At 72.3% G+C, this 57,671-nt stretch carries 49 protein-coding genes (1 of these 49 running past the window's edge); 29 read left to right on the forward strand and 20 right to left on the reverse strand.

Features of this window, described 5'->3' with window-relative positions; translation table 11 throughout:
* Positions 1-77: 77 nt before the first annotated feature.
* The 3 genes from I6A81_RS32515 to I6A81_RS32525 form a co-directional block, all read right to left on the reverse strand.
* Positions 78-2,024, reverse strand: a complete 1,947-nt coding sequence (locus tag I6A81_RS32515; protein ID WP_203001931.1) for a patatin-like phospholipase domain-containing protein — start codon at positions 2,022-2,024, stop codon at positions 78-80.
* 115 nt (positions 2,025-2,139) lie between these two features.
* On the reverse strand, positions 2,140-3,222 hold the full coding sequence (locus tag I6A81_RS32520) for a Zn-dependent alcohol dehydrogenase (protein ID WP_203001932.1): 1,083 nt from the start codon (positions 3,220-3,222) through the stop codon (positions 2,140-2,142).
* A gap of 68 nt (positions 3,223-3,290) precedes the next feature.
* A complete protein-coding gene (locus tag I6A81_RS32525; protein WP_203001933.1) occupies positions 3,291-4,751 on the reverse strand; it encodes an aldehyde dehydrogenase family protein in 1,461 nt (486 codons plus the stop codon).
* 440 nt (positions 4,752-5,191) lie between these two features.
* Here I6A81_RS32525 and I6A81_RS32530 point away from each other — a divergent pair, with 440 nt between their 5' ends.
* A complete protein-coding gene (locus I6A81_RS32530) occupies positions 5,192-6,322 on the forward strand; it encodes an LLM class flavin-dependent oxidoreductase (RefSeq protein WP_203001966.1) in 1,131 nt (376 codons plus the stop codon).
* A 104-nt stretch (positions 6,323-6,426) separates the two neighbouring features.
* Here I6A81_RS32530 and I6A81_RS32535 read toward each other — a convergent pair whose 3' ends face one another.
* Both I6A81_RS32535 and I6A81_RS32540 read right to left on the reverse strand, forming a co-directional pair.
* Positions 6,427-6,792 carry a transglycosylase family protein gene (locus I6A81_RS32535; protein WP_203001934.1) on the reverse strand — a complete coding sequence of 122 codons (366 nt, stop codon included), beginning with the start codon at positions 6,790-6,792 and terminating at the stop codon, positions 6,427-6,429.
* A gap of 675 nt (positions 6,793-7,467) precedes the next feature.
* Positions 7,468-9,228, reverse strand: a complete 1,761-nt coding sequence (locus I6A81_RS32540) for an N-acyl-D-amino-acid deacylase family protein (RefSeq protein WP_203001967.1) — start codon at positions 9,226-9,228, stop codon at positions 7,468-7,470.
* A gap of 340 nt (positions 9,229-9,568) precedes the next feature.
* Here I6A81_RS32540 and I6A81_RS32545 point away from each other — a divergent pair, with 340 nt between their 5' ends.
* The 5 genes from I6A81_RS32545 to I6A81_RS32565 all read left to right on the forward strand — a co-directional run bounded on the left by I6A81_RS32545 (position 9,569) and on the right by I6A81_RS32565 (position 15,233).
* Complete coding sequence (locus I6A81_RS32545; protein WP_203001935.1) at positions 9,569-10,963, forward strand: ABC transporter substrate-binding protein; 1,395 nt, start codon at positions 9,569-9,571, stop codon at positions 10,961-10,963.
* A gap of 45 nt (positions 10,964-11,008) precedes the next feature.
* Entirely contained in the window at positions 11,009-12,718 is a 1,710-nt protein-coding gene (locus I6A81_RS32550) for an AMP-binding protein (protein WP_307875072.1), read from the forward strand.
* A gap of 59 nt (positions 12,719-12,777) precedes the next feature.
* The gene (locus I6A81_RS32555) at positions 12,778-14,397 is read left to right on the forward strand and encodes an AMP-binding protein (RefSeq protein WP_407661415.1); all 1,620 of its coding nucleotides are present in this window, start codon (positions 12,778-12,780) and stop codon (positions 14,395-14,397) included.
* Positions 14,398-14,536: 139 nt separating this feature from the next.
* Positions 14,537-14,848 (forward strand): putative quinol monooxygenase, encoded by a 312-nt coding sequence (locus I6A81_RS32560; protein WP_203001936.1) that lies wholly within the window; start codon positions 14,537-14,539, stop codon positions 14,846-14,848.
* A gap of 73 nt (positions 14,849-14,921) precedes the next feature.
* On the forward strand, positions 14,922-15,233 hold the full coding sequence (locus I6A81_RS32565) for a putative quinol monooxygenase (RefSeq protein WP_203001937.1): 312 nt from the start codon (positions 14,922-14,924) through the stop codon (positions 15,231-15,233).
* Between the two features lie 43 nt (positions 15,234-15,276).
* On the opposite strand, the gene I6A81_RS32570 is transcribed toward I6A81_RS32565, so the two are convergent.
* The 5 genes from I6A81_RS32570 to I6A81_RS32590 form a co-directional block, all read right to left on the reverse strand.
* Entirely contained in the window at positions 15,277-15,804 is a 528-nt protein-coding gene (locus I6A81_RS32570) for a hypothetical protein (protein WP_203001938.1), read from the reverse strand.
* 47 nt (positions 15,805-15,851) lie between these two features.
* Entirely contained in the window at positions 15,852-16,604 is a 753-nt protein-coding gene (locus I6A81_RS32575) for a sulfate/molybdate ABC transporter ATP-binding protein (protein ID WP_307875074.1), read from the reverse strand.
* The gene (locus tag I6A81_RS32580; RefSeq protein WP_203001939.1) at positions 16,601-17,473 is read right to left on the reverse strand and encodes an ABC transporter permease; all 873 of its coding nucleotides are present in this window, start codon (positions 17,471-17,473) and stop codon (positions 16,601-16,603) included. The genes I6A81_RS32575 and I6A81_RS32580 overlap by 4 nt, the downstream gene beginning before the upstream one ends.
* 47 nt (positions 17,474-17,520) lie before the next feature.
* Positions 17,521-18,411, reverse strand: coding sequence for a molybdate ABC transporter substrate-binding protein (gene modA / locus I6A81_RS32585; protein WP_203001940.1), 891 nt, complete (start codon positions 18,409-18,411; stop codon positions 17,521-17,523).
* 98 nt (positions 18,412-18,509) lie between these two features.
* Positions 18,510-18,923 carry a TOBE domain-containing protein gene (locus I6A81_RS32590; RefSeq protein ID WP_203001941.1) on the reverse strand — a complete coding sequence of 138 codons (414 nt, stop codon included), beginning with the start codon at positions 18,921-18,923 and terminating at the stop codon, positions 18,510-18,512.
* Between the two features lie 276 nt (positions 18,924-19,199).
* Here I6A81_RS32590 and I6A81_RS32595 point away from each other — a divergent pair, with 276 nt between their 5' ends.
* The 6 genes from I6A81_RS32595 (at position 19,200) to I6A81_RS32620 (ending at position 26,261) form a co-directional block, all read left to right on the forward strand.
* The gene (locus tag I6A81_RS32595; RefSeq protein WP_203001942.1) at positions 19,200-19,778 is read left to right on the forward strand and encodes a TerD family protein; all 579 of its coding nucleotides are present in this window, start codon (positions 19,200-19,202) and stop codon (positions 19,776-19,778) included.
* Between the two features lie 460 nt (positions 19,779-20,238).
* Positions 20,239-20,562, forward strand: a complete 324-nt coding sequence (locus I6A81_RS32600) for a GlsB/YeaQ/YmgE family stress response membrane protein (RefSeq protein ID WP_203001943.1) — start codon at positions 20,239-20,241, stop codon at positions 20,560-20,562.
* Positions 20,563-20,570: 8 nt separating this feature from the next.
* The gene (locus I6A81_RS32605; protein WP_203010398.1) at positions 20,571-21,440 is read left to right on the forward strand and encodes a 3-carboxyethylcatechol 2,3-dioxygenase; all 870 of its coding nucleotides are present in this window, start codon (positions 20,571-20,573) and stop codon (positions 21,438-21,440) included.
* Between the two features lie 183 nt (positions 21,441-21,623).
* Complete coding sequence (locus I6A81_RS32610; protein WP_203001680.1) at positions 21,624-23,300, forward strand: FAD-dependent oxidoreductase; 1,677 nt, start codon at positions 21,624-21,626, stop codon at positions 23,298-23,300.
* Positions 23,301-23,313: 13 nt separating this feature from the next.
* Positions 23,314-25,131, forward strand: coding sequence for a flavin-containing monooxygenase (locus tag I6A81_RS32615; protein WP_203001678.1), 1,818 nt, complete (start codon positions 23,314-23,316; stop codon positions 25,129-25,131).
* 119 nt (positions 25,132-25,250) lie between these two features.
* Positions 25,251-26,261 (forward strand): alpha/beta hydrolase, encoded by a 1,011-nt coding sequence (locus I6A81_RS32620; RefSeq protein WP_203001676.1) that lies wholly within the window; start codon positions 25,251-25,253, stop codon positions 26,259-26,261.
* Positions 26,262-26,369: 108 nt separating this feature from the next.
* On the opposite strand, the gene I6A81_RS32625 is transcribed toward I6A81_RS32620, so the two are convergent.
* The 7 genes from I6A81_RS32625 to I6A81_RS32655 form a co-directional block, all read right to left on the reverse strand.
* Positions 26,370-26,516 carry a hypothetical protein gene (locus I6A81_RS32625; RefSeq protein WP_203001674.1) on the reverse strand — a complete coding sequence of 49 codons (147 nt, stop codon included), beginning with the start codon at positions 26,514-26,516 and terminating at the stop codon, positions 26,370-26,372.
* A gap of 335 nt (positions 26,517-26,851) precedes the next feature.
* On the reverse strand, positions 26,852-27,562 hold the full coding sequence (locus I6A81_RS32630) for an IclR family transcriptional regulator (protein ID WP_307875076.1): 711 nt from the start codon (positions 27,560-27,562) through the stop codon (positions 26,852-26,854).
* Positions 27,563-27,621: 59 nt separating this feature from the next.
* Positions 27,622-28,701, reverse strand: a complete 1,080-nt coding sequence (gene dmpG, locus I6A81_RS32635; RefSeq protein WP_203001670.1) for a 4-hydroxy-2-oxovalerate aldolase — start codon at positions 28,699-28,701, stop codon at positions 27,622-27,624.
* A complete protein-coding gene (locus I6A81_RS32640) occupies positions 28,701-29,639 on the reverse strand; it encodes an acetaldehyde dehydrogenase (acetylating) (RefSeq protein WP_203001669.1) in 939 nt (312 codons plus the stop codon). The genes dmpG and I6A81_RS32640 overlap by 1 nt, the downstream gene beginning before the upstream one ends.
* The gene (locus I6A81_RS32645; RefSeq protein ID WP_203001667.1) at positions 29,636-30,436 is read right to left on the reverse strand and encodes a 2-keto-4-pentenoate hydratase; all 801 of its coding nucleotides are present in this window, start codon (positions 30,434-30,436) and stop codon (positions 29,636-29,638) included. Before I6A81_RS32645 ends, I6A81_RS32640 begins: the two co-directional genes overlap by 4 nt.
* Positions 30,433-31,281, reverse strand: a complete 849-nt coding sequence (locus I6A81_RS32650) for an alpha/beta fold hydrolase (protein WP_203001658.1) — start codon at positions 31,279-31,281, stop codon at positions 30,433-30,435. Before I6A81_RS32650 ends, I6A81_RS32645 begins: the two co-directional genes overlap by 4 nt.
* Positions 31,278-33,038, reverse strand: a complete 1,761-nt coding sequence (locus I6A81_RS32655; protein WP_203001656.1) for a bifunctional 3-(3-hydroxy-phenyl)propionate/3-hydroxycinnamic acid hydroxylase — start codon at positions 33,036-33,038, stop codon at positions 31,278-31,280. Before I6A81_RS32655 ends, I6A81_RS32650 begins: the two co-directional genes overlap by 4 nt.
* 271 nt (positions 33,039-33,309) lie before the next feature.
* Between I6A81_RS32655 and I6A81_RS32660 the strand changes: the two genes are divergently transcribed.
* From I6A81_RS32660 to I6A81_RS32670, 3 genes are all read left to right on the forward strand, one after another.
* Entirely contained in the window at positions 33,310-34,986 is a 1,677-nt protein-coding gene (locus I6A81_RS32660; protein WP_203001654.1) for a class I adenylate-forming enzyme family protein, read from the forward strand.
* A gap of 125 nt (positions 34,987-35,111) precedes the next feature.
* Positions 35,112-36,134, forward strand: a complete 1,023-nt coding sequence (locus tag I6A81_RS32665; RefSeq protein WP_203001652.1) for an acyl-CoA dehydrogenase family protein — start codon at positions 35,112-35,114, stop codon at positions 36,132-36,134.
* A complete protein-coding gene (locus tag I6A81_RS32670; RefSeq protein ID WP_203001650.1) occupies positions 36,118-37,293 on the forward strand; it encodes an acyl-CoA dehydrogenase family protein in 1,176 nt (391 codons plus the stop codon). The genes I6A81_RS32665 and I6A81_RS32670 overlap by 17 nt, the downstream gene beginning before the upstream one ends.
* 185 nt (positions 37,294-37,478) lie before the next feature.
* Here I6A81_RS32670 and I6A81_RS32675 read toward each other — a convergent pair whose 3' ends face one another.
* Entirely contained in the window at positions 37,479-37,913 is a 435-nt protein-coding gene (locus I6A81_RS32675) for a nuclear transport factor 2 family protein (protein WP_203001648.1), read from the reverse strand.
* Between the two features lie 47 nt (positions 37,914-37,960).
* Positions 37,961-38,707, reverse strand: coding sequence for an SDR family NAD(P)-dependent oxidoreductase (locus tag I6A81_RS32680; RefSeq protein WP_203001647.1), 747 nt, complete (start codon positions 38,705-38,707; stop codon positions 37,961-37,963).
* Positions 38,708-38,891: 184 nt separating this feature from the next.
* On the opposite strand from I6A81_RS32680, the gene I6A81_RS32685 reads away from it, so the two are divergent.
* Positions 38,892-40,037, forward strand: a complete 1,146-nt coding sequence (locus I6A81_RS32685) for an acyl-CoA dehydrogenase family protein (RefSeq protein ID WP_203001645.1) — start codon at positions 38,892-38,894, stop codon at positions 40,035-40,037.
* 136 nt (positions 40,038-40,173) lie between these two features.
* On the forward strand, positions 40,174-41,457 hold the full coding sequence (locus I6A81_RS32690; protein WP_307875077.1) for an acyl-CoA dehydrogenase family protein: 1,284 nt from the start codon (positions 40,174-40,176) through the stop codon (positions 41,455-41,457).
* A 92-nt stretch (positions 41,458-41,549) separates the two neighbouring features.
* Here the strand turns inward: I6A81_RS32690 and I6A81_RS32695 are convergent, their stop codons facing one another.
* Positions 41,550-43,091 carry an MFS transporter gene (locus I6A81_RS32695; protein WP_203001643.1) on the reverse strand — a complete coding sequence of 514 codons (1,542 nt, stop codon included), beginning with the start codon at positions 43,089-43,091 and terminating at the stop codon, positions 41,550-41,552.
* A 123-nt stretch (positions 43,092-43,214) separates the two neighbouring features.
* Between I6A81_RS32695 and I6A81_RS32700 the strand changes: the two genes are divergently transcribed.
* The 12 genes from I6A81_RS32700 to I6A81_RS32755 all read left to right on the forward strand — a co-directional run.
* Positions 43,215-43,922 carry a TetR/AcrR family transcriptional regulator gene (locus I6A81_RS32700; protein WP_203001641.1) on the forward strand — a complete coding sequence of 236 codons (708 nt, stop codon included), beginning with the start codon at positions 43,215-43,217 and terminating at the stop codon, positions 43,920-43,922.
* 31 nt (positions 43,923-43,953) lie between these two features.
* Complete coding sequence (locus I6A81_RS32705) at positions 43,954-44,907, forward strand: zinc-dependent alcohol dehydrogenase (RefSeq protein ID WP_203001639.1); 954 nt, start codon at positions 43,954-43,956, stop codon at positions 44,905-44,907.
* A complete protein-coding gene (locus I6A81_RS32710; RefSeq protein ID WP_203001637.1) occupies positions 44,904-45,380 on the forward strand; it encodes a VOC family protein in 477 nt (158 codons plus the stop codon). Before I6A81_RS32705 ends, I6A81_RS32710 begins: the two co-directional genes overlap by 4 nt.
* Positions 45,377-46,738 (forward strand): alpha/beta hydrolase domain-containing protein, encoded by a 1,362-nt coding sequence (locus tag I6A81_RS32715; RefSeq protein WP_307875078.1) that lies wholly within the window; start codon positions 45,377-45,379, stop codon positions 46,736-46,738. The genes I6A81_RS32710 and I6A81_RS32715 overlap by 4 nt, the downstream gene beginning before the upstream one ends.
* A 154-nt stretch (positions 46,739-46,892) precedes the next feature.
* Positions 46,893-47,960 carry a DUF2889 domain-containing protein gene (locus tag I6A81_RS32720; protein WP_203001635.1) on the forward strand — a complete coding sequence of 356 codons (1,068 nt, stop codon included), beginning with the start codon at positions 46,893-46,895 and terminating at the stop codon, positions 47,958-47,960.
* Between the two features lie 204 nt (positions 47,961-48,164).
* Positions 48,165-49,466 carry an acyl-CoA dehydrogenase family protein gene (locus I6A81_RS32725; RefSeq protein ID WP_203001633.1) on the forward strand — a complete coding sequence of 434 codons (1,302 nt, stop codon included), beginning with the start codon at positions 48,165-48,167 and terminating at the stop codon, positions 49,464-49,466.
* A gap of 475 nt (positions 49,467-49,941) precedes the next feature.
* A complete protein-coding gene (locus I6A81_RS32730; RefSeq protein ID WP_203001693.1) occupies positions 49,942-50,946 on the forward strand; it encodes a phosphotransferase family protein in 1,005 nt (334 codons plus the stop codon).
* A 1-nt stretch (position 50,947) separates the two neighbouring features.
* Complete coding sequence (locus I6A81_RS32735; RefSeq protein ID WP_203001631.1) at positions 50,948-51,922, forward strand: NADPH:quinone oxidoreductase family protein; 975 nt, start codon at positions 50,948-50,950, stop codon at positions 51,920-51,922.
* A 545-nt stretch (positions 51,923-52,467) separates the two neighbouring features.
* The gene (locus tag I6A81_RS32740; protein WP_203001629.1) at positions 52,468-53,748 is read left to right on the forward strand and encodes an ABC transporter substrate-binding protein; all 1,281 of its coding nucleotides are present in this window, start codon (positions 52,468-52,470) and stop codon (positions 53,746-53,748) included.
* Positions 53,749-54,061: 313 nt separating this feature from the next.
* Positions 54,062-55,342 carry an ABC transporter substrate-binding protein gene (locus I6A81_RS32745; protein ID WP_203001627.1) on the forward strand — a complete coding sequence of 427 codons (1,281 nt, stop codon included), beginning with the start codon at positions 54,062-54,064 and terminating at the stop codon, positions 55,340-55,342.
* Positions 55,343-55,697: 355 nt separating this feature from the next.
* Positions 55,698-56,981, forward strand: a complete 1,284-nt coding sequence (locus I6A81_RS32750; RefSeq protein WP_203001625.1) for an ABC transporter substrate-binding protein — start codon at positions 55,698-55,700, stop codon at positions 56,979-56,981.
* 347 nt (positions 56,982-57,328) lie between these two features.
* Positions 57,329-57,671: the 5' portion of a TetR/AcrR family transcriptional regulator gene (locus I6A81_RS32755; RefSeq protein ID WP_323132739.1), read on the forward strand. It continues 239 nt past the right edge of the window; only the first 343 of its 582 coding nucleotides appear in the window; the start codon lies at positions 57,329-57,331; the stop codon falls past the right edge of the window.

Raw genomic sequence — 57,671 nt, forward strand, 5'->3', positions numbered from 1 at the left:
CCAGGCCCCCGCCCCGGCGCCCGCGGCCGCGGGGCCGGTCCCCGTTTGCCTGCCCAATTGGCCTCGGACCGGTCCCGTCAGATCCTCGGTGCCATGCGCATCGTTGGCGCCGGGTTGGGGGCGGGGCCCTGAAGGAAGCTCAGTGAGCTGGGCGTGACCCAGCCGGCCGCGAGGTCGAGCAGGTCCAGCGTCCGGTCACGGGCGGCGGCACCCCAGTCGTCGGTGTAGACGGCCGCCTCGCCACGCACGGTTCTCGTCGCGTGCTCGGTGAGTGTCCGCTGGAACTCGGGAGTGAACGCCTGCGCGAACGTGCTGGCGAGGGTGACGTCACCGGCGCCGACGAGGTTGCGCTGCAGCTCCCGCATGAGAAGCGCGAAGCGGGCAAAGAGATGGTTGTCCCAGCTGAATGTGGTGAGGAAACGCTGGCCGGCGTCCGCGCCGCGTTCGCTCAGCTCCAGAATCTGGTCCGGGGTCATCGTGATGTGCATGCCGCCTGTGCCCTCAGGCAGGTAGATCGGCCGGATCCGGTCACGGAAGCCCGGCAGCTCAGCCTGCATCGTGTCCCGCCAGTTCTGCATCGTGTCCAGGATCTGGAGCAGGAAGCCGACGATGCTGCTGATCGGGGCGACGCGCCGCTCCGGCGGAGCGGCGCCGGCCGCCGCCGCGGCCACCACGGCGCTCGGCGCGGCCGCCGTGCGCGGCTTCGCCTCCGGCGCGCCGGAGGGCCGATGGCGGTGCGGCCGCTCACGCTGACCGGCTTCGCCGCGCGGCGCCGGGACCAGGTCGAGGCCGAAGGTCGGCCGGGCGGGCAGCCAGGCGTCGAAGAAGTGCATCGGGAAGTTGCTGGCGATCCCGCCGTCGGAGAACCAGTGCCGCACCGGCCCCGCGTCGCCGAGGCCGCGCACCCACAGCGGCACCGCGGAGATCAGCACCGGGAAGCTCAGGCTCATCCGGGTGGCGACGACGACCGGCAGGTCCTGGGTCGGGAACGCCCGTAGCTCCGCGGGAACCCCGGGCGCCTCGGGCACCGCCACGGGAGTGCTGACCTTCTCCAGGTAGGTGAGCACGTCGGGCGGGAACAGCCGGGCGAACTCGGCGGGCGCGTACAGGAACGACTGATCGGAGAACGGCAGGCTCAGCGGCCGGGCCGTGGACAGATCGGTCGTCATCATCTCCAGGCGGACCCGCTCGTTCTCGACCTCCGCCCGCGCCAGGTCCGCGAACGTCAGCGGGTCGTCGCCCTCGCCGCGCCCGGCGCACAGCTGGATGTGACGGTGCAGCCACGGCGTCAGCGCCGCCGGGCCGCCGGGTCCCGCTGTCGCCGCGCCGGGTCTGTCCGGCATGCCGAGGCAGATGCCGTAGAAGGTCGCCGGCAGGCCGCGCACCGTGCGCAGGATCCGGACCAGCATGGCGCCGACCAGGCCGAGCAGCGACGTGATACCCACGACCACGACGAGCAGAAGCGAGCCATACCAGGTAGGCCGGCCGAAGGCGCCGTCGAAGCCGTAGAGGACGCCGGTGAGCGAGCCGAACGCGATGCCGGCCGTCACCACGACCTGTGGCGAGAAGTACCGGACGACGGCGCGCAGCACCACCCACGCCTTGGTCCACAGCCCTCGCGCGCCCTGCAGCCCGAAGAACAGCCGGTACACCCAGGCGCTGCCCCGGCTCGGCTGGAACAGGCCGGCGAGAACCCCGGGTCGGGCGATCTCCGCGGAGGTCCTCTCCATCTGATCGAACCCGCCGGCCGCGGCCGGGTCACGGCGGCGCCGGTGTTCGGCGTACTGCGCGGCGGCCGTCAGAGCGGCACCGATCGCGCCCGCCGACGCCCCGCCGATGCTGCGGAAGTCGTAGCGGGTGCGCAGCGTGGCGACCGCCCGGGGATACACGATCCCGCTGGTGATGCCACCTTTCATGATCAGATCGCACTGCTCCCGGGCCCCGGTATCGGGGGCCCGGCTGTCGGCGGCCTGGCTGTCGGCGGCGTCCGCCCGCTCGTCGGCACGGGTGCGGGATGCGCTCATTGTGGCCTCCACGACGACCGCCGGTGAGCCGCGAGCCGCTCCGAAAGCCCGACGATCGGCCCCAAAGTTATCGACCGCGGGAAGAACGGTCAGCCGGAGCCCCGCCTCCGCGGGCTCAGGAGGCCAGGGTGAGCACGCCGCGGGCGAGCTCGCCGTGCTCCAGGTCGTCCGCGGCGCTGTGGAAGTCGGCGATGGGATAGGTGCGGGTGACCAGCTCGTCGAGCAGCAGGCGCCCGCCACGGTAGAGGTCGACGTAGCGCCGGATGTCGCGCTGCGGCTGCGACGAGCCGTAGCGGCAGCCGAGGATCGACTTGTCCAGGTACAGGTCGAACGGCGAGAACGTCGACGCGGTGCCCGCGGGCGCGACGCCGAGCAGCACCGCGGTCCCGCCCCAGCCGAGCGACCCGATCGCCGCCTGGATCAGCGCGGGATGCCCGACGCACTCGAAGACGTAGTCATAACCGAGCGGCGCCCCGTCCACGACCGCGGCCTTCGCCGCCGTGGCCGTGTCCGCGCCGGCGGGGTTGACGAAGTCGGTGGCGCCGAAGCGCCGAGCGGCCTCCTCCTTCGCCGGGTTCACGTCGACGGCCACGATCCGGGAGGCGCCCGCGATCCGCGCCCCCTGGATCACGTTGAGGCCGATCCCGCCGACGCCGAGCACGGCGACGGTCGCGCCGGGCTCCACCCTGGCCCGCTGGAGCACCGCGCCCACCCCGGTGAGCACCCCGCAGCCGACCAGGGCCGCCGAGGTCAGCGGCACGTCCTTCGGGATCGGCACGCACTGGTTCGCCTTGACCACCACCTCCTCGGCGAAGCAGGAGATGTTGGCGAAGCTGTACGCCGGCTCGCCTCGCCACGTGAACGGCTGGGGCCGCAGGCCGAACGTCGAGCGGCACATCGTCGGCCGGCCGCCGTCGCAGTGCTCGCACGCGCCGCAGTTGCCGAGCGTGGACAGCACGACGTGGTCGCCCACCCGGACGTTGCCGACCGAGCCGCCGACCGCGGCGACGACGCCCGCGCCCTCGTGGCCGAGCACCACCGGCGTCTCGTAGGGAATCGTCCCGTTGAGCACCGACAGGTCGCTGTGGCATAAGCCCGCGGCGACGATGTTCACCAGCACCTCGCCGGGACCCGGGTCACGGACCGCCAGGTCGTCCACGAGCTCGGCCTTCTGGCCGTCCCACACAACACCCCGCATGGTGTTCTCTCCTTCGAAAAGCCAGTCGGTGGGCAGGGCCCGTGAACCGGGCCCGTGGGCGGTCCCGGTCAGCCGGGCCAGACGACGCTCTGCAGCTCGCTGTACGCGTGCAGCGCGAACACGCCGCAGTCACGGCCGACGCCGCTGTGCTTGAAGCCGCCGAACGGGGTCTCGTGGTTGCGGGCGACCGTGTTGAGGCCGACGTTGCCGCTGCGCAGCCGGCTCGCGAGCCGGTAGGCGCGGCCGGTGTCGGCCGAGAAGACATAGTCGTACAGGCCGAACGGGGTGCTGTTGGCGAGCGCGACGGCCTCGTCGTCGCCGTCGAACGTGAGCACGACGACCACCGGGCCGAAGAACTCCTCCTGAGCGACCGTCATGTCCGTGGTGACGCCGGTGAGCAGCGTCGGCGCCGCGTAGAAGCCGCGCTCCAGCTCCGGGCGCTCACCTCCACAGGCGAGGGTGGCGCCGGCGGCGACGCCCTCGGCGACCAGGCTCTCGACCCGGTCACGCTGGGCGGCGGAGATCAGCGGGCCGACGACGGTCGTCGGCTCCAACGGGTCGCCGACCTTGCAGAAACCCGCGTAGGCGACCAGCTTTTCGACCAGCTGGTCGTGGCGCGAGCGGTGCACCAGGACCCGGGTCGGGGCGGTGCAGATCTGGCCGGAGTGGAACGCCCAGGTGCTGCCGATCCCGGCGGCCGCGGTGTCGAGGTCCGCGTCCTCGAGCACGATCGCCGCGCCCTTGCCGCCGAGCTCCATCAGCTGGCGCTTGAGGTCGCGGCCGGCGACCTCGCCGATCCGACGGCCCACCGCCGTGCTGCCGGTGAAGCTGACCATGTCCACCTCCGGCGAGGCGACCAGCGCGGCGCCGGTCGCCGGCGACGAGCCGGTGACCACGTTGACGACGCCGGCCGGGACGCCGGCCTCGTGGGCGATCTCGACGAACCGCAGCACCTGCAGGGGATCCTGCGGGGCGGGTTTGATCACGACGGTGTTGCCCATCGCCAGCGCCGGCGCCACCTTGCCGGCCAGGTTGACCAGCGGGAAGTTGTACGGCGTGATGCAGGCGACGACGCCGACCGGCGCCCGGCGGGCGACCGCGCCGACCACTCCGCCCTTGGCGAGCGGCGTCGCCTCGATGGCCTGTGGTGGTAGCGGTACCAGCGGAGAGTCCATGGCGTGCCGGGCATAGCGCTGGAAGCGCTCGACCGCCACCGGGACCTGCATGGTGGACGCGACCCGCATCGTCGCGCCGGTCTCGGCCTGCACCAGCGGGACGAGGTCGTCGTTGTACTTGGTCAGCAGGTCGGCGATCCGGCCGAGCACCTCGGCGCGGTGCGCCTGGCTCGCCGACGCCCAGCCGGAAAACGCCGCCCTGGCCGCGGCCGCGGCCTGTTCGGCCTGCGCGGCGCTCGCCTCGGGCGCCTCGCCGATCACCTCCTCGGTGGCCGGGTTGACGACCGGGTAGTGGCCCTCGGCCGGCTCGACCCATTCGCCGGCGACGTAGATCCGGCTGCTCGGGACGCCCATGGCGTGTCCCCCTCGTGCTCAGGGTGGTCACCACCCGCGTGCCCGGAGGGCGGGTCCACGGGCGGCGGCCCCGTTGTCCTCGCGTTCGTCGCGGGCCTGCGGCCCGGAGGTCTTCGGCTGGTCGGCGCGAGGACTTCCGGGGTGGATGGTTTCTGACGGTGTGTCAGGCCGCTTGCGCGACGGCCTGTCGGGGCTAGAGTGTAGAACAGGTTCTAGCCCGAAGCCGACAGGTCGGACGCGATCGGCGGACGCCTGTTCGCGCGCGCGGCGCGCTCCCGGGCTCCCGCGCAACGTTGCTCCGGGGCCGAGCCCCAGACCCCATGCTGGAGGGCCTCGCCCCCCAGACCCCCCCAACGGGCAGGGGCGCGCCGACACCTGCGCCGCCGTCGCCAGCCCCCATATGACAGACGACCGCAGGTGAAGGAAGGGTGGCCTCGCACATGGAGTTCGGGATCTTCAACTCGCTCTACCTGCCGAAGCGGCTGTCCGAGGCCGACCCGATCGGCGCCGAGCACAGCCGGCTGATGGACGAGGTCGCCTGGACGCAGGCCGCGGACCGCTCCGGGTTCAAGTACACGTGGGCGACGGAGCACCACTTCCTGGAGGAGTACTCGCACCTGTCGGCCAACGAGGTCTTCCTCGCCTACGTCGCCGGCACCACGAGCAACATCCACATCGGCAGCGGCATCATGAACATCACGCCGCCCGTGAACCATCCGGCCCGCGTCGCCGAGCGGGCCGCGATGCTCGACCATCTCTCCGGCGGCCGCTTCGAACTTGGCATGGGCCGCGGCTCGTCGAGCACCGAGCAGAAGGGCTTCGGGATCGAGGACCCGGCGCTCACCAAGCTCATGTTCGACGAGGTCGTCGCCGAGCTGCCGAAGATGTGGAAGGACGGCACCTACAGCTACGAGGGCCAGTACTTCACGATGCCGGAGCGCAACGTGCTCCCGAAGCCGTACACGAGGCCGCATCCGCCGCTGTGGGTCGCGGCCGGCAACCCGAGCACGTTCGAAAAGGCCGCCAAGCTTGGGCTGGGCGTGCTCTGCTTCGCGCACAGCTCACCGGGCGAGCTCGCGCCGCTCATCGAGCTGTACAAGAAGAACATCGAGAAGGCCGAGCCTGTCGGCGGCTACATCAACAACAACATCATGGTGACGAGCCAGATGCTGTGCCTGGAGGACGGCGCCCGGGCCCGCCGGATCGCCACCGACATCACGATGAGCTACCAGCACAGCCTGGTCTACAAGTACCTCGACACGTTCCCGAGGCCGGACTGGGTGCCGGCCTGGCCGGCGACCCTGCCCGAACCGACGGTGGAGGGCCTGGAGGCGGGCGTCGCGGCCGGAAGCATCTGCATCGGCGACCCGGAGGAATGCGAGCGGGCCGTGCGGACCTACGAGTCCGTCGGAGCCGACCAGCTTGTCTTCGGCATGCTGTCCACGACGATGCCGATCGACGTGGCGGTCGAGGCCGTGGAGACCTTCGGCAAGTACGTCCTCCCGAAGTTCGACACCGACCCGGTCCACAGCACGACCCGCCAGCGCGATGCCCAGCTCGGCGCCGCCTGAGCGAAGGCCGCCATCCTCACGTCGCCAAAAAGGCCGAGGCCCCGCGTTCGGGGGAACGCGGGGCCTCGTTCGTGCTCAGCCCACCGGGCTGGTCAGATCGCTGGTCAGATCTTCTTGGACCAGCAGTGCTTGGAGGCGTACCAGGGGCTGGTGCCCTGCTGGTTGTAGAGCTTGGTGGCCTTGGCCCACTGGTCGGAGACCGAGGCGTGCTGGGGCAGGCCGGTGCCGCCGACGGAGTGCCAGGTCGAGGGCAGGAACTGGAACAGGCCGCCGGCGCCGATGGAGTTGACGGCGCGGGGGTTGCCGCCGGACTCGCACGGGATCACGGCGGACAGGAAACGCTGGGCGGAGACGGGCTTGGAGGCGGCGTGGGCCGGCGCGGTGACCGCCAGACCGGTGCCGACCGCGGCGGCGAGCGCCGGGGCGAGCACGAGGGCGCGGACACGGGTGGAAAGGCCACGTCGAGCCAAGGGTCTTGTCCTTTCGTCTACGCCTCCGGAGGAACGGACGCGGGCACGGCGAGGCCCGGGCCGGCCGGCGGCGTGAAAAGAGCCGGCGGCCTGCCTTGCAGGGGGCTGCGCGTGTTCCCGCGACACCTGGTGTCGGTGTCCGCTGGTCCGTCTCCGGTCCCTGCCACGGGTCCGAGGAAGGTCGACGCCATAGATAGGGGCGGGGGCAGTAGATGAGGCGTCCCGCCCGGCGTGCGCCCCGGCCATGTCAGCCGGGCACGACACACACCATGCCGAGAACCGGCCCCGCCTGGCAAACCCGCCAACCCCTGTGACCCGGCTCACCACATCGACACCCCAGCCGGCAGCCCGACATGTCCGGCAGCCCACCCCGGCCACGGTGGCCTACCGTGGCCACCCGGCCCGGCACCGTCGACCCGGCACCCTCAGCGTGACCGGCCGGTCCACGCCCCGCGCGCCCCGACCCCACCCCACCACCCACCGTCCACCACCGTGACGACCCCCACAACCAGCCCACCACACCCGAAATACCCGAAACATCCCCCAGACCAGACCGGGCCGGGCCAGCGGACCACCAGGCCAGCGGGCTACCGGGCTCCCCCCAACGCCCCCTGACCAGCCCGCGGGCCGCCGTCACCGAACTCGACGGCCGCGGGGCGTCCGGGCCCGGCCGGGTCAGCGGGTGGGGACGGTGACGGTGTCGCGGCCGGAGCGCAGCAGGGCGCCTGGGGTGGCGCCGGTGGGTTCCCCGTCGGCGACGATCTGGACGCCGTTGACGAAGACCGCGGCGATGCCGACCGAGCCGGCGGTGAGCCGGGCGGCTTCCGCGGGCAGGTCGCGCACCAGCCGGGCGGGCTGGGAGTCGACCGTCTCCGGGTCGAAGAGCACCAGGTCCGCGGCGTTGTCCACGGCGATGACTCCGCGCCCGCGCAGGCCGAACGCGGCCGCCGGCTCGCCGGTCATCATCGCCACCGCCCGCTCCAGGCCGACCAGGCCGCGCCCGCGCAGGCAGTCGCCGAGGAAGCGCGTCGGGTAGGGGGCGCCGGCCATCCGGTCGAGGTGGGCGCCGGCGTCCGAGCCGCCGAGCAGCACGTCTGGCTCCTGCCAGGTCTCGGCGCGCAGCGCCCAGGACTCGGGGTTGTTGTCGGTGGGCATCGGCCACAGCACGGTGCGCAGCTCGTCGGCGGCCGCGATCTCGACGAGGGTGGCGAACGGGTCCTGGCCGCGCTCGGCGGCGATGTCCTCCACGACCCGGCCGGACAAGCCCTCGTTGGCGGGGGAGTAGGTGTCGCCGATGACGTAGCGGCCGAAGTTCGCCAGCCGGCGCATGACCCCCGCCTCCGGCGCGTTCGCGGCGGCGAGCAGCCGCGCCCGCGTGCCGGAGTCGCGCAGCGCGTCGATCCGGGCCCCGACGGGCAGGCCCATCACCTCGCCCCAGCCGGGGATGAGGTGCAGCGCGCAGAACGTCCCCAGGCTCATGTTCATCGGGACCAGCGTCGGCATGGTGAGCGCGATGACCCGCCCGCCCAGCTCGCGGGCCCGGCGGGACGCCGCCAGCTGGCGGGGGACCCGGTCGGGCGCGGCGGCGTCGATGGTCAGCACGTTCCAGTTCAGCGGCCGGCCGGCCGCGGCGGACAGCGCCGCGAGCAGCTCGATCTCGTCGTCGCTGAACATGTTCAGGCAGCCGGGGACGATGCCCTCCAGCAGCGTCCCCTCGTGGTCGCCGACGGCGCGCGCCAGCGCCATGAGCTCCTCGGTGCCCGCCCAGCGGGAGGCGACCGGCTTGCCGTCGCCGTCGCTGTGCGTGCCGGACAGCGTGGTGGAGAAGCCGAGCGCGCCGGCCTCGAGCGCGGCGTGCAGGCCGGCGGTCATCGCGGCGACGGCCTCGTCGTCGGCGGCGGCGCCGACCGCCGCCGGGCCCATCACGTAGCGGCGCAGCGCGCAGTGGCCGACCAGGAAGCCGGCGTTGACGGCGGTCCGCCCGTCGAGGCCGTCGAGGTACTCGGCGAAGCTCTCCCAGCCCCAGGCGACGCCGGACTCGAGGGCCTCCAGCGGCATGCCCTCGACCTTGGCCATCATCCGGCGCAGGTAGTCGGCCTCGTCCGGGCCGCCGGCCGGGCTGGCCGGGCGCAGCGGGGCGAGCGTGAAGCCGCAGTTGCCACCGAGCACGGTCGTCACCCCGTGCTGGCTCGACGGGGTGGCATACGGGTCCCACCACAGCTGGGCGTCGTAATGGGTGTGCACGTCGATGAACCCGGGGCAGACGACCAGGCCGGTGGCGTCGACGACGCGGGTCCGTCCGCCGGCCGGCGCCGCCACCGAGCCCGGCGCGCCGACGGCGACGATCCGGCCGTCGCGCACTCCCACGTCCGCGGTCCGCGCCGGCGCCCCGGTGCCGTCGATGAGCCGCCCGCCACGCACGATCAGGTCGAGCACCGCGTCCTCCTCCCGCTGGCTGTCTTCCGACATTAGCCCGGAATCTGATGGTGCGTCAGTTTCTTGCCACCCGGCCGGTGACCCCGTCTGCCCTCGGCCGCGGCCTGGCCGTGCCCTGACGGCTGGTCAGGACTTCGTCGCCGATTCCCTTTCGTCCAGGGGTGAACCTGTTCTAGTCTGTGGCCGCGCTCACGTCGCCAGGGGGTTCGCGCCGCGGCCCCTGGCACTACCCGCCGGCCGCCCGCGCCGGCCGGTGCCGCCGGTACCGGCCGCGGCCACCGCCGCCGCGGCGAGCGCCCCCGACCGAGCCCGACCGCAGGACTGACCATGGAGAGGTCCGATGGCCCGCAGAATCACGCCCGGCGCCGGCCGCCGGCTTGCCCGGTTACCGGTCCTCGCGGCGGCCAGCGCCCTGCTGCTCGTCGTCGCCGGCTGTACCCGCTCCTCGGACGAGGCCCCGTCCGGCGGTGGCGGCGCGCCGGCCACCTCGGCGCCGCCCGCCGCGGCGGCCGGCGACTTCGGCACCGAGAAGGGGATCTGCGGCCCGGGAGACGCCTCGGCGGCGAGCGGCCGCGGCGTGACCGCCACGACGATCACCCTCGGCACGTTCGGAGACCCGGGCAGCCCGGTCACCCCGGGGCTCGGCCAGGAGTTCTTCGACGTCGGCGAGGCCTTCGTCGCCTGGTGCAACGAGGCCGGCGGCATCAACGGGCGCGAGATCGTGCTGAACAAGCACGACGCGAAGCTCACCGACGTCGCCGCCCGCATGATCGACGCCTGCCAGACCGACTTCATGTCGGTCGGCGGCGGCAACGCCCTCGACGCCGCCGGCGTCGCGCCGCGGGTCGACTGCGACCTCGGCTCGGTCCCGGCCTACGGCGTGTCCCCGGAGGCCCTGGACGCGCCACTGCAGGTGCGGCCGCAGCCGAACCGGGCGGACATCTACCCGGTCGGCGGGTTCCGCGCGATGGCCCGGATGTTCCCCGAGGCGATGGACTCGCTCGCCGTGGGCGGCAGCGCGCTCGGGACGCTGCGCCCGAACGGCCTGCGCCTGCAACAGGCGCTCACCCAGCTCGGCGACAAGGTCGTCTCGTACCAGGAGATGCCGGCGCTGGTGACGAACTACCGGCCCTTCGTCGAGCAGCTCAAGGGCAGCGGGGCGCAGGGCTACCAGCCGATCGGTATCCAGGACCTCTCGCCGCTGGTCACCGCGATGAACGACGTCGGCCTGTCGCTGTCGTTCATGCTGATCGAGAACCAGCTGTACACACCGCTGACCATCAGCGCGGCGAAGGCCACGACCTTCCCGCCGACCTGGCTGGTCCTCGACCACATCCCGTTCGAGCTGGCCGACGAGAGCCCGGTCATGCGGCAGGCCACCGACATCGTGCGCGCGACGGTCCCCGACGCGGACCTGAACAACTTCACCGCGCTCTCGTTCAGCGCCTGGGTGCTGTGGGCCAAGGCGGCGACCGCGTGCGGCGACACCCTGACCGTCGACTGCGTGCTGGAGAAGGCGGGCTCCGAGACCGCCTGGACCGCCGGCGGCATCTTCCCGGCGCGCAACATCGTCGCCGGCCAGCAGCGCACCACCGACTGCGTCCTGCTGATGAAGGTCACCCCGGACGGCTTCGCCTACGACAAGGCGGCCACGGCGCCGAACCAGGGCTTCTTCAACTGCGACCCCAAGAACCTCGAGGCGCTCACCAACACGTTCAGTGACGCGACCGGCTGACCCGGCCCGACCAGCGCGAGCGACGACCCGCAGGGGAGCGGCGACGTGAGCAGCAAGACCGAACCGACCAACTTCGCGGACATCCTCGAGCTGATGGCCGACGCGGTGCCCGACCGGCCCGCCCTGGTCGCGCCCCCGGTACGGCTGACCTACCGGGAACTCGACGAGCGGGCCGAGCGGGTCGCCCGGCTGCTGCGGGCCGGCGGCGTCCGATCCGGCCAGCACGTCGGGATCTACGGCACCAACCGGGCCGAGTGGGTCGAGGCGATGCTCGGCTGCCTGAAGCTGCGGGCCGTCCCGATCAACGTCAACTTCCGGTACGTGCCGGCCGAGCTGCGCTACCTGGCCGACAACGCCGACCTGGTGGCGCTCGTCGTCGAGCGCCGCAATCTGGCGACCGTGGCCGCCGTGCTGCCGGACGCCCCGCTGTTGCGGCTGGTGGTCGTCCTGGAGGACGGCACCGACGAGGCCGACGACGGCGGAGTCGGCGCGTCGGGCGCGCGGGTCGTCGGCTACGAGGACGACCCGGTGGCGGTGGCCGGAGCCGTGGACGCGGATGCCGGCGAGGCGCCGGTGCGCGGGCCGCGGTCCAGCGACGACCTGTTCGTCCTGTACACCGGCGGCACGACCGGCCTGTCCAAGGGCGTCATGTGGCGTCACGAGGACCTGTTCCACGCCGCGATCGGGCGGCCGCTGCCCGACGGCTCGGCGCCCACCGGGCCGCGCGACCTGCTCGCGCACACGGCCAACCCGCCGCTGCACTACATGGTGATGGCGCCGCTGATGCATGGCGCCGCCGAGTTCAGCATCCTCATCGCGTTCGCCACCGCGGGCACCGCGATCCTCTGGTGCGGCCGGCACTTCGACGCGGACGCCGTGCTGCGGCTGGCCGCCGACGAGCGGGCCACGTCCATGACCGTGGTCGGCGACGCGATGGCCCGCCCGATCGCCGACGCGCTGGCGAGCGCTCCGGACCGCTATGACCTGTCGGGGTTGCTCGCGCTCGCGAACACCGGCGCGCCGATGACCAGCCAGGTCCGCGCGGACCTGGCCGCCGCGCTGCCACGCGTGTTCCTGCTCGACAACTACGGCGCCTCCGAGCTGGGTCACAACGGCAACGAGGCCGGCGAGCGGCGGGTCTTCCAGCTGACCGCCGACACCCTCGTGCTCGACGAGAACCTGGAACCGGTGCCGCCCGGCTCGCCGACCCCGGGCCGGATCGGCCGGCGCGGGCCCATCCCACTCGGCTACTACAAGGACGAGGAGAAGACCGCGTCGACGTTCCTGTACGACGCGCGCGGCGTCCGCTGGGTCGTGCCCGGCGACCTCGCGCTGGTGCGCGAGGACGGCACCGTGCGGCTGCTCGGCCGCGGCAGCACGGTGGTCAACTCCGGCGGCGAGAAGATCTTCCCCGACGAGGTGGAGGACGCGCTGAAGGCGCACGACGCGGTGTTCGACGTCGCCGTCGTCGGCGTGCCCGACGAGCGGTTCGGCGAGCGCGTCGTCGCGCTGGTCGCCTTACGCGACGCCACGGCCGCCGCGCCGAGCGCCGCCCGCCTGACGGCCCACTGCCGGGAGCTGATCGCCGGCTACAAGGTGCCGAAGGAGATCCACTTCGTGGACACGATCGCCCGCAACCCCGCGGGCAAGCCCGACACCGTCTGGGGCCGGGCGACCGCGCTGCGCCTGTCCCAGGAAGCGGCCGCCGCGCGCACGGCGGGGGCCGCGCCCACCGCGGAGGGAGTACCGGCGTGACCAGCACGACCGACCCGACGGCCCTGGCCGACCCGACGGCCCTGGCCGGTCCGGAAGGGCTGGGCGAACCGGAGCGCCTGGCCGCCGCGACCCAGGCGCCGCAGGCCGGCGAGCTGTACCGGCCGTCGTTCCTGCCGGACCTGCTGATCGCGGCGCTGGGGCGCAACCCGGACAAGCCGGCCGTCTACATCGGCGACGCGGCGCTCACCGCCGCCGAGGTCGCCGCCGAGATCAGCCGGTACGCCCAGGCGTACGCCTCGGTCGGGCTGCGCGTCGGCAGCCGGACGGCGATGCTCGCGCCGAACCGGCCGGAGGTGCTGTTCGCGATGGGCGCGAACATGATCACTGGCTGCCGGTCGACGTCGCTGCACCCGCTCGGCTCCGTCGACGACCACGTCTACGTGCTCACGGACGCCGAGGTCGAGACGCTCGTCGTCGACGCGAAGTTCGCCGACCGCGCCGTGGCGTACCTGGAGCGGGTGCCGACGCTGCGCCAGGTGCTCACGTTCGGCCCGACCGAACTGGGCGTCGACCTGCTGGCGCTCGCGCCCGGTTTCGACCCGGTTCCGCTGCGCGCCCCCGAGGTCGGCCCCGACGACATCGGCGGCCTGACCTACACCGGCGGCACCACCGGCCGCCCGAAGGGCGTGCTGGGCACCTACCGCAACTCCGCCGCGATGACGCACATCCAGCTCACCGAGTGGCAGTGGCCCGACGAGCCCCGGTTCCTGATGTGCACCCCGCTCAGCCACGCGGGTGCGGCGTTCTTCATCCCGGTGCTGCTGCGCGGCGGCTGCCTGGTGGTCTTGCCCGGCTTCGAGCCGGGCGCCGTGATCGACGCGATCGAGAAGTATCGAATCAGCGCGACCATGCTGGTCCCGACGATGATCTACGTGCTTCTCGACCACCCGAAGCTCGCGACCGCGGATGTCTCCAGCCTGCAGACCATCTACTACGGCGCCGCCGCGATGTCTCCCACCCGGCTCGTCGAGGGCATCAAGCGGTTCGGGTCGATCTTCTTCCAGTACTACGGCCAGTCCGAATCGCCGATGACGATCACGGTGCTGCGCAAGGAGGAGCACGACCTGTCCCGGCCCGAGCGGCTCGCCAGCTGCGGCCGCCCGGTGCCGTGGGTCCGGGTCGCCCTGCTCGACGACGACGGCAACGAGGTCCCCGACGGCGAGCCGGGGGAGATCTGCGTGCGCGGCCCACTCAACTGCGGCGGCTACTGGAAGCTGCCCGAGCAGACCGCCGAGCTGTTCAGGCACGGCTGGCTGCACACGGGCGACATCGCGCGCCGCGACGGGGAGGGCTACCTCTACATCGTCGACCGCAAGAAGGACATGGTCGTTTCCGGCGGGTTCAACATCTTCCCGCGTGAGATCGAGGACGTCCTGTCCACGCACCCGGCGGTCGCCGCGGCGGCGGTCATCGGCGTCCCGGACGAGAAGTGGGGCGAGGCGGTGAAGGCCGTCGTCGTACGCCGCCCCGGGGTGACCACTCCCGACGACGAGCTCACCGCCGAGCTGACCGCGCTGATCCGTGAACGCAAGGGTTCGCACCACGCCCCGAAAAGCATCGACTTTGCCGACTCGATCCCGGTCAGTCCGCTCGGCAAGCCGGACAAGAAGGCCTTGCGGGCCCGTTACTGGTCGGAGGCCGGGCGGCAGGTGAACTGAGTGGGCGCTGAACCGGGCGCGCGCTGGACAGGGTCGCCGGTGGACGGACAGCGGCCAGCTAACAGGGCGAAGGCGCGTGATCGGGGCCGGCTGGGGCACGGTACAACACGGGTGTCCTGGTCCGAGTGGAGGAGCGCTCATGATGATCATGGTCGCGACCGTCTTCCCGAAGCCGAGTCATGTCGATGACGTGCGCCGCGTGATGCTGGACGCTGCTCCACGGGTCCAGCATGAGCCCGGCTGCCGGCTGGGCGCGGTGCACGAGGCTCCCGGAAAGTTCGTCCTGATCGAGGAGTGGGCCGACGAGGCGGCCCTGGCCGCGCACGCCGGCTCCCTGGCCGTCACCGAACTGCTCGGACGACTCGACGGCCTGGTCGACGGCGAGGTCGGCATCGATGTGCTCACCCCCCTTCCCACCGGCGACCCGGACCGGGGCACGATCCGGCCCTGACCAGATCTCCCGACCAGACCCTTCCCACCTTCAGACCAGCGGTTCCGCGGAACCGAGCCGAGGAGTGGCATCCATGCCCGTCATCGTCGCGACCGTCGCCCCCAAGCCCGAGCATGTCGACGAGGTACGCCGGGTGCTGCTGGGCGTCATCCCCGAGGTTCACCAGGAGCCCGGCTGCAAGCTGTACTCCCTGCACGAGGGCGGCGGGAAATTCTTCTTCATCGAGGAGTGGGCCGACGACGCCGCCCTGGCGGCGCACTCGGGTGCCCCCGCGCTGGCGGCGATGGTCAAGGACCTCGACGGCCTGCTCGAGGGCGGATTCGAGGTTCACGTCCTGACGCCGCTGCCCGCCGGAAGCCCCGACCAGGGCCAGCTGCGCCCCTGAGAGCCCGACCACCGCTCGGTGTTCCTACCCCCGTCGTCTGAGATCACTGGGCCGGCCGGCGCTGGAGCTCCCGGCGCAGGCGGCGGACGGCGTAGATCTGGCGGTACCTGGGATAGTCGCGGAACCGGTGGAGCGGCCACAGCGCGTTCGTGCCGTCCACGGGGCTAGCGTGCAGCATCAGGTGGTCGCCCGCCGCGCGGGTACCCGTGTGGACGGCGACGTGGTTCACCGGGAAGTCGCGGAAGTTGAGCAGCTCGTCGCCCTGGTAGCGCGGCACGAACTCGTCCAGGGGGACGCGCGGCTCGGCCACGCCCAGCCAGACGAGGTCACCCGCCCGGAGGTCGGCCAGCTCGGGAACCGGCTCGAAGTGCCGCGCGTCGCCGAAGAGCTCCACGGACTGGAACGAGGCCGGAAGGGCGTAACCGAACAGGTCGCGGATCGCCAGGTGCGCCAGCGCCACACAGTTCAGGCCGTCGCGCAGCGCGTCCTGCCGGCAGCGGACCCGCGCGGGCCCCTGGGAGAACACGTAGCGGAACCCGGGGTCGACGAAGGACCGGTACCACTCGTCCACTGGCGGCGCCTCCCGACGCGAAGGGTAACGCGGACGCGCCGGCCGGCTCACGTCGTCGGCGAGGGGTCCGCGCCGAGGAGCTTGGCGACGTACGGCGTCGGTGGGTCCTTGGCCAGGTCGGTGGCGGTGCCCTCGGCGGTGACGCAGCCGTGCTCGAGGATGACGAGGCGGTCGGCGAGGGTGGCCGCGTCCGTGGGGTCGTGGGTGACGACCACCACGGCGGCGCCGGTCGCGGGCAGGGTCGCGCGCAGGTCGGCGCGCAGGTCGGCGCGGGTGGTCGCGTCGAGCGCGGCGAGCGGCTCGTCGAGCAGGAGAAGGCGCGGGTCGGTGGCCAGCGCCCGGGCGAGCGCGACGCGCTGGGCCTGGCCGCCGGACAGCGTCGCCGGCCGGCGGGGGCCGAAGCCGGGCAGGCCCAGGCGGTCGAGCCAGGCGTCGGCGGCGGCGTGGGCGGCGCGGCGTGAGGCCGCGCGGCGGGCGCGTGGGCCGAAGGCGATGTTGTCGCGGACCGACAGGTGCCGAAACAGCAGGTAGTCCTGGAAGACGAGGCCGACGCGGCGGTGCCGCGGCTCGACGAACCGGTCGGCGACCGGGTCGTCCAGGACGTCGCCGTCAAGGGTGACGTGCCCGGCGCGCAGGGGGAGGAGGCCGGCGAGCGCGGCGAGCAGGGTGCTCTTGCCCGCGCCGTTCGGGCCGAGCACGGCGACCACCTCGCCGGGCGCCACCGCCAGCTCGACGTCGAGGACGAACAGCCCGCGGTCGGCGACGACGCGTGCCCGCAGCCCGGGGGTCGTCTCGCTCACGTGCCCCGCCCCGCCCCGTCCCGGGCGGCCGGGAGCCAGCGGCCGCGCAGGGCGGCGAGCACGACGACGGACGTCGCGAGCAGGACCAGCGACAGGGCGATCGCCGCCTCCGGGTCGGTCTCCATCGCCGAGTAGACCGCGAGCGGCATCGTGCGGGTGGTGCCGGGGAGGCTGCCCGCGAAGGTGATCGTCGCGCCGAACTCGCCGAGCGCCCGCGCCCAGCACAGCACGGCGCCGGCGCCGATCGACGGGGCGATCGACGGCAGCGTCACCCGGCGGAACGTGTACCAGCCGGAGGCGCCCAGCGTCGCCGCCGCGTCCTCGTAACGCCGGTCGGCGCCCAGCAGCGCGCCCTCGACCGCGACGACGAGGAACGGCATGGCGACGAACGTCTGGGCGAGGACGACGGCGGTGGTCGTGAACGGCAGGCTGATCCCGAACGCCTCGTACAGGTGTCGTCCGGCGACTCCGCGCCGCCCGGCGGCCAGCAGCAGCGCGACGCCGCCGACCACCGGGGGCAGGACCATCGGCAGCGTCACCAGCGCCCGCGCGAGCCCCCGCCCGGGGAACTCGACCCGCGCGAGCAGCCACGCGAGCGGCACGCCGAGCAGCATCGACAGCGCCGTCGCGACCGTCGCGGTGCGCAGTGACAGCCACAGCGCCTCGCGGACGCCCGCCTCGCCGAGCAGCCGCGGCAGGCTGCCCCACGGCGTGCGCCAGACGAGCCCGGCCAGCGGCAGCAGCACCAGCACGGCGCCCAGCGCGGCCGGTACGACCAGCGGCCACGGCAGCCGATCCCCACGCCGGCCGCGCCGGCGCCTCGCCCGTGGCGCCGGCGCCGGCGCGGTCTCGGCTTCGGGAGTCGTCATGGCTGGGTCATCGCTGTCGCGGCCGGGTCATCGTCGTCATGACCGGGTCACAGTGGCTGGCTGAAGCCGGCCTTGGTGAGGACCTCGGTGCCGGTGGCCGACAGGACGAAGTCCACGAACGCCTTGGCGGCCTCGGGGTGCTCGCTGTCGGTCAGCGCGGCGATCGGGTAGTCCGTGGACGCGTTCTGGGCGTCCGGGATCTCGATGCCGCGCGCCTTGTCGCCGGCCGCGGCGACGTCCGTCCGGTAGACCAGCGCCGCGTCGACCTCGCCCAGCTCGACGAGCGTCAGCACGCTCTTGACGTCCTGGCCGAGGGTCGCGGGCTGGACCGTCACGCCGGCCTTCTTTAGCGCGGCGAGCGCGGTGGCGCCGCAGGGCACCTGCTCCTCGCACAGCGCGACCTTGACGCCGGGCTTCGCCAGGTCGGCGAGGCTCGTGATGCCCGCCGGGTTGTCCGGCGGGACGGCGATCTCCATGCTGTTGCGGACGAAGACCGCCGGGGTGCCCACGGTCAGGCCGGCGTCGGTGACTTGCTTCATGGTGGAGTTGCTGGCGGAGGCGAACACGTCGGCCGGGGCGCCGGAGGTGATCTGCTGGGCGAGCGCGGAGCTTGCCGCGAAGTTCAGCTTCACGTCCGCCCCGGGGTGGGCGGCCTCGAACTTGTCCGCGAGGTCGGTGAACGTCTCGGTCAGCGAGGCGGCGGCGAACACCGTCAGCGACGTCGCCGCCGGGTCCTTGGTCGCGGACGCGGTGGTCGACGCGGCGGGGGACGACCCCGCTCCCGTCGTGTCGTCGCCGCAGGCGGCGGCACCGAGCGCCAGCGCCGTGGCGGCCAGCAGCACGGTCAGCGCGCCGCGGCTCCGGCGCCTCCTCGGCCCCGACTCGTCCGCCGGCCGACCGGCGGCCCGGCGTCTCACGTCAGCCCACGATCTGCCCATCTCGCCCACCCCATCCCGAGAAAACGCCGGCCGGACGGACCGGCCGGCCCCGCTGGTTGACCTTGCCGTCACAACCGGCGCGCGCCCGGTGGGCGCGGCTATCGCCGGACCGGCAGCTCGACGACGACGTTGGTCGCCTTGACCGCCCCGACCGCGAGCACGCCGGGTTCGAGCCCCAGCTCGTCGGCCGCCTCCCGGCTCATCAGCGAGACCACCCGGTAGGGGCCGCACTGCAGCTCCACCTGGGCCATCACGCCGTCGCGCACGACCCGGGTGACGATTCCGGGGAAACGGTTGCGCGCCGACTCGCCCCCGACCGGTGCCCGCCCGAGCGCCGGCTCGCCGCGCGGGTTGAGCTCGCGCGCGAACCGGGCGAGCTCGGCCGCCTCTATCGCCTGCCGGCCGGCCTCGTCCCGGACCGTCGGCAGCCGGCCGCTGTCGGCCCATCGACGCACCGTGTCGTCGCTGACCCCGAGCAGGGCGGCGGCCTCGCTGATCCGGAAGTTCGGCACGACGGTCACCATACAGACGCATCTGCGGACCCGCTCGCCAATTGGATCCGTGGATGCGGATCGTGGGATGCCAAGGCGGGTGGTGCCGCCGCGCGGCGCGGAGTCGGCTAACCGGTCACCGGGTCTGTCCGGATGTGGTTGCCTTGTACCACCAGGTTTCCCTGCTCCGAACCGGCCGAAGGAGGCGCGACAGCGACGCTCGCCCGCCTCTGGCCCGGCTGGTGTGTCTCGCGCGCGTCCCCGGCGGCCCCTGCGTAATGGGGGTAGTCCGTCCCGATGACCGTCGACGTCACCAAGGGCGCCAGTGTCGCGCTCACCAAGGAGGGCTCGGACCTCACCCGCGTGACCGTCGGTCTCGGCTGGGATCCCGCCCCCAGGGGCTCGACGGAGGACTTCGACCTGGACGCGAGCGCGCTCGCGCTGGGCACCGACGGGCGGATCGTGTCCCGGGACTACTTCGTCTTCTTCAACAACCTGTCCAGCCCGCGCGGCGAGATCCGCCACCGGGGCGACAACCTCACCGGTGAGGGCGCGGGTGACGACGAGCAGATCGACATCCAGCTCGACGAGCTGTCCCGGGCGGTCGAGCGGGTCGTCTTCGCGGTGACTATCCACAACGCGGACTACCGCGGGCAGAACTTCGGCGACATCCGCAACGCCTTCATCCGGGTCGTTGACGCCGTCCGTGGTGTCGAACTCGTCCGCTACAACCTCACCACCGACGCGGCCACGGACACCGCCATGCTCTTCGGCGAACTCCACCACGACGGCACCGGCTGGCACTTCCGCGCGCTCGGCCAGGGCCGCCTCGACGGCCTCGCCGGCATCGCCCGACAGTTCGGCTTCACCGTCTGACGGATCGGTCGCTGTGATGGCGATCACAAATTCTGGATGTTGCCGCCGGACGTGCGTGCGCTAGGTAACGGATCCGAGTGCCTGGCGATCGAATCGCCGAGGCCCTCCTGAGGCATCCGGGTTCGGGCGGCGCCAGGTCCGCGTGACCGCGGCCTGACTGCCGGCGCGGGCGCGTTTTGCCTGGTCAGGGTGTGCTGTCGGGCGTGCCGTGGGTTGGCACTGGACGAGCCCGGCGAGCTCTCCAGGCCCTTCGGCGAGCCGTGCCCCGCGCCGCGCGGACACCCGCCGCGCCCCGGCCTCGTTAACCCTGGGCATCGGCTCGTGGAGGTCTCCTGGGACCCGATTGTCGCCTAGGAGATACGTGTCCCCGTTTGGGAGCCGCCGCACGAGGTAGACACCAAACCAGCCGCTGATCCCGCTGGTGGGAAAGGCTCGGAGTCGCCTTCGGGAGGAATGCAAAATGCTATGGGTCATCGTTTCCTGGATTCTTCTTGGTCTCATCGCGGGCGCGGTCGCGCGGCTTCTGGTGCCGGGCCGGGACCCGATGAGCATTCCGGCGACGATCCTGCTCGGGGTTGTCGGCTCGTTCGTCGGCGGTCTCCTGGGCTACGTGCTGTTCGGCAAGGACCTCGGTGAGGGCGCGCTTCAGCCGTCCGGCATCATCGGGTCCATCGTGGGCGCCATCGTGGTGCTGCTGATCTTCCGCGCCACCATGCGTCGCGGCACCGGGCGCCGCACCAGCGGGCGCCGCACCAGCGCCCGCCGGCACCACTCGTACCGGTAAGCGTCACCCTGGCGGAGGGCGGGGGGGCGGTCGGCGCGGCCCGCGACTTCGCCGCCACCGTGGATCCTGACGTGGTGGTCATCTTCGCGCCGGACCACTTCAACGGCTTCTTCTACCGGCAGATGCCGCCATTCTGCCTTGGTGTCGCGGCCAGGGCAGTCGGCGACTACTCCAGCCTCGCCGGCGACCTGGCGGTGCCGAGCGGGCTCGCGCGCGAGCTCGCCGGCGCCGTCCTCGCCGCGGGCGTCGACCTGCCGGTCTCGCACCTCATGGAGGTCGACCACGCGACCGCGCAGCCGCTGCGCGAGCTGTTCGGCTCCCTGGACGCGCGGCCGGTCATCCCGGTGTTCGTCAACGCGGCGGCGCCGCCGCTCGGGCCGCTGTCCCGGGCACGGGCGCTGGGCGCCGCGATCGGACAGTTCTTCGCCGCCCGCGACGAGCGGGTGCTCTTCGTCGGCTCGGGTGGCATCTCGCACGACCCGCCGGTGCCGGCGCTCGACACCGCTCCCGCGCCGGTGGCCGAGCGGCTGGTCTCCGGCCGTCCGCTCACCGCGGAGGAGGCGGAGCGCAAGCACACCGGCGCTGTCGCCGAGGGTGAACGGCTCGCCGCCGGGACCAGCGACCGGATGGCGCTGACGCCGGACTGGGACGAGGCGTTCCTCGACCTGCTCGCGACGGGCAAGCTCACCGAGCTCGACGGCTGGAGCAACGAGGAGATCGGCCGCCACGGCGGGGGCGCGCACGAGATCCGCGCCTGGATCGCCGCGTACGCGGCCCTGGCGGCGGCCGGGCCGTACGAGGTCGGCTACCGCTACTACCGCGCGATCCCCGAGTACATCGCCGGCTTCGCCGTGACCACCGCGCTGCCGGTCAGCTGACGCGAGCTCCCGCTTCGTCGCGGCGACCGGGCGCCTGGGCGCGCGGCCGCCGGCCATGGCAATGATCTCTTGCCCTCTTCCGACCACCGAAGGTAATCTCCCGTCTGCTGCACTATTAGAACGGGGCCGTGCATTATATGCACAAGATCTAGTTTACGGAGCCCGCGGCGGTAGGGGCGTGCGATGCACAACGGATATGACGTCGTGGTTCTCGGCTCGGGCGCGGCGGGGCTGACGGCGGCGCTGGCCGCGGCGGTCGAAGGAGCGGCGCGCGTCGCGGTCTTCGAGAAGGCCGAGCTGATAGGCGGCACGACCGCCCTGTCCGGCGGGACGGTGTGGATCCCCGCCAACCAGCCCGCCGGCGAGCTCGGCGTCGAGGACTCACGGGCGCGCGGCCTGGAGTACCTGGCGAGCCTGTCGAACGGGATGATCCTGCCCGAGCTGGCCGAGGCGCTGGTGGACGGCGGGCCCGAGTACGTCGACTTCGTCCACGAGCACACCGAGCTGCGGTTTCAGCTCGTCGAGGGCTACCCGGACTATCACCCGGAGTGGCCGGGCGGCCTGCCCGGTGGCGGCCGGTCGATCGAGGTCGGCCTGGTCTCGCTCGCGGAGCTGGGCGAGTGGGCGGACCGGCTCGCCGGCGTCCCGAGCCGGCTGCTGATCCGGGAGTCGCCGCTGGGCGGCGGCACCGGCGTACTGTCGCCCGACGAGTTGGCCCGGCGGGACCGGACGGGCGCCGAAGGCCTCGGCCGCGGCCTCGTGGCGGGCCTGTTGGGAGCCTGCCTACGACACGGCGTCGAGGTGTTCACCAGCTCCCGAGGGCTGCGGCTGCTGACCGCCGACGGCGCCGTCACGGGCGTCGAGATCGAGGGCCCCGCCGGTGCCGGGGAGGTGTCGGCCGGCGCGGTCGTGCTCGCCACCGGCGGCTTCGAGTACGACCCCGAGCTTGTCCGGGACTTCCTGCGCGGCCCGATCACCCGGCCGTTCGGCGCGCCGACGAACACCGGCGACGGGCTGCGGATGGCGATGCGCGTCGGGGCCCGGCTCGGCAACATGCGTGAGGCGTGGTGGGCGCCGGCGCTGAGCGTCCCCGGGACGCGCCGTGACGGCGCCGCCAACGGGCTGCTCGCCTCGCGCGAGCGGGCGCTGCCCGGGTCGGTGATGGTGAACGGGTACGGCCGCCGGTTCGCGAACGAGGCCGCCAACTACAACGCCTTCGGCGGCGCGTTTCATCAGTTCGACGCGTCCCGTTTCGAGTACCCGAACCTGCCCGCCTTCATGATTTTCGACCAGTCGACGGTGGAGCGCTTCGGCGTGCTGGGCGGGGCCCCCGGCGCCGCGGTGCCGCGGTGGGTGACCCGCGCGGGCAGCGTCGGCGAGCTGGCGGGAAGGCTGGGCCTTCCGGCCGAGCAGGTCGAGGCGACCATCACGGCGTTCAACGCGAACGCTCGCGCCGGCGTCGACCCGGACTTCGGCCGCGGCGAGAGCGCGTTCGACCGGTTCCCCGGCGGCCGGACGACGCTTGACCCCGACTCGCCCCACTCAACGCTGGGCCCGGTCGAGACGGCTCCGTTCTACGGCGTCCGGGTCGAGTCGTCGCTGCTCGGCACGAAAGGCGGCCCGCGCACCGACCGCGCGGGACGCGTTCTGAACGTCGACGGTGACGTGATCGGCGGCCTGTATGCCGCCGGCAACGTGATGGCGAACCCCACCGGCATGGTCTACGGCGGTGCCGGCGCGACGCTGGCGGTCGCCGGGGTATGGGGCCGAAACGCCGGCCGGGCCGCCGTGCGCGACCGCGCCGCTGCTCCCCATGGCGTTGTTCCAAGTGGCGCTACCGACTCCGTCGGTAATGGCTGAGGTAGGAGAGACGATGACGCAGACGGTTGACCGCGCCCCTGGGGAGGTCACGGCGGCCGACGCCGCGCAGATCTTCGCCGGATGGGTGTCCAGCCTGGCAGCGGCCGTGCGCGACGGCTCCGAGCCCGCGCTGGCGGACCTCTTCACCGAGGACGCGACCTGGCGCGACTTCATGGCCTTCCCGTGGGACTTCCACCACACCGTCGGGCGCGACGAGACCGTGCCGCGGTTCCTGGAACTCGCCAAGGAGTGGCGCGCCGCCGGCTTCGCGCCCAACCAGGAACAGGCGCCCGTCGTCGGCGAGGCCGGCATCATCAACGCCTTCTTCGACTTCACCACCTCCGACCGCGTCGACCGCGGGTACGTGCTGCTCATCCCGGCCGAGGGCGGCTACCGGGTTCAGACCATGCAGACGCAGGTCATCAGCCTGTCCGACCACCCGGAGCGGATCCGGCACAACCGCCGCGAGGGCAAGGTCTACGGCGTCGTGCCCGGCCGCACCCGGTGGACGAGCGACCGGCAGAAAGAAGCCGCCTTCGAGGGCGACGACCCGGCGGTGCTCGTGCTCGGCGCGGGCCACAACGGCCTGGCGATCGCGGCGCGCCTCGGCGCCCTGGACGTCCCGACGCTCGTCATCGACAAGGAGGCGCGCATCGGCGACCAGTGGCGCCGCCGCTACGCGTCGCTCGCGCTGCACAGCACCGTCTACGGCGACCACCTGCCGTACATGTCGCTGCCGCCGAACTGGCCCGCGCACACCCCGAAGGACAAGTTCGCGGACTTCATCGAGTCGTACGCGACGCTGATGGACATCAACGTCTGGAACTCCACCACCTTCCTGCGGGGCCGGTACGACGACGAGACGCAGCGCTGGAGCATCCACGTCCGGCGCGGCGACGGGTCGATCCAGGAGCTGCGCCCGCGGCACTTCGTGGTCGCCGGCGGCATGTTCGGCGCGCCGCGGATCCCCCAGATCAAGGGAATGGACACCTACCAGGGCATCTGGACGCACTCCGACGAGTTCCAGAACGGCGCCGACTTCGCCGGCAAGAAGGTCCTGGTCGTCGGCGCCGCCGTGTCCGGCCACGAGCTCGCCCACGACCTCTACGAGCACGCCGCCGACGTCACCATGGTCCAGCGCGGCGCGACCTACGTGGTCACCTACGACTCGTACCACCGCTACTGGTCGACGCTGTTCACCGAGTACATGCCCTACACCCCCGAGTTCGCCGACCAGATGACCTACTCGCTGCCCAACGAGCGGGTCGACGAGCTGAACAAGAGGCTGGTCAAGCAGGCGGCCGAGGCTGACCGGCCGCTGCTCGACCGGCTCGAGGCCCAGGGCTTCAAGCTCGAGTGGGGACCGGACGGCACCGGCATCATCGGCGCGCACATGTCCGGCCGCGACGCCTACCAGATCGACATCGGCGCCTCGGAGCTGATCGCCGACGGCCGGGTGAAGCTCAAGCAGGGCGTCGAGCTGGCCGAGGTCAACGGCAAGACGGTCACCTTCACCGACGGCTCGACGATGGACGACGTCGAGCTCATCGTCTTCGCGACCGGCTACCACCAGTTCTGGGGCCACCTCCAGCCCGTCCTCGGCAAGGCCGCCGAAAAGATCGACAAGGCCTACGGCCGCGCCGCCGACGGCGAGTACGCCAACACCTGGCGCCGCTCCGCCCAGCCCGGCCTCTGGTTCGGCACCGGCTTCATCCGCATGGCCCGCTTCTACACCCGCTTCATGGCCCTGCTCATCAAGGCCATCGAGGAGGGCATCGAACCGGTCGACCCGGAGAGCCGCCCGGCGCCCGACGGATCGACCGCGACCTGACAGCCGAAACACCAGGCCCCGTGCCACGATGATCACCAGGCACGTGTCGTCGTGGTCGCGTTCCAGCCTCGAACGCGACCACGACAACACGCCGCGATAGTCCAAAGACGGAGGACGCAGTGCCCGAGGACGTGGCGCCGGCAGGTTCGCCCCCACCCGCCATCGACGTGCACGCGCGCGTCGAGCCCGGGACCGTGGCGATCCTCGACCAGCTCGCCCGCTGGGACCTGACCTCGGTCGAGACGATCCGGCGCTCGTACGCCGCCGTCGCCGCGCCGCCCGCGCCGCCGAGGCCGAGCGTCACCCGCCACGACGAGAAGATCGTCGGCGTCGACGGCCGTCCCGATGTCGCGGTGCGCTGGTACCGCCCGGCCGGCTTCGACATCGCCGCCGAGGCGCCGCTGCCCTGCCTGCTCTGGCTGCACGGCGGCGCCTACATCATGGGCAACCTGGACGAGAACGACGACCGCCTCGACCGAATGGTGATCGAGCTCGGCTGCGCGGTCGTCTCCGTCGACTGGCGGCTCGCCCCGGAGCATCCGTACCCGGCGGGCCTCGACGACGCCGAGACGGTGTGGCGCCAGCTCGCCGACGACCCGGCGGCCTACGGCGTCGACCCCGCGCGCCTCGTCCTCGGCGGCGCGAGCGCCGGCGCCGGCCTCGCCGCGGCGCTGTGCCTGCGGCTGCGCGACCTCGGCCGCGCGCAACCGGCCCTTCAGCTGCTCATCTACCCGATGCTCGACGACCGCGAGCTGACGCCGTCGATCCGCGCCATCGAGGACCCCGGCCACTGGGGCCTGTGGCACCTGCGCGCCAACCGGCTCTCCTGGGAGGCGTACCTCGGCGGCCTGGAGGGCGACGACGTCCCGCCCACCGCCGCGCCCTCCCGCGCGACCGACCTCACCGGCCTCGCGCCGGCCTACCTGTGCGTCGGCGACGTCGACGCCTTCGTCGACGAGAACGTCGACTACGCGGCCCGGCTCTCCCGCGCCGGCGTCCCCACCGAGTTGCACGTCTACCCCGGTGTCATCCACGGCGGCTTCGGCGCCGTCCCTCGCACCCCGCGCACCGCCCAGCTCCTGCGCGACGTCTACGCCGCGCTTGGCCTGGCGTTCGCGACCGCCACCTGACGCCCCCGGGGCTAGTCCCAGATGACCTCCTCGACGGCGGTCGCCGTGACCGCGCGGCGAAGCCACCGGTCGAGCTGGTCGGTTCTGTGCGGCCCTCGCCGCCCTTTATCACCAGCCGGGCGGGACGTGCAGGCGGTCGACCGTGGCCGGCAGCTGGCATGCCTCGAAGTCCGCGGCCTTCAGCTGATACCACCAGTGCCGCCCGGCGCCCTCGGCGGGCGTCCCCCGCGGCGCTCCCGCACTCCCATCGGGCACGGCCAACTGAATGCTGCCCTGGTGGACACCCTTCCTGGTGCCGCCTCAGGTGATGTCTGCCCGGGCGACAGGTCGGGCGGCCACTCCGCTCCCGCATCCTGGCGGACATCTGGGGGATCCCGGACGTCCTGTCCGACGTGAGGGTCACGAAACGGTGCTGGTCGTGGCTCTGATGTCTGACGCGATTCCCCCTGCCGTCGGACAGGACGAACTCGCGGCCGCACGCGGGCACCGGGTGAGCGTTGCCGCTCGTCAGACCAGCCGAGGACCGGCCGTAGGGGTCGGTGCCGGCCTCTTCGTCCGGAATCGGGCCCGATTCCGGACGAAGGGCGGCCTCAGGCCTGCCGGCGCAGGGCGCGGGCTACCTGGTCGGCGGCGCGGCGCATCTCGGGGCCGGCGGCGCCCGCGATGTCCTCGCGGTAGGTGATGAGGTTCAGGCAGGCGCGGGTGGCCGTGCCCGTCATGGGGATCCAGGCCGCGACCGCGTACTGGCCGGCCTCGACCTCCGCGTGGCTGCGGGCGTAGCCACGCTCGCGGGCGAGGGCGACCTCCTCGGGTTCGCCCCGGGCGGGCGGGTCCGCGGCGAGGATCGCGTAGCCGGCCGCGCCCCGGGTCAGCGGCGTGCGCATGCCCGGCCGGAAGGCGATGTGGTGCGACGCCGTCGTCGGCTCCGTCATCGCGATCGCGACGGCGTCCGCCCCCTGCGCGACGAAGAGCATGACCGTCGACTGCAGCCGGTCCGCGAGCGACCGCATGACCGGGCCGGTCGCGTCGCGCAGCGCGGGCAGGAACGCCTCGGCGAGGGTCGCGAGGCGGGCACCCGGGATGTAGGTGCCCTCGCTGCTGCGCGCGGCGAGGTCGAAGTCGACCAGCGTCTGCAGCACCCGGTAGGCGATCGACCGGTGCACGCCGAGCATGTCGCCGACCTGCTGCACGGTCATCCCCGACTTGGAGTCGGCGATCGCGAGCAGCACGCGCAGACCGCGCGCGAGCGTCTGGTTCCCGTCGCGCACCTTGCTCGGCGTGCTCGCCGTCAGCTCCGGCACGCTGTCCAGCATAGTTTCGGCTTCGCCGTCGCCCGCCCGGCGCGGGCTGGGAACGGTGCTCAGGACGCCCGGGCCTGGAGGGTGAGCGCGATGTCGGTGAGCATGTCCTCCTGGCCACCGACGAGCTTGCGGCGGCCGGCCTCCAGCAGGATCTCGCGCGCGTCCACGCCGTACGTGGCCGCGGCGATCTCGGCGTGCCGCAGGAAGCTGCCGTACACCCCGGCGTAGCCGATGGTCAGCGTCTCGCGGTCGACGCGTACCGGCCGGTCCTGCATGGGTCGGACGATGTCCTCGGCGGCGTCCTGCAGCGCGAACAGGTCGCAGCCGGTCTCCCAGCCGAGGATGTTCGCCACCGCGATGAGCGCCTCGATCGGGGCGTTGCCGGCCCCCGCGCCGAGGCCGGTGAGCGAGGCGTCGACCCGGAACGCGCCCTCCTCGACGGCGGCCACCGAGTTCGCGACCGCGAGGGAGAGATTCTCGTGCGCGTGGATGCCGATCTGGGTCTCGGGCCGCAGGACCTCGCGGTACGCGCGGACCCGCTCGCGCACGTCGTTGACGGTGAGCCGGCCGCTGGAGTCCGTGATGTAGACGCAGTGCGCGCCGTAGGACTCCATCAGCAGCGCCTGCTCGGCCAGCTCCTTCGAGCCGATCATGTGCGCCATCATCAGGAAGCCGGAGACGTCCATGCCGAGGTTGCGCGCCTCGGCGATGTGCTGCGCGGCGACGTCGGCCTCGGTGCAGTGCGTGGCGATCCGGACCGAGCGGACGCCCATGTCGTGGGCGCGGCGCAGGTCGTGGATCGTGCCGACGCCCGGGAGCAGCAGCGTGGTGAGGACCGCGCTCTTCGCGTGCGCGGCGGCCGCCTCGATCCACTCCCAGTCGGTGTTGCTGCCGGGGCCGTAGTTCAGGCTCGCGCCGCCGAGGCCGTCGCCGTGCGCGATCTCGATCGCGCCGACGCCGGCGGCCTCGAGGTTGTCGACGATGCGGCCGACCAGTTCGGGCGTGATCCGGTGCCGGATCGCGTGCATGCCGTCCCGCAGCGTCACATCCTGGATGTACGGCCTGGCGGTCGCCCTGGGGGCCAGGGCGTCGGATGTCACGGCGTCGGGTGCCGTCGTGTCGGTCGCGGTCTCAGTCATCACGCCGCCGCCTTCGCCCGCTGGGCAATCCGCTCCGCCACGCGCATCGCGGCGGAGGTCATGATGTCGAGGTTGCCCGCGTAGGCGGGCAGGTAGTGGGCCGCGCCCTCGACCTCCAGGAACACGGAGACCTTGGTGTCGACGGGACCGGCGCCCGCGGGCAGCAGGGTCGCCACCTCGGCCGGGTCGACGGGCGTGAACTGGACCTTCTGCACGAGCCGGTAGCCCGGGACGTAGGTCGCCACCTCGGCGATCATGTCCTCGATCGAGGCCCGCACCCGGTCGTGGTCGGCGCCGCCGATGAGGCACAGGACGGTGTCGCGCATGATGAGCGGCGGCTCGGCCGGGTTGAGGATGATGATCGCCTTGCCGCGCCGCGCCTTGCCCACCTGCTCGATGCCGTGCGCGGTGGTCTCGGTGAACTCGTCGATGTTGGCCCGCGTCCCCGGGCCGGCGGACTTCGAGGAGACCGAGGCGACGATCTCGGCGTAGGGCACCTCGGTCACCCGCGAGACCGCGGCCACGATCGGGATCGTGGCCTGGCCGCCGCAGGTGACCATGTTGATGTTCGGCGCGTCGAGGTGGTCCTCGAAGTTCACCGCGGGGATCACGAACGGCCCGATCGCCGCCGGCGTGAGGTCCACCAGGCGCAGGTTGTACGGCTCCAGCAGCTTCGCGTTCGCGATGTGCGCGCCGGCGCTGGTGGCGTCGAGGACGATCTCCACCTGGGCGAACTCGGGCATCTTGATCAGCCCGGCCACACCCTCGGCGGTCGTGGCGACGCCGAGGCGCGCGGCGCGGGCCAGGCCGTCCGAGTTCGGGTCGATGCCGACCATCGCGACCACGCGCAGGTCCGCCGACCCACGCAGGATTTTGATCATCAGGTCCGTGCCGATGTTGCCGGAGCCGACGATCGCGACCCCCGTCTTCTCCGTCATTGCTCGTCCTTTCCTGAGAACCGCGCCGTCACCGTGCCCAGCGGCGCGATGTCGGCGACGAAGACGTCCCCGGCCGAGACGGAGACCATGGGGCCGAGCGCACCGGACAGAACGAGATCGCCCGCGCGCAGCGGCGTCCCGACGTCGATGAGGGTCGCGGCGAGCCAGGCCAGCGCGTTCAGCGGGTCGCCCAGGCAGTCGCGGCCCGTGCCGGTCGAGACGACCTCGTCGCCGCGGCGCATCGTCATCGTGACGTCGATGGGCGCCACCGCGTCGAGCGGAGTTCCCGTCGTGCCGACCACGAACACGCCGGACGACGCGTTGTCGGCGACCGTGTCGGTGATGCCGATGCGCCAGTCGGCGATCCGGCTGTCGACGATCTCCAGCGCCGGGAAAGCCAGTTCCACCGCGTCGCGGAGCGCCGCGGGGTCGGAGGCGTCCTCGATGTCACGGCCGAGCAGGAAGGCGACCTCCGCCTCGGCCTTTGGCTGGAGCAGCCGGCCGACGGGGATCAGCTCGCCGTCGGCGTAGCTCATGTCGTCGAACAGGACGCCGAAGTCGGGCCGGTCGACGCCGATCTGGCGCTGCACGGCCGCGGAGGTGAGACCGATCTTGCGCCCGATGATCCGCGCTCCCGCCGCGAGCCGGCGCTCGGTGAGCCGCCGCTGCACCTGGTAGGCGACGTCGATGTCGCCGGCGGGAACCAGGTCCGTGATCGGGGCGCAGGCGATGCCGGTGGCGGTCGCCAGTTCCAGCCGGTCGGCGGCGGCCTCGACGGAGGCGGTGGTGGCGGTCATCGGTCCCGCCCGAGGAACTCCAGCGCGATCGTGTCGAACTCCTCCTGCTGCTCCCACTGAGGCCAGTGGCCGGCGTTCTTGATAAGGCGGAACTCCCCGCCCGGGATGCGCTCGGCCATGTCGAGCCCGGCCTTCGCCGGGCCAGAGGGGTCGTCGCTGGTCCAGACCACCAGCGTCGGCGCGGTGATCGCGCCCAGTTCCTCGTCGGTGACCAGGTTGCGGCGACGGATCTCGGGGTCCTGCAGGCAGAGGATGTGCCGCATCGACTCGGCGAAGCCCGGCCGGCCGTAGACACCGCGGCGGATCGCGACGAGCTCGTCGGTGACCGAGGCGGGATCGGCCATCAGCCACTCCAGTCGGGCGCGGATGCGCTCCTCGCTCGGGTCGTCGGCGGCGGCCTGGGACAGCGACCGGATGCGCTCCATCACCTCGGGGGTGGCCATCGTCCCGCCGGGGGTGTTCAGGATGATGCGGTCGACGCGCTCCCCGAAGCGGGCCGCGAACTTCACCCCGACCCAGCCGCCAAGCGACTCACCCGACAGGTGGACGCGCTCGAGGCCAAGGACGTCGAGCAGCCCGACAAGGTGATCGATGTAGTCGTCGATCTCCAGATCCTTCGTGGTGGTCGTCGTCCACCCGTGCCCCGGGTAGTCGTAGGCGATGACCCGGTACCGGGCGCTGAGCGCGCGCAGGTTGCGGGTGAACGCCTCCAGATGCCCGCCGGTGCCGTGCATGAGGACGAACGGCTCCCCGGCACCGCACTCCAGCACCCGGGTCGACCAGTGCCCCACGTCGACGTGGCGCACCGTGTAGTCCAGACCAGCCAGGTCCGTCCACAGCGTCATGCGTTCTCCTTCAGGGCGGGCGCCGCGTCGGGCGGGGCGGGCGCCGCGTCGGGGGCGGCGGGCACGGCGGGCGCCGCGTCGGAGGCGCCGACGGCGGCCCCGAAGGCGCGGACCATGTCGGAGGCGGCGTGCGCGGGGCTCGCGCCGGCGACGATCCGGTCCGGTCGCAGCAATAGCACGGACTCCGGGTGCGCGTCGAACCAGCGCTTGAGCGCGCCGTCCAGGTCGCCGACGACCAGCACCGGGTCGTCGGGCGCCGAACCAGCGGACTCACGGCCATCCGGCTGCGGCGCGTCCCAGCGCAGCTGCACCGCGGGGCGAGCCTCCACCAGGCGGACACCGAGGTGGGCCAGGCGGCGCTGCGCGTCGTCGTCCAGGATCTGGCGCGGGTCGTTGTTCCAGGCGACGAGGGCGAACCACGGGCCGAGCGCGTCGTCCAGCCTGACCGACGGGGTGGCGCGCGTGCTGACGGTCGGCTGGATGAACAGCCGGCCCACCGGGCTCGGCTCGCTCACCGAGCCGACGCGGGTCAGCGCGCCCACGCGCATCGTCGGCATCGGCTTGAACTTCATCGTCACGATGTAGGTCTTCGCCTTCGGGATGGCCGACAGGCCCCGGAAGAACAGGTCGCGGGCCAGCGCGCCGAACCGGTTCGTGACGGAGACGGCCTGCCCCACCCGGCGGGACAGGTCGATCATCGCGCGGGCGTGGTCGCGGCGCTCGGACTCGTAGCTGTCGAGGAGCTGGTCGCCGGCGAGCCCCCGGCACACCATCGCGAGCTTCCAGGACAGGTTCAGCGCGTCGCGGATGCCGCTGTTGTAGCCCTGCCCCTGCCACACCGGCATGATGTGCGCCGCGTCGCCGACCAGGAAGACCCGCCCGACCCGGAAGTGCTCCGCGAGCCGGGCGTGGTGGTTGTAGACCCGGCGGCGGATGACGTCGACCTTCGCGGTCGGCGGGACGATCGGCGCGAGCAGGCGGGCGAGGAACTCGTCGGTCATCGCGTCCGCCTCGGTCTCGCCGGGCTTGAGCATGAACTCGAACCGGCGGATGCCGTGCGGGATGCTGATCGAGACGTACGGGCGGCGCGGGTCGCAGCAGACGTACGCGCCGGGGCGGCCGAGCGGGTCGTTGCGGATGTCGATGACGAACCACTGCGCGTCGGCGGTGCTGCCATCGAAACGCAGACCGAGCAGCGTCTCGCGGGTCGCGCTGGCGCCGCCGTCCGCGCCCACGGCGTAGGCGGCCCGCACCGTCCGCGCACCGTCCGGTGTCTCGACGGTCAGCGTCACGCCGTCGGCGTCCTGCGCGTAGCCCGTGACCCGGGACGAGAACCGCACGTCGACGTTGTCGAAGCGCCCGAGGCCGTCGAACAGCACGCGGTCCGCGAGCGGCTGGACGAAGCCGTTGCGCCGCGGCCAGCCGAACTCCGCGGTCGGTGGCGCGAGCCGCGCCAGGTCGCGCTGCTTCGCGTCGACGAAGGCGAGCAGCTGGTGCGGGATCGTGTGTGGCAGGACGTCGTCGACCAAGCCCACCGCCTGGAACGTCCGCAGCGTCTCGTCGTCCATCCCGACGCCGCGGGGGAAGTCGATGAGCGCTGGGCCCGCCTCGAGGACCGCGACGCGCAGCCCGTGCAGGCCGAGAAGGTTGGCGGTCATCAGCCCGCTGGGGCCGGCCCCGACCACGGCGACGTCGACGTCGGTCCCGTGGGAGAGGGCAGGCGTGCCGGGCTGTGCCGCGCCGACCTGAGTGGACACCACGACTCCTCGGGTGGCAGGTGCCGTGCGCGGGCTCGCCGCGCGGAGCACGCTCACCGTTGCGCACAGTTGGGCAGGATCCGCAGCCACGCAGGATCCATAGCGATCCGGCGATCGTGCAGTATCTGCAACGAGGTATTCAATAACTGCGAAAAATCTAGTAACGTGCGCCCGACGCGTCAACCCCGCCCGTGCGTCCGCCAGGGGCACCTCAGCGGCCCCCATGGCCTGGACACACGGGCGGCGCTCCCCTTCACCGAGGACGTGATCAATGTCGACCGGTCCCCTGCCTCCGTGGCTGGCCCTGTACCCGGCGCGCGTCGACCCCTCGCCGACGATCGCCCACGAGTCGGTCGTGGCGGCGTGGGAGGCCCGGGTGGCCGCGAACCCCGAGCGCGCGGCGGTGCGCTACTTCGACGGGTCGCTGTCCGCGGCCGAGCTCGACGCGCACGCCGACGCGCTGGCCGCCGAGCTGCAGGACCGGGGCGTCCGCCGGGGTGACCGTGTCGGCATCTACCTGCAGAACGTGCCCTACTACCCGATCAGCCTGATCGCGATCTGGAAGGCCGGCGCCACCGCCGTCCCGCTCAACCCGATGTACCGCGGGCCGGAGCTACGCCGCCTGATCGAGGACTCGGAGACCTCCGGGGTCATCGCGGCCCGGGGCACGGACGGCGAGGTCCGCGAGACGCTCGCCGGCACCGCCGTGGAGTGGGTGCTTTCCGGCTCGGCACGCGACTTCCAGACCCGCGACGACCCGCGGGTGTTCCCGGACGTGGCGGAGCCCGCGCCCTCACCGGACGGCGACCTCGGCGCCATCCTCGCCGCGCGGCGCGGCGAGCGCCCCGAGCCCGTCGTCGCCCGGCTCGACGACACCGCGTTCATCACCTACACCTCGGGGACCACCGGCCCCCCGAAGGGCGCGCTGAACACCCACCGCAACTACCTGCACGCGGTGCTGAACTACGGCGGCTGGCTGGGCCTGGAGCCCGGTGACGTCTCCTTCGCCATCGCGCCGCTCTTCCACATCACCGGTCTCTCGCTCAACGCCGGCATCGCGCTGCTGAACGACGCGACGCTCAGCATGAGCGGGCGCTTCGAGCCGGCGGTCGTCCTGGACGCCTTCCGCGAGCATGGAGTCACCACGACGATCGGCTCGATCACCGCCTTCAACGCGTTCTTCCGGGTGGCGGACGCCGGCCCCGAGCACTTCAAGACGATCAAGCTGCTCTACTCCGGTGGAGCACCGATCCCGCCGGCGACGATCGAGGCGTTCCGCGCCCGCTTCGGCCCCTACCTGCACAACATCTGGGGCATGACGGAGACGACGGGCGGCGGCATCGCCGTTCCGCCCGGCGCCGTCGCCCCCGTGCACCAGCCGAGCGGCACCCTGTCCATCGGCGTGCCGGCGCCGAACGTGACCGTCGAGATCATCGACGCCGCGGGCGTGCCGCGGCCGCCCGGCGAGGAGGGAGAGCTCGTCTTCACCGCGCCGCAGGTGGTCCCCGGGTACTGGCGCAACCCGGACGCGACCGCGCACGCGTTACCCGGCGGCCGGCTGCACACCGGCGACGTCGCCGTGATGGACGCCGAGGGATGGATCTACCTCGTCGACCGGATCAAGGACCAGATCAACACCTCCGGCTTCAAGGTCTGGCCGCGTGAGGTGGAGGACGTCCTCTACGAGCACCCGGCGGTCTTCGAGGCGGCCGTGGTCGGCGTCCCGGACGAGTACCGCGGCGAGCTGGTCGCCGCCTACGTCTCGCTGCGCGACGGCGCGGCGGCCAGCGAGGAGGAGCTCGTCGCCTTCGCGAAGGAGCGCCTCGCGGCCTACAAGCGTCCCCGGCGCGTGGTCATCATCCCGGCGCTGCCGAAGACCGCGACCGGGAAGATCCAGCGGGCGGTGCTGCGCGAGCAGCAGGGCTCGCAGTGCAGCGATCGGCGCTGACCGGCGCCGGTCCCGCATACGTCGACAGTTCTGTTTCGCGCGACCAGAGCGCGCGGCGCGGTAGGGAGAGTGATTCGTGGCGGCGTACGCCCTGATCGAGTCGGCGTCCGGCTTCGGAGGTCGGGATGCAGTCTGAGTTCGACGAGGACCAACGGCTGTGGCAGAGCACCGTGCGCGAGGTGCTCGCCAAGGAGTGCACGCCGGCGCTCGTGCGCGCGGTCGTCGACGCGGACGCGGACCCGGCCGGGCTGTGGCAGACCTACACCAACCTGGGCTGGACCCAGCTCGTCGACGCCAGCGAGATGGTCGAGCTCGCCATCCTGGTGGAGGAGCTGGGGCGCGCCACCGACCCGACCCCCTTCCTGGCGACGATGACCCAGTTCGTCCCGCTGGCGCCGGGCGTGGCCGAGCCCAAGCAGACGGGCGCCGCCGTGTACGAGGGCGTCACCGCCCGACGCGACGGCGACGGCTGGGTGCTGGACGGCGCCGCCCGCCACGTGCTGGACGCCGACCGGGCCGACTGGCTGGCCGTCGTCACCGCCGAGGGCGTCTTCGCGCTCCCCGCGGCGCGGGCGACGATCCGGCGCGTCCCCGTCTTCGACCCGGTGCTGCACGTCGGCGAGGTGACCCTGGCCGGCGTGCGCGTCGCCGACGGCGCCCTGACCGGCGCCGACCCGGAGAAGGCCCGCCACCAGGCGCTCACCGGCCTGGCGATCACCATGGTGGGCGCCTGCCAGCGCGTCCTGGACCTGGTGCTCGAGCACGCGCGGACCCGCCAGCAGTTCGGTGTGCCGATCGGCTCGTTCCAGGCCGTGAAGCACAAGGCGGCCGACATGCATGTGGCGATCGAGCGGGCCAGGGCCCTGGCCTACTTCGCGGCGCTGACCATCGCCACGAACGACCCCCGGCGCCGGCTCGCGGCCTCCATGGCCAAGGCGTCGGCCGGCGAATGCCAGTCGGTCGTGTTCCGGCACGGCCTGCAGTTGTTCGGCGGCATGGGCTACACGTGGGAGAACGACCTGCAGTTCGCGCTGAAGCGGGCCAAGGCCGGCGAGGCGCTCCTCGGCGGCGCGGACGAGCACCGGGCCCTGGTCGCGAAGGAAAGCCTGGCTCTGACGGGGGTGGACAGCCGTGCAGCTCACGTTTGACGACGACGTCGAGGCGTTCCGCGCCGAGTTCGTGGCGTTCCTCGAGGCGAACCTGCCGAGCGCGGGCGAGGCCGACCGGCCCTCGCGCTCGACCGCCGACATCCCGGAGTGGGCCCGGCGCTGGCAGCGGCTGCAGTTCGACGCCGGCTGGCTGCTGCCCGGCAACCCGCCCGAGTTCGGCGGCCGTAACGCCGGCATCCTGCAGCAGTACGTCCACCTGGAGGAGCTGTCGAAGCGGCGGATCCTGCACAGTTTCAACCCGCAGGGCGTCGGCATCATCGCGGCCTCCCTGCTCTCGTTCGGCACTCCCGAGCAGAAGCGCCGCTGGGCCGTGCCACTGCTGCGCGCCGAGATCACCGCGGCCCTCGGGATGAGCGAGCCGGGCGCCGGGTCCGACCTCGCCTCGCTGCGGACCAGGGCCGTGCTGGACGGTGACCATTTCGTGGTCAACGGGCAGAAGGTGTGGACGTCGGGCGCCCACGACGCCGACGTCATCCTGACCTTCGTCCGCACCGACCCGGACGCGCCCAAGCACAAGGGCATCAGCGTGCTGCTGATCCCGAGCGACACCCCCGGGGTGACCCGCCGGCCGTTCGGCTCGATCGCGAGCCCCGACGACCTCGACTTCAACGAGGTCTTCTTCGACAACGCCCGGGTCCCCGCGGAGAACCTGGTCGGCCCGCTCAACGGGGGCTGGGGCGTCGCGAACGGGTCTCTCGGGCATGAGCGCACCCTGCTGTGGCTGATCTTCGCCGAGCGGCTGGCGGACCTGCTGGTGGACTTCCACCCGGTCACGACGCTCGACGAGGACCGGTACGCGACTCTCGTGATGGACGCCCACGCCCTGCGGTGGATGGGCTCGGCGGCGCTGGCCAGGGAGGCCCGCGGCGAGCAGGACGTGGCCGCCCTGTCGGTGCTGAAGCTGCTCGGGTCCGAGGCGGCGCAGGCGGCCACCGAGGCCGCGTTCGAGTCGGCGGGCGCCGACGCGCTCGACCACCCGGTGCTCACGGGCCCCCTGTCCCACCTGAGCCTGGAGGCGTACGTCAGCGGATGGTTCGAGCGCTACGCCCGCACGTTCTCGGGAACGATCGCCGGCGGCACCTCGGAGATCCAGCGCACCATCATCGCCGAGCGGGTGCTCGGGCTGCCCCGCGGCTGAACGCCCCCTGACGGGCGAGCTCGACGACCTTCACCGGGCCAGCGGCCCGGTGAAGGTCCGCCGAGCCGCGAAGGTCCGCCGAGCCGCGAGGGTCCGCCGGGCCGCGAGGGTCCGCCGGGCCGCGAGGGTCCGCCGGGCCGCGAGGGTCCGCCGGGCCGCGAGGGTTCCGAGAGCCGCGGCCGCGCTCAGCCAGCGCCACCCGGCTTGTTGACGAACCAGACGAGTTGCTCGACGAGCTTCTCGCTCTTCCAGCCGTCCGGTGTGCGCACGAAGTCGTGGAAGTAGTAGCCGCCGCAGTAGCTCGGCTCGGCCATGCCCGGCAGCTGCATCGGGTTGTAGAACTGGGCGATCACCCTGGCACGGTCGCCGTCGAGGTCGATCTCCGTGTTGGTGATGTAGTGGAGCTTCCACGGCGCCTTGCCCAGGCCCTGCTCGAGCATGATCGCCATCTCGTCGCGTTTGGCGACGGGCAGCAGGCTCGACGTCGAGGTGTAGTCGATGACCGCCTCGGGCGTGAACACCGACTTCCACAGCTCGAAGTCGTTCGTGTCCACACCCCGGGCGTAGCGTGCCAGCTGCTCGGAGATCTCGAGCTTGTCGGCGAGCGCCTGCAGGTCCATCGAGGTTCCTCTCAGCTCACGGTCCGGTATCCGCTCACGGTCCGGTATCAGCTCACGGTCAGGCCGTTGTCGACGACGTGGACGGCACCGGTGATCGACTTCGCCTCACCCGACGCGAGGAAGGCGAACAGCGCCGCGATCTCCTCGGGCATCGCGACGCCTCGGTAGCCGGCCATCCGCCGCGCCAGGTCCGGGTCCCGGTCCTCGGGGAACGTCACGGTCCTGGCGATGTTGGTCAGGGTCCCGGCCGGCGCGATCGCGTTGACCCGCAGCGGGGTCTTGATGAACTCGACGGCGAGCGACCTGGTCAGCTGGATGAGGCCGCCCTTGCTCGCCGCGTAGGCGGCCGAGTAGGGAACGCCCTGGACACCGGCGTTGGACGCGATGTTGATGATCGTGCCGCCGGCCGCCAGCAGGTGCGGGATCGCCGCCTGGGACAGGAAGAACGGGCCGTCGAGGTTCACCGCCAGCGTGCGCCGGTACTGCTCGACGCTCGTCTCGGTGGTGTGCGCCGGCCGGTAGATCCCGGCGACGTTGCCCAGCACGTCGAGGCGGCCGAACTCCGACACGGCGGCCGCCACCGCCTCGGCGCACGCGGCCGGGTCGGCGACGTCGACGACCCGGACCGACACCGTCCCGCTCGCCAGCGCCTTGGTCTCCGCCAGCGCGCCCTCGTCGATGTCGACCGCGAGCACCGACGCGCCCTCACCCGCCAGCCGGATGGTGATCGCGCGGCCCATGCCCGACGCCGCACCGGTGATGAGTGCCGCTTTGCCCGCAAACCGTCCCGTCATGGCCGTGTTCTACCTCACGGACACCCGCGGGCGCACCCATTGAGGCTTCTATGTCAGTGCGCGAGACGCGGGCCGCCGAGGAAATTTGACGTCGAAGTCGACAAACTGCGAGCCTGTGGCGACGGCCACGTGACGATCCTGCTCAGGACCGACGTGGCCCGACGAGCGATCGAGGTTACGGACCATGTTGCTGGAGCTGACCCCCGACCAGGAGGTCTTCCGGGAGGCGACCGCGCGGTTCCTCGCGGACCGGGTCCCCCCGGAGGTGATCCGCCGGCTGCGTGCCGACCCGGCCGGGTTCTCGCCGGACTACTGGAGCGCCGGCGCGGAGCTCGGCTGGACCTCGCTGCTCGCCCGCGAGGAGCACGGCGGCGGCCCGATCGGCGACGCCGCGCTCGTGGACCTCTCGATCCTCGCGCACGAGTTCGGCGCCCGTGCCGCCCCCGGCCCGCTCGCGTCCGCGAACGTCGTCGCCCACGCGCTGTCCACCTGGGGCGGCGAGGCCCACACCGCGGCCGTCGAGGCGGTGCTGTCCGGCGAGTCGCTCGCCACCTGCGCGCTCGGCGAGCCGGCGACGCCCGGCGAGCCGGCCGGCATACGGGTCCAGGTCCGCGCCGACGGGGGCGACGTCGTCCTCGACGGGACCGCCCGCCCGGTCGAGTCGGCCGCGGGGGCCGGCCACATCCTCGTCACCGCGCGGGTGGCCGGCGCCGCCGGCCTCGCGCAGGTGCTGGTCCCGACGGCGGCCCCCGGCGTGACCGTCACTCCGATGCGCACGGTCGACCTGACCCGGCGGTTCTTCGCCGTGGGGTTCGACGGCGTGCGGCTGCCCGCCGACGCCGTCGTCGGCGAGTTCGGCGAGGCCGGCGAGCAGGTCGAACGCCAGCTGCAGGTCGCGCTGGCGCTGAGCTGCGCGGAGAGCGTCGGCGCGATGCAGACCGCGTTCGACCTGACCGTGAAATGGGCGTTCGAGCGCTACTCGTTCGGCCGGCCGCTGGCGTCCTACCAGGAGCTCAAGCACCGGTTCGCGGACATGAAGACCTGGCTGGAGGCGTCGCACGCCATCTCCGACAAGGCGACGGCGGCGGTCGACGCCGGTGCGCCCGAGGCGGCGGAGCTGGCCAGCGCCGCGAAGGCCTACATCGGCGACTACGGCACCGAGCTCGCGCAGGACTGCGTCCAGATCCACGGCGGCATCGGCGTGACCTTCGAGCACGACCTGCACTTCTACCTGCGCCGCGTCACCCTCAACCGTGCCCTGCATGGCACCCCGGCCAGCCACCGGGCCCGCGTCACCGGCATCTTCGAGAACCTCAAGGAGCAGGCGTGAGCGTAGGAGCAAGCGCGTGGAGCCGTCGTCCGAGGCGGACCTCCCAGATCGGCTACGCAAGCTCCGCCGATCCGGCAGGAACCCCGGAGGACGGCGGCGGAGCAAGTGCGGCGACGGAGCGAACCCGAGGTAGAGCGTGAGCACCTCTGCTGTGGGCGCCGACGGGGTCGAGAGCGTCGAGGAGTTCCGGGCCAGGGCGCGGGCCTGGATCCGCGCCAACCTGCGTCCGCTGGAGGCGCACGAGGAGGTCGGCATCATGCGGCCGACCCGGACCGACGAGGAGGAGCTGGCCGCCGTCGCCCGCGACCGCGAGATCCAGAAGGCGCTGTTCGACGCCGGGCTCGCCGGCATCTGCTTCCCGCCCGAGTACGGCGGCCGTGGGCTCACCCCGGCCCACCAGCGGGCGTTCAACGAGGAGATCACGGGCTACGAGTACCCGCAGCGCCTGCAGGTGCCCACGTTCGCGCCATGCGCGGCGGTGCTGCTCGAGTTCGGCACCGAGGAGCAGAAGCGCGCCCACATCCCCGCCATCCTCAAGGGCGAGGAGATCTGGATGCAGTTCCTGTCCGAGCCGTCCAGTGGCTCGGACGTCGCCGCCGCGCTCACCACCGCGGTCCGCGACGGCGACGACTGGATCCTCAACGGTTCCAAGATCTGGACGACCGGCGCCTGGTGGTCCGACTGGGGCCTGTGCCTGGCGCGGACCAACTGGGACGTCCCCAAGCACCGCGGCCTTACGGTCTTCATCCTGCCGATCGCCGCCGCGGGCGTGGATGTGCAGCGCATCGAGATGCTCAACGGGGTCAAGGAGTTCTGCCAGGAGTTCATGACCGACGTCCGGGTCCCCGACTCCGACCGGATCGGCGAGGTCGACGACGGCTGGACGGTCGGCACCCGCTGGATGTTCCACGAGCGGATGAGCAGCGGCTCGCCGTACGTCACCAGCCCCGGCACGAGCGCGCACCACCGGATCGGGCCTGACTGGCTGCTCGACATCGCCCGCGGCACCGGGCGGCTCGACGACCCGCTGGTGCGCGACCTGGTCGGCGAGGGCCGGGTGCTCGACCTGGTCGGCGCCGCCCTGCATCCCCGGCTCGCCCTCGGCATGACGACCGGCCGGCTGTCCGACCAGGCCGCCGCGATCGGCCGGCTCTACAGCGGCGTCTGCGCGACCCGGCTCACCACGATCGCCTTCGACATCGCCGGCGGCGCGGGGGCGGCCTGGGCGGACGACGACGGCGCCGCGTCCGACGTCGGCGCGGACTTCCTGATGCGCCAGACGGCCACGATCGGCGGCGGCACGACCGAGATGGCCCGCAACGTCGTCAGCGAGCGGGTGCTCGGGATGCCGCGCGAGGCCGCGCTCGACCGGGGCCGCCCGTTCCGGGAGGTCCCCCGCGGCGGGCGCAGCGGCGGCTGACGCGCGGACGCGAGCGGTCCGAACGCCGAAGGGCCAGGGTGCCCCGCCGGTTCGACCGGCGGGGCGCCCTGGCCACGTCGACCAGGTGACGGCTACCGTGCCGCGGCCTCGACCGCGACGGGAGCGGCCGCCGCCGGCGCGAGCGCGGCGGGCGCCTCGGCCCGCGGGGCCGGGACGGTGGCCGGGGCCGGGGTGGCGTCCGCCCGGTGCTTCGGCAGGAAGAACGCGATCGCGCAGGACACCAGCGCGGTGCCGGCGCCGATCAGCAGGCCGAGCTGGAGCGCGCCGAGCGACGGCACCTGGGCCGGGCCGACCGTGGTGGTCATGCTCGACATGACCAGACCGAGCACCGCGCCCGCCGTGGAGGTGCCGATCGAGCGCATCAGGGTGTTCAGGCCGTTGGCCGCCGCGCCCTGCTCGGCGGGCACCGCCCGCATGATGAGGGTCGGCATGGCCGCGTAGGCGATCCCGACGCCAGCGCTGATCACCAGGCAGAACGCCACCGTCCCGACGGGGCTGCCCATCAGCGGGAAGGCGAGCAGGTACCCGCCGGCGACGACCGCGGCGCCGAGCATCAGTGCCGTCTTCGGGCCGCGCGCCGAGATCAGCCGGCCGGCCAGCGGCGAGAGCAGCATCATCCCCAGGCCGGCGGGCGCCATCCACAGGCCGGTGGCGAGCAGGGACTGGCCCAGGCCGTAGCCGGTCACCTTCGGCAGCTGCAGCAGCTGCGGGGCGATCAGCGCCTGCGCGTACATCGAGCAGCCGAGCGCCACGGACGCCAGGTTGGTCAGCAGCACGGGGCGGCTGGCGGTGGTACGCAGGTCGATCAGCGGGCCGTCGACGCGGGCCTCGAGGAAGCCCCAGGCGAGCAGCACCAGCACACCGCCGACCAGCAGTCCGAGTGTGCGCCCGCTCCCCCAGCCCCAGGCGGCGCCCTTCGAGACCGCGAGCAGCACGCCGACGAGGCCCACGGACAGCAGGATCGCGCCCGGCACGTCGAACCCGCCGACGCCGCGAACCGGCGACTCGGGGACGACCCTGGCGACCAGGCCGCCCAGCACCACGCCGAGGACGGCCGAGAGCCAGAACAGCGCGTGCCAGTCGGCGCTCTGCGCGATCAGCGCGGCCAGCGGCAGTCCGAGCGCGCCGCCGACGCCGAGGGAGGAGCTCATCACCGCCATCGCCGAGACCATCCGCTTCGGCGGCAGCAGGTCACGCATGATGCTCACGCCCAGCGGGATCACGGCGATGCCGATGCCCTGCAAGGCGCGGCCGACCACGAGCGGCCCGATCGACGACGACAGCGCCGCGATCAACGCACCCACCGTCTGGATGCCGATCGCGAGGAGGAGCATCCGCCGCTTGCCGAACAGGTCGCCCAGCCGGCCGAAGACCGGGTTGGCGACCGCTCCGACCAGCAGCGTCGCGGTCACCGCCCAGAAGGCGTTCGACGACGAGGTGTGCACCAGCGTCGGCAGCTTCGGCAGCAGCGGCACCATGAGCGTCTGCATCAGCGACATGGCGGTGCCGAGGGTGGCGAGGACGACGACGATCGCGCCGTCGCGCGGGCTCGACGAGCCGGACGGGCCGGTAACCGGGGCAGTGGCAGAGGTGGTAGCCCGTCTGGCGCTCATGGGACCTCCCAGCGATGTGCAAGATACACATAATGTGTATCAGGCATATCGCCGAATTCGGCGGTACTGTGAGCCGCGACGCGAGGTGACTTCACCCACCCGACGTGCCAGAATCCAATTCTGATGACGCAGAACGCAGATCGCCTCCTGCCGGTGGAGCCATCACCGGCCGCGGAGCCGGCCCCGCCCGCTCTCTCGACCAACGGCGACGTCGCGGCGCGCCTGGCCGCGAGGAGGCTCGCCGCGCGCACGGCGGGCTACACCCAGGAGGTCCGCCGGCTGCTCGACGCCGGCCTCGAGGTGATCTGCCGCAACGGCACCTCGTCGCGGCCCCGGGTCGCCGACATCGTCGCCGCAGCCGGGCTGTCCAACGACGCGTTCTACCGGCACTTCCCGTCCAAGGACGCGCTCGTCAGCGCCCTGATCGAGGACGGCACCGAGCGGCTGGCCAGCTACGCCGCCCACCAGATGGGCAAGGAGACGGCGCCGGCGGACCGGGTGCGCCGCTGGGTCGAGGCGGTGCTCGGGCAGGCCAGGGGCGGGGTCGCCGCGTCGACGCTGGCGGTGATGTGGAACGGGAGCAGCACCCGCGACGCCACCCCCGGGCGTCACCCGGCCGCCGAGACGATGGCGGTGCTGCTGCGCGCGCCGTTCGCCGCGCTGGGCAGCGACGACCCCGAGTCGGACGCCGTCCTCGTCGCGCACGCCGTCTTCGGTGTGCTGTCCGACTTCCTGTGGACGCGGGCCGAGCCCACCGAGGCCGACCTCGACCGGATCACCGCGTTCGGCCTGCGCGCCGTCACCCGCCGCTCTTCCCCCGAATCTCCCTGAGACTCCCCCACCAGACCCATCAGGAGTGTCCATGAAGGCTGTCCGCGCGGCGGATGGCGCTATCGCCGTCGTCGAGCTCGACTCGCCGCCGGGTACCGGCGACGAACTGTTAACCATGAAGTCGGCGAGCATCTGCAGCTCCGACCTGATGTACCTCAGGTATGGCCTGCGCGCCGTCGCCGGCCACGAGCTCGCCGGGGTCAGGCCGGACGGCACCCCGGTGATCGTCGAGGCGATCTACGGCTGCGGCGAGTGCGACCAGTGCCAGGCCGGCCGGTACAACCTCTGCCCCACCCATCCCACCCGCGCGCTGGGCGCCACCGCCGACGGCGGCATGGCCGAGCGGTTCTACGCTCCGGCCGCCCGGCTGGTCCCGGTGCCGGACGGGCTCGACGTCGCCGACGCGTCGCTGGCCGAGCCGGCCGCCGTCTCCTGGCACGCGCTGCGGCTCGGCGGCACCGGCGCGGACACCTCCGTCGCGGTCGTCGGCGCGGGGGCGCTGGGCCTGCTGGCCGTCGCCGGCGCCCGCCGCCTCGGCGCGCCCGAGGTCACGCTCGAGGCCCGCCACCCGCACCAGGCCGAGGCCGGCGAGCGGTTCGGCGCGAAGATCGGCGCGAGCGGCCACCACGACGTGGTCGTGGACGCCGCAGGCACCCAGGAGAGCCTCACCCGCGCCATCGAGCTCGTCGGCCCCCGCGGGCGGGTCGTCTCGGTGGCCCCGCACATGGCACCGGTCCAGATCGACTGGCGGACCCTGTTCCACCTGGAGGCCGCCGTCATCCCGTCGATGGGCTACTGCGCCCATGACGACGGCGCAGGCGGCTCGAGCACCGAGTTGGCGGAGGCCGCCGCGATGCTCGCCGAGAATCCCGAGATTCCCCAGACCCTGATCACCCATCGGTTCCCGGTCGAGGACGCCGCCGAGGCCTTCCGGGTCGCGGCCGACCGGTCAGCCGGTGCTATCCGAGTGGTGGTGGAGCTGTGACAACCCTGCGGCCGGAGAACCAGTACCACGTCGGGGTCGTCGTCGACGACTTCGAGGGGACACTCAAGCGCCTGACCGAGCTGTTCGGCTACGAGTGGTGCGACGAGCTGGTCGCCGACACGGCCGTCCGGATCTACACCGCGGACGGGCCGGTCGACACCACCATCACCACGCGCTTCACCTACTCCGTGAACGAGCCGCGCCTGGAGATCATCCGGCCGATCCCCGACTCCGTCTGGACGCCGGCGGACTCGGGGGTGCACCACCTCGGCTACTGGTCCGACGACGTGCCGGGTGACTCGGCGGCGCTGATCGAGCAGGGCCTGCCGATCGAGGTCGCCGGGATCGGTCCCGACGGGGTGCCCTACTGGGTGTACCACCGTGGCCCCGACGGCCCGCGGGTCGAGCTGGTGAGCAGCCGGATCAAGCCAGGGCTGGAGCAGTACTGGGCGAGTGGCCGGAACCCGCGGTGAGCGCGTTCGCCACCCGGCAACCCACGAAGCTGGTGGAGCTCACCGGCGGCAAGGGCGTGGCGATGGCCTCGCCCGTACCAGCCGAGACCGCGGCCGCCGGCTACGTCGAGCGCGAGTACGCCGCCGCGGGCACGGCGACCGCCTACCGCGCCGACGGGGGGCTCACCTCCGAGGGCCGCTGGACGTTCGAGGCCGCCAGCACCGCGCCGTACCGCACCCGGATCGTGGTGCGCCGCCCGGCGGCGGACGCGGACTTCAGCGGCACCGCGGTCGTCGAGTGGCTCAACGTCAGCTCGGGCCAGGACGCGGACGTCGTCTGGGCCAACAACCACGAGGAGATCACCCGCCGCGGCCACGCCTGGGTCGGCGTTTCGGCGCAGCTCATCGGCGTCCAGGGCGGGCCCGTCCTCGCCTCCACCGTCGAGGGCGCCACGGCGCGCGGGCTCGTGGGTACCGACCCGGAGCGCTACGACTCGCTCGTCCACCCCGGCGACGGGTTCGCGTTCGACCTGTTCACCCAGGCCGCCCGCGCGGTCCGCGCCGGGACGCTGCTCGGCGGGCTCGTCCCGCGGCTCGTGCTCGCGGCCGGCCAGTCCCAGTCGGCGTACGCGCTGGTCACCTACATCAACGGCGTCGAGCCGCTGGTCCGTCGCCTGTTCGACGGCTACCTGCTGCACAGCCGGGGCCTGGGCGCGCTGAACCTCGCCGCGCCCGGCCAGCCGGCCGGCCTGCACGAGCTCGAGGCGACCAGCCCGAAGCTCATCCGGGTGGACACCGCCGCGCCGGTGCTCATCGTCCAGGCCGAGGGCGACCTGACCCACGTGCTGAACTCGCTCGGCTCCCGCCAGGACGACACCCAGACCGTGCGTACCTGGGAGGTCGCGGGCGCGGCGCACGCCGACCGGCACACCATCGGCCCGTTCGCCGACCTGCTCGGCTGCGGCGTGGACGTCAACGACGCCCCGATGCACGTCGTCGTCAAGGCGGCGCTGCGCGCGCTGGAGACGTGGGTCCGCGACGGCACGCCGCCGGCCACGTCGCCGCGGATCGAGACCTCGGGCGGCGAGGTCGTCCGCGACGCGGACGGCATCGCGCTCGGCGGGATCCGTACCCCGCCGGTCGACGTGCCCGTCGACGTCCTGTCCGGCGTCCCCGGCCCGAACCCGTCGGTGATCTGCCAGCTGTTCGGCTCGACCATCGCGCTGCCCGCCGAGCGGGTCGCGGCGCTGTACTCGTCGCGCGACGAGTACCTGGCGCGTTTCGAGGCCGCGACCGGCCGCCTCATCGCGGCCGGCTTCGCCCTTCCCGAGGAGCGCGACGCGCTCCTCGGTCACGCCCAGCCCGACAGGATCGGCTGACCGGCCGGGCCCCGCCCCGGTGAGGGCCTGGCGCGGCCGACCGGCCGCGTCGGGCCCGCCCGCCCCGAGGTGGCCCGGCCACCGGCAGGAGAGGTGACCAGGAGATGCCTGACGGCTTACGCGACGGACCGCGCGAGGCGGGAGTGACCGGCTCATGAGCGTCCCTGTCTGGATCACCCGGCCGGACGGGCGCCCGCTCACCGGGCCAGCGGCGCCGGGCGGGCCCGCCGTGGCGACGCCGCCGCTCCGGCCGGGCCTGGTGCGCCGGACCACGACCCACGACTCGCTGCGCCCGGCCGGGCTCGCCGGCCCGGTGACGCTCGACGCGCGGGGCCGGGACATCCGGGTCGAGGCCGACGGCGCGGCGACGGTGCTGGACGCGGCGCGGGTGACCGCCGAGATCGGCGGTTTCCCGGCCCGCGCGATCGCCCGGATCGAGGCCGACCCCGGCCACCCCGGCCTCGCGGCGCTCGTCGGGCGGGGGGCCGCCGCGGGCTTCCGCCAGGCGGTCGACGACGCGCTGCCCGGCGAGCGCGCCAGCCACTCGGTGCGCCACCAGCTGCTCGACGACCTGCCGACGGCGCTGCTGGTCAGCGGCTACGCGCTCCAGTTCGACCGGCCCGCGCGGGTACCCCCGCGAGGGCTCGCGCTCCAGTACCCGGACCTGTGCGCGGGCTGGGTGGCCGGCGGCACGATCATCAGCGGGATCGAGACCACCGGGCGGGTTCCCCTGCCGCTTGGCCCGCCGGTGCCGCCCGTCGACGCCGACGACCCGGACGGCTGGCACGAGACCGAGCCGCTGCCCGCGCACGGCATGCGCCGGCGCCGCCGGATCGACGTCTGGCGGGCCGGCGGCGAGCGCGGCGCGCGGGTCGAGTGCTTCTTCCGCGACAGCCACGTCGACCCGGACGGTGTCGAGACCGCGGTGCACGAGTACACGGTGCGCGCCACGGTCGACGTGGCGACGACGACGTTCACGTCGTGTGTGGCCGAGTTCGGCGCGCTGCCGTGGTCGGAATGCCCGGGGGCGCTCGCCAGCGCCGGTCGGCTGGTGGGGCGGCGCCCCGACGGGCTGCGCCGCCTCGTCCGGGACACCTTCACCGGGACGTCGACCTGCACGCATCTCAACGACACGCTGCGCTCGCTCGAGGACGTCGGCGCGCTGGTGGCCCAGCTTCCCGGCGCCGACACCGACACCGGCGCGGACGAGACGTCCACCTGACGAGGGGGCCGCGGCCGCCCCGCGGGCGCCGTGTCCCGGCGCGCGCGGCGTCGGGAGCGTCCGGCGCGGGTCGGCCGCTCCCGGCGGGCGGCCTGATCGCCCTAGGGCCGCCGCTCGCCAGGAGCCAGGTTCCGAAGATCACTACTTGTGTTCGGCAATGTCAGAATCGTATTCTGCCGGGGACGACCAGGAAGGGACACACCGATGGCGTGGGACTTCGAGACCGATCCCGAGTACCAGAAGAAGCTGGACTGGGCCGACGAGTTCGTCCGCGAGGAGGTCGAGCCGCTCGACCTCGCGTTCCCGGACCTGCAGTTCGTCCCGCTGACCGAGACCCGCCGCAAGCTCATCGACCCGCTCAAGCAGCGGGTGCGCGAGCAGGGCCTGTGGGCGACCCACCTCAGCCCGGAGCTCGGCGGCCAGGGCTTCGGCCAGCTCAAGCTGGGACTGCTGAACGAGATCCTCGGCCGCTCCTCCTGGGCACCGATCATCTTCGGCTGCCAGGCGCCGGACACGGGCAACGCCGAGATCATCGCGCACTACGGCACGCCGGAGCAGAAGGAGAAGTACCTCAAGCCGCTGCTCGAAGGCGAGATGTTCTCCACCTACTCGATGACCGAGCCGCACGCCGGCGCGGACCCCACGCAGTTCACCTGTCGCGCCCACAAGGAGGGCGACGAGTGGATCATCAACGGGTGGAAGTACTTCTCGTCGAACGCGAAGACGGCGAGCTTCTTCATCGTCATGGTGGTCACGAACCCCGACGTGAGCGCGTACCGGGGCATGTCGATGTTCCTGGTGCCGGCCGACACCCCGGGCATCAACATCGTCCGTAACGTCGGCCTGTACGGCGAGCCGCTGGGCGAGGGCTTCCACGCGCTCATCCACTACGAGGACGTGCGGGTCCCCGAGTCAGCGCTGCTCGGCGGCGAGGGCCAGGCCTTCGCCATCGCCCAGACCCGCCTCGGCGGTGGGCGCATCCACCACGCGATGCGGACCATCGGCCAGGCGCAGCGGCTGCTGGACATGACCTGCGAGCGCGCGCTGTCGCGCACCACCGCCGGCAGCAAGCTCGCGGAGAAGCAGTTCGTCCAGGGCTTCATCGCCGACTCCTACGCGCAGCTCCTGCAGTTCCGGCTGCTCGTCATGTACATCGCCTGGGAGATCGACAAGTACCAGGACTACAAGCGCGTCCGGAAGGACATCGCGACGGCGAAGATCGTCATGCCGACGGTCCTGCACGACATCTCCTGGCGGGCTATGCAGATCCACGGCGCCCTCGGCACCACCAACGAGATGCCGTTCTTCCGGTACATCCACGGCGCCGCGGTGATGGGCCTGGCCGACGGGCCGACCGAGGTCCACAAGATGACCGTCGCCAAGCAGGTCCTGCGCGACTACCGGCCGGCCGACGGCATGTGGCCCACCGAGTGGATCCCCGGCAAGCTCGACGCCGCCCGCGCCAAGTACGCCGAGTTCCTCGAGCACGAGGTCGGGAACTTTTGATGGTCGCCTTCTGATGGTTCGCTCCGTCCGGGCTGTGTTTCTTGGTTCGCTCCGTCCGGGCGCGACGCTCCGGCCCCTTGCTCGCTTCGCTCCCAAGGGACCTCCGCGCCGCGTCCTCCTCCGCGAACGCGCGCTCCGGCGACCTCCGCTGCGGCCCGCCCTGCCTCGCTTCGCTCGCAGGGCGGGCCTCCGCGGAGGCGCGCCTGCGCGCCAGCTCAGTTGCGTGGCGTTCCCACGCCACGAACCGAACTACTTCCCGCGAGGGGCCACTTCACGACCTGCGGAATCGCTTACCTCCCAGATCGACTTCGTCGATCCGGCAGGGATCCCGTCGCTCGTGGACGGGCCTCCGCGTCGCGCGGTTGCGGCGCGCTTGAAGGCTTTTTCCTAGTTCGTTCCTCTACACCCTGAAGGTGGTCCTCCTGTGAGTGACGCGGACCCGACGCCGCTCGACTTCGACCGGCTCGCTACCTGGATGGACGAGAAGGGGCTGCCCGGCGCGGGGGCCCCGCTGGAGCACAAGTTCCTTTCCGGCGGCACCCAGAACGAGATCTACCTGCTGACGCGCGGCGACTTCCAGTGCGTCATCCGGATCCCACCGGCCAAGGCGCCGGCGGACCGGGACAACGGCATCCTGCGGGAATGGCGGATCATCGAGGCGCTCGACGGCACCGACGTCCCGCACACCGCCGCGGTGGCGGTCTGCACGGACCACTCGGTGCTCGGCCGCACCTTCTACCTCATGGGCTTCGTCGACGGCTGGTCGCCGATGAACATGAAGGACCGCAAGTGGCCCGAGCCGTTCAACAGCGACCTCGGGCTGCGCGCCGAGCTCGGCTACCAGCTGGCCGAGGGCATCGCGCTGCTGTCGAAGGTCGACTGGAAGGCCAAGGGCCTGCACGACCTGGGCCGCCCGGACGGCTTCCACGAGCGCCAGGTCGACCGCTGGCTGAGCTTCTTCGAGAAGATCAAGGGCCGTGAGCTCGAGGGCATGGACTCGGTCACCGAGTGGCTGCGCCACCACCGCCCGCTCGACTACATCCCGGGCCTCATGCACGGCGACTACCAGTTCGCCAACGTCATGTTCGAGAACGCCGTCCCGGCGAAACTCGCCGCGCTGGTCGACTGGGAGATGGGCACCGTCGGCGACCCCAAGCTCGACCTGGCCTGGATGGTCATGAACTGGCCCGAGGACACGATGTCCGAGGCGGCCGCGAAGTCCAGCTACGTGGACCTGCGCGGCATGCCGAGCCGTGACCAGGTCGTCGACCACTACGCCAAGGTCTCCGGCCGGCAGGTCGACGACCTCGACTACTACCTGGTGCTGGCCCGGTGGAAGATCGCCATCGTCCTGGAGCGCGGCTTCCAGCGGGCCGGCAACGACCCCAAGCTGCTCGCCTTCGGCCCGGTCATCGAGCAGGCCATGAAGTCCGCGGCCGAGTTCGCCGCGACCACGGACTACGACCACTCGGGGCGCTGACATGCTGGCGGCGGTGTGCGCGGAATACGGCGACCCCGAGGTCCTCGAGGTCAAGGAGATCGACACTCCACCGATCGGGCCCGACCTGGTCCGGGTCCGCGTCCGGGCGGCGGCGGTCAACTTCCCCGACGTGCTCGTCATCGCGAACACCTACCAGGTAACGGCGCCCGTGCCGTTCGTGCCGGGCAGCGAGTTCGCCGGGGTGGTCGAGGAGGTCGGCGCGGGTGTCACCGGCCTCGCCCCCGGCGACCGGGTGGCGGGCACGGTGTTCGTCGGCGCCTTCGCCCAGCAGGTCGTCTGCCGGGCCGAGTCGCTGCGGCCCATCCCCGACGGGGTGGACGACCGGTCCGCCGCGGCGTTCGTCGTCGCGCACCGCACGTCGTACCACGTGCTGCGCTCGATCGCCCAGGTGAAGCCAGGCGAGCGGGTGGTGGTACTCGGAGCCGGCGGCGGCGTCGGCCTCGCGGCCGTCCAACTCGCCGTCGCGCTCGGCGCCGAGGTGACCGCGGTGGCGAACTCCTCGGACAAGCTCCAGATCGCCGCGGTGAACGGGGCGACGACGCTCATCGACAACGCGACCGAGGACCTGCGCAAGGCGCTGAAGGCGGCGCACCCCGGGGGGGTCGACGTCGTCGTCGACATGGTAGGCGGGGACCTCTCGGAGGCGGCACTGCGGGCGCTGCGCTTCGACGGGCGCTTCGTGACCGTCGGCTACGCCTCGGGGACCATCCCGCGCATCCCGCTGAACCTGGTGCTGCTCAAGGGCGCGCACATCATGGGCTTCCAGATGCGCGACTTCGCCACCCACCGGCCGGACGACCTGGCCCGCGACGACCGCGAGCTCACCGAACTGCTCGCCTCGGGGGCCGTACGCCCGCACATCGGCGCGGTCTTCGCCCTCGACGACACGGTCGCCGCGCTGCGCCATGTCGCCGACGGCAAGGCGGTCGGGAAGGTCGTCCTCGACGTCCGATGACATCCGGCGTCCGGTGACATCCGGCCGGGGCGGGCGCGGGAAATGCCGCCGCGAAGGTTCTCGCGCCCGCCCCGGCCGCCGGCGCGGCATCGGCCGTGAACATCACCAGAACCAGGTGCTTCCCGTAGATCTTGGTCGATGCGAGCGGCCGTCCGGACGCCGATCCGCGCGGCCGAAGATCCACGGAACGCGCCCCAGAGCCGGCGCGCTGTCGGCCGATGGATTGCCGCGCCCGCGCGGCGGTGAGAACCATCATTTTTCCCGCTCATCCGGGTTGGTCCTACGTCGGCGGCTTTCCTGACCGCTGGTAGCGGCCCCGCGGCGACCCGCGCCCGCGGGCTCCCCCAGCCACACCCGGAAACGGCGCTGGTTAGCATCGGAACCGATACATAGACATCACCAGGAGACGCGCGCCACTGGCCGGCGCGTACCGGCGCGGGCTCCCCACCGGGCGCGGTCCCGGAAGGCACGGGCGAACGGGTTCCGACGGCGGCCGAGGGCCGCGCCAGTGGGCGCCGCTCCAGTACCTCTGGAGGAGTTCCCGCATGGTGTTAGCGCCTTACCGGCGATCGCCGCGGTCCAGGGCGGCGCTCGCCGCGAGCACCGTCGGCCTCGCCGCCCTTGTCGCCTGCGGCGGCCCGACGAACGAGACCGCCAGCGTCGGGATCTCCTGCGAGACCACCGCGCCGGGGGTCACGGCGACGGAGGTCAAGATCGGCCTCCTGCATGACGACAGCGGGCCGAGCGCCGAGGCGATGCGCGCCTTCCGGGGCGGTGTCGATGCCCGCCTCGGCGTCACCAACGAGGAGGACGGCGGCGTCTTCGGCCGCACGGTCACCTATGCCTGGCGCGACGACCAGGCGGATCCGTCGATCAACCTGCAGGCGGCCCGGCAGCTGGTCACCGACGAGAACGTCTTCGGGATCATCGAGGCTCCGGGCGCCGAGGCGGGCTCCGCCGAGTGGCTCCACCAGCAGGGCGTCCCGGTGACCGGCCTAGCGAGCGACCGACTCTGGACGCGGTACGACAACATGTTCTCGTGGTTCTACCTGGGTGAGGGCTCCGTCACCACGTGGGGCGACTTCATCCGGTCGCGGGGCGGAACCCGGGCCGCCGTGTTCGCAATCTCCGGGAACGAGGCCAACTTCGACTTCAGCCGCCAGTTCAAGGCCAGCCTGCTGGAGACCGGCGTTGAAATCATTAATATCTTTGAAGTCGCCGGTACGACCAACTACGTGAACATCGCGCAGCAGATCAAGGCGAGCGGCGTCGACACCATCGCCGGAGTGCTGCTGCCGGACGCCGCCGCGGAACTGCTGCCTGCCCTGCGTGACGCAGGCGTACGCCCCAAGGTCGTCATGATGCCACTTGGCTACGACCAGAACGTGCTCGCGCGGTATGGCCAACAGCTGGCCGGCACGGTCATCTACTCCGCCGTCAAGCCATTCGAGCTCAACACCACGGAACAGCAGGCGATGCTGACCGCGATGACCACGTACGCGCCGCAGGCCAAGCCGCCACAGCAGGACAGCGCGGTCGACGGCTACGTCGCCGCCGACCTGCTCCTGCGCGGCCTGCGGGAGGCCGGCGCGTGCCCGACCCGGGAATCGTTCATCAACGCCCTGCGCGCCGTGAACGACTACAACGGGGCCGGTCTGATCCCTCACTCCGTGGACCTGTCGACCAACCGGAACAAGATCTCCGTTTGTTACAGCTTTGTCCAGGTCGGCACCGACGGCCAACGGTTCGTTCCGCTGAGCGAGGACGCGACCTGCGGCCAGGAGATCACCTCACAGAAGATGGACCAGCTTCTGTCGAATCCGTAACATCTCGCCGGATAGGTTGATCCGGCGAGCGCACGCCCTGACGACCGGTCCCGGAATGACCTTCCGAGACCAGACGGTGTCTGTTGAGAGGGGCTCCGATATTTGTCGGAGCCCCTCTTTTGCATGGCATAGAGACCTCACTAGTATCCGCCTCGAAACGGAAACCAGCTCGAGACCCGCCGCCAAGCCGATACGCTCCGCGCCAGATCCCCTCCTTGACGCCGAGTCACCACGTTATCGACGCACACTCTCCCGGCGCGGAGGATGTTACCCCCGAGGAACATCCCCGCGACCACGACCAAGGAGCCGCGCCATGTCGTTACCCGTCCAGAAGCGATTAGTGCGCGGCGCCGCGCTGGCCGCCAGCGCGAGCACCCTCGCCATGGGCCTCGCGGCCTGTGGCCAGGCCGGCTCGGGCACGGCCGGCGGGGTGTCCTGCGACGCCTCCGCGCCCGGCGTCACCGACCAGGAGATCAAGCTCGGGCTCACCTGGAACGACACCGGCGATGGCGCGGCGAGCCTCGCGGCCTTCCGGGGCGGGATCGACGCCCGGCTGGAGCTCGCCAACACGAACGGCGAAATCTTCGGACGCAAGATCACTTATGCGTGGCGGGACGACAAGGCCGACCAGGCGCTCAACGCCCAGGTCACCAGGGAGCTGGTCGAGGACGAAGGGGTCTTCGGCATGATGACGGCACCCGGGGGCGCCGGCGGCTCGATCGAATGGCTGGCCGAGCAGAACGTCCCGGTCACCGGCATGGGCAGCGACCCGCTCTGGCAAAACCGCGGCAACATGTTCTCCTTCTACTACCTCGGCGAGGGCTCGAACACTGCCTGGGGCAAGCTCATCCGCGAACTGAGCGGCACGCGGGCGGCCGTGTTCGCGATCTCGGGAAGCAAGTCCAACTCCGACTTCAGCCGCCAGCTCGCCGCGAGCCTGCTGGAATCCGGCGTCGAGATCGTCAAGACCTACCAGGTCGCCGAGGCAGTCACCAATTTCGAGGCCATCGCCCAACAGATCAAGGCAAACGACATCGACACCCTCGCCGGCGTCGTCCTCCCGAACATCGCCATCGAGCTCCTACCGGCGCTGCGTGCCCGAGGTGTCCAGCTCAAGGCCGTCGTGATGCCGCTCGGCTACGACGACAGCCTTCTCCACGAGAACGGGGCGAGTCTCGCGAACGCGGTCATCATCAGCCAGATCAAGCCCTGGCAGGCCAACACCCCGGAACAGCACACCTTCCTCGAGATGATGAACACGTACTCCCCGCAGATCCAGCCGGCGACCACCGACATGGCCGTCGACGGCTACGTGACCGCGGACCTGTTCGTCGAGGGCCTCAAACTCGCCGGCGAGTGCCCGACCCGCGAGTCGTTCATCTCGGCGCTGCGCGCCGTCACCGACTACCCGGGCGCCGGACTCATCCCGAAGGATGTCGACCTGAGCACGAACTACAAGGAGCCCAACTCCTGCTACAGCATCGTCCAGGTCACCCCCGACGGCACGGCGTTCGCCCCGCTGTTCGACGCCAAGCCGCTGTGCGGCGACCTGATCACGACGGACCGGATGAACCAGTTGCTCGGCACCGCGTAGCCGGGCGCGGGAGCATCACCGTCGCACGATCGTGGCGGCCACCGGCCGCGGCCGCGACTGGCCCGCGCTGGTTCGCGTGCCATGCGCCGTCGGCGACTGGCGCGCGGAATGGCTTCCAAGGCCGCGCAGAACGCGTCGAGAGGGGCTCCCGAAATTTGTCGGGAGCCCCTCTTTTGATGTCACATAGAGGGTTCACTAGTATCTGCCTCGATAGGAAGAGCCAGCGGAGAGCAACCCAAGCCGATGCATGCCGGCCCTTCTTCGGCGCCAGGCCATGACGTTGTCGGCGCATGCTCTCCCGACGCGCGGGATGCACCCCGGAGCATCCCAGCGATCATGACCAAGGAGTCTTGTCATGTCGTTACCCGTCCAGAAGCGATTAGTGCGCGGCGCCGCGCTGGCCGCGAGCGCGAGCACCCTCGCCATGGGCCTCGCCGCCTGCGGCCAGGCCGGCTCGGGCACGGCCGGCGGAGTATCTTGCGACGCCTCCGCGCCCGGCGTCACCGAGAAGGAGATCAAGCTCGGGCTCACCTGGAGTGACACCGGCGACGGCGCGGCCAGCCTCGCCGCCTTCCGCGGCGGGATCGACGCCCGGCTCGGTCTCGCCAACGAGGAGGAGGGCGGGATCTTCGGCCGCAAGATCACCTATGCCTGGCGAGACGACCAGGCCGACCAGCAGGTCAATGCCCGGGTCGCCCGGGAGCTGGTCGACGACGAGGGGGTCTTCGGCATGATGATGGCCCCCGGGGGTTCCGGTGGCTCGATCGAGTGGCTGGCCGAGCAGAACGTCCCGGTCACCGGCATGGGCAGCGACCCGGGCTGGGAAAACCGCGGCAACATGTTCTCCTTCTACTATCTCGGCGAGGGCGCCAATACCGCCTGGGGCAAGCTCATCCGCGAACTGGGCGGCACGCGGGCCGCGGTGATCGCGATCTCGGGAAGCAAGTCCAACTCCGACTTCAACCGCCAGCTCGCCGCGAGCCTGCTGGAATCCGGCGTCGAGATCGTCAAGACGTACAACATCGCCGAGGCGATCACCAATTACGAGGCCATCGCCGACCAGATCAAGGCGAACCGCATCGACACCCTCACCGGAACTTTCCTGCCGGCCATGGCCGTCAACCTCCTTCCGGCGCTGCGCGAGCGGGGCATCGAGCTCAAGGCCCCCGTGCTGCCGCTCGGCTACGACGACAAACTTCTCCATAACGACGGCGCGAGCCTGCGGAACGCGGTCATCGTCAACCAGATCAAGCCATGGCAGGCCAACACCCCGGAGCAGCGGGCCTTCCTCGAGGCGATGAACGCATACGCTCCGCAGATCCAGCCGGCCACGACGGACATAGGCGTCGACGGCTACGTCGCCGCGGACCTGTTCCTCAAGGGCCTGGAGCTTGCCGGCGAGTGCCCGACCCGGGAGTCCTTCATCGCGGCGCTGCGCGCCGTGACGACGTACGACGGCGGGGGCCTCATCCCACGGCCGGTCGACCTGACCACGAACTACAAGGAGCCCAACTCCTGCTACAGCATCGTCCGGGTCACCCCCGACGGCACGGCGTTCGCCCCGCTGTTCGACGCCAAGCCGCTGTGCGGTGACCCGATCACACCCGAACGCATGAACCAGTTGCTCGGCACCGCGTAGTCCAGTAGCCGAATAGCCTGGTAGCCGACCCAGGGGGGTCGCCCGTCACGCCGTGTCGCGCTGGGCGGCCCCCCGACACGGAACCGCCCGCCATATCGACCGCCGGCGGGCGCGCGGTCCTCATCGAGCGACGGCCACGGCTCACCCGGACGAGATGCCGGAATATTCGGGCCGGCCGGCCGGGGAGCAGGATCAGGCCTTTTCGCGGCGCAATTAATAGGGTCGGGACGGCAATACTTCTCCACGGCACGCCCGTCACCGCGGCGAGACGCCTGGGCTGGTGAAGACGGTTGCCGTGTTAGACTCGCGCCGTGTCCGTTGGCAGAGTTTCCGACCGCGAGCCGGCGGTGCCGCATCCCACCCCTCAAGGGCTCAGGACGCGTCAACGAATAATCGAGGCCGGAGCCGACCTACTCCACGGTTTTCCGATCTGGAACTGGAGCGCGCTGACCGTGCCCGCGGTCGCCGCGCGCGCCGGCGTCGCGGAGCGAACCGTGTACCGCCATTTCCAGTCGGAACGTGGCCTGCGCGACGCGGTCATGGTGCACCTCGAGCACGAGGCCAACGTAACAATGGACGGCCTGCGGCTCGAGAACGTGGCCGAGGTCGCCAGTCGCATCCTCGAGCATTCCTCGCGGTTCCCGCTGGTCCCACGGACGCAACGAGACCCGACGGTGGCCGCGACCAACG

This window comes from Frankia nepalensis, assembly GCF_016786325.1.
In the GTDB taxonomy this organism is placed as follows: Bacteria; Actinomycetota; Actinomycetes; order Frankiales; family Frankiaceae; genus Pseudofrankia; species Pseudofrankia nepalensis.

Bases quoted from the DNA above. Each gene is read 5' to 3' on its own strand.
- I6A81_RS32705 (WP_203001639.1), top strand. From the start codon at position 43,954: ATGAAGGCTGTCCGCGCGGCGGATGGCGCTATCGCCGTCGTCGAGCTC.
- I6A81_RS32740 (WP_203001629.1), top strand. From the start codon at position 52,468: ATGGTGTTAGCGCCTTACCGGCGATCGCCGCGGTCCAGGGCGGCGCTC.
- I6A81_RS32745 (WP_203001627.1), top strand. From the start codon at position 54,062: ATGTCGTTACCCGTCCAGAAGCGATTAGTGCGCGGCGCCGCGCTGGCC.
- I6A81_RS32615 (WP_203001678.1), top strand. From the start codon at position 23,314: ATGACGCAGACGGTTGACCGCGCCCCTGGGGAGGTCACGGCGGCCGAC.
- I6A81_RS32685 (WP_203001645.1), top strand. From the start codon at position 38,892: ATGTTGCTGGAGCTGACCCCCGACCAGGAGGTCTTCCGGGAGGCGACC.
- I6A81_RS32750 (WP_203001625.1), top strand. From the start codon at position 55,698: ATGTCGTTACCCGTCCAGAAGCGATTAGTGCGCGGCGCCGCGCTGGCC.
- I6A81_RS32595 (WP_203001942.1), top strand. From the start codon at position 19,200: ATGACCGTCGACGTCACCAAGGGCGCCAGTGTCGCGCTCACCAAGGAG.
- I6A81_RS32730 (WP_203001693.1), top strand. From the start codon at position 49,942: ATGGACGAGAAGGGGCTGCCCGGCGCGGGGGCCCCGCTGGAGCACAAG.
- I6A81_RS32580 (WP_203001939.1), bottom strand. From the start codon at position 17,473: ATGACGACTCCCGAAGCCGAGACCGCGCCGGCGCCGGCGCCACGGGCG.
- I6A81_RS32520 (WP_203001932.1), bottom strand. From the start codon at position 3,222: ATGCGGGGTGTTGTGTGGGACGGCCAGAAGGCCGAGCTCGTGGACGAC.
- I6A81_RS32720 (WP_203001635.1), top strand. From the start codon at position 46,893: ATGAGCGTCCCTGTCTGGATCACCCGGCCGGACGGGCGCCCGCTCACC.
- I6A81_RS32735 (WP_203001631.1), top strand. From the start codon at position 50,948: ATGCTGGCGGCGGTGTGCGCGGAATACGGCGACCCCGAGGTCCTCGAG.
- I6A81_RS32665 (WP_203001652.1), top strand. From the start codon at position 35,112: ATGCAGTCTGAGTTCGACGAGGACCAACGGCTGTGGCAGAGCACCGTG.
- I6A81_RS32560 (WP_203001936.1), top strand. From the start codon at position 14,537: ATGATGATCATGGTCGCGACCGTCTTCCCGAAGCCGAGTCATGTCGAT.
- I6A81_RS32640 (WP_203001669.1), bottom strand. From the start codon at position 29,639: ATGACGGAGAAGACGGGGGTCGCGATCGTCGGCTCCGGCAACATCGGC.
- I6A81_RS32545 (WP_203001935.1), top strand. From the start codon at position 9,569: ATGGCCCGCAGAATCACGCCCGGCGCCGGCCGCCGGCTTGCCCGGTTA.
- I6A81_RS32525 (WP_203001933.1), bottom strand. From the start codon at position 4,751: ATGGGCGTCCCGAGCAGCCGGATCTACGTCGCCGGCGAATGGGTCGAG.
- I6A81_RS32565 (WP_203001937.1), top strand. From the start codon at position 14,922: ATGCCCGTCATCGTCGCGACCGTCGCCCCCAAGCCCGAGCATGTCGAC.
- I6A81_RS32680 (WP_203001647.1), bottom strand. From the start codon at position 38,707: ATGACGGGACGGTTTGCGGGCAAAGCGGCACTCATCACCGGTGCGGCG.
- I6A81_RS32660 (WP_203001654.1), top strand. From the start codon at position 33,310: ATGTCGACCGGTCCCCTGCCTCCGTGGCTGGCCCTGTACCCGGCGCGC.
- I6A81_RS32675 (WP_203001648.1), bottom strand. From the start codon at position 37,913: ATGGACCTGCAGGCGCTCGCCGACAAGCTCGAGATCTCCGAGCAGCTG.
- dmpG (WP_203001670.1), bottom strand. From the start codon at position 28,701: ATGACTGAGACCGCGACCGACACGACGGCACCCGACGCCGTGACATCC.
- modA (WP_203001940.1), bottom strand. From the start codon at position 18,411: ATGGGCAGATCGTGGGCTGACGTGAGACGCCGGGCCGCCGGTCGGCCG.
- I6A81_RS32515 (WP_203001931.1), bottom strand. From the start codon at position 2,024: ATGAGCGCATCCCGCACCCGTGCCGACGAGCGGGCGGACGCCGCCGAC.
- I6A81_RS32645 (WP_203001667.1), bottom strand. From the start codon at position 30,436: ATGACCGCCACCACCGCCTCCGTCGAGGCCGCCGCCGACCGGCTGGAA.
- I6A81_RS32530 (WP_203001966.1), top strand. From the start codon at position 5,192: ATGGAGTTCGGGATCTTCAACTCGCTCTACCTGCCGAAGCGGCTGTCC.
- I6A81_RS32610 (WP_203001680.1), top strand. From the start codon at position 21,624: ATGCACAACGGATATGACGTCGTGGTTCTCGGCTCGGGCGCGGCGGGG.
- I6A81_RS32725 (WP_203001633.1), top strand. From the start codon at position 48,165: ATGGCGTGGGACTTCGAGACCGATCCCGAGTACCAGAAGAAGCTGGAC.
- I6A81_RS32695 (WP_203001643.1), bottom strand. From the start codon at position 43,091: ATGAGCGCCAGACGGGCTACCACCTCTGCCACTGCCCCGGTTACCGGC.
- I6A81_RS32600 (WP_203001943.1), top strand. From the start codon at position 20,239: ATGCTATGGGTCATCGTTTCCTGGATTCTTCTTGGTCTCATCGCGGGC.
- I6A81_RS32650 (WP_203001658.1), bottom strand. From the start codon at position 31,281: ATGACGCTGTGGACGGACCTGGCTGGTCTGGACTACACGGTGCGCCAC.
- I6A81_RS32700 (WP_203001641.1), top strand. From the start codon at position 43,215: ATGACGCAGAACGCAGATCGCCTCCTGCCGGTGGAGCCATCACCGGCC.